Origin of the sequence: Bradyrhizobium centrolobii (genome assembly GCF_001641635.1) — a bacterium.
GTDB classification, from domain to species: Bacteria; Pseudomonadota; Alphaproteobacteria; order Rhizobiales; family Xanthobacteraceae; genus Bradyrhizobium; species Bradyrhizobium centrolobii.
In genome coordinates, this window is record NZ_LUUB01000056.1 from 1 (window position 1) to 57,671 (window position 57,671).

At 61.3% G+C, this 57,671-nt stretch carries 42 protein-coding genes and 7 pseudogenes (1 of these 49 running past the window's edge); 27 read left to right on the forward strand and 22 right to left on the reverse strand.

The window, feature by feature from the left end:
• From AYJ54_RS50745 to pgl, 10 genes and pseudogenes are all read left to right on the forward strand, one after another.
• Positions 1-585 (forward strand): HAD family hydrolase (locus tag AYJ54_RS50745; RefSeq protein WP_063700679.1); only part of this gene is annotated, 585 nt, incomplete at its 5' end.
• 4 nt (positions 586-589) lie between these two features.
• Positions 590-1,675, forward strand: a complete 1,086-nt coding sequence (gene tal, locus AYJ54_RS17860; protein ID WP_063700681.1) for a transaldolase — start codon at positions 590-592, stop codon at positions 1,673-1,675.
• A 24-nt stretch (positions 1,676-1,699) separates the two neighbouring features.
• The gene (gene pgi / locus AYJ54_RS17865; RefSeq protein WP_063700683.1) at positions 1,700-3,382 is read left to right on the forward strand and encodes a glucose-6-phosphate isomerase; all 1,683 of its coding nucleotides are present in this window, start codon (positions 1,700-1,702) and stop codon (positions 3,380-3,382) included.
• A gap of 127 nt (positions 3,383-3,509) precedes the next feature.
• Positions 3,510-4,535, forward strand: a complete 1,026-nt coding sequence (gnd, locus tag AYJ54_RS17870) for a phosphogluconate dehydrogenase (NAD(+)-dependent, decarboxylating) (protein ID WP_063700685.1) — start codon at positions 3,510-3,512, stop codon at positions 4,533-4,535.
• A 29-nt stretch (positions 4,536-4,564) separates the two neighbouring features.
• Positions 4,565-6,212 (forward strand): transketolase family protein (locus tag AYJ54_RS17875; protein WP_430641434.1); only part of this gene is annotated, 1,648 nt, incomplete at its 3' end.
• A gap of 1 nt (position 6,213) precedes the next feature.
• Positions 6,214-6,655, forward strand: a pseudogene (locus tag AYJ54_RS52405) (transketolase-like TK C-terminal-containing protein); the annotation flags it as partial.
• A gap of 59 nt (positions 6,656-6,714) precedes the next feature.
• The coding region (gene zwf / locus AYJ54_RS17880) for a glucose-6-phosphate dehydrogenase (RefSeq protein WP_245329057.1) at positions 6,715-8,164 on the forward strand (1,450 nt) is incomplete at its 3' end.
• A 1-nt stretch (position 8,165) separates the two neighbouring features.
• Positions 8,166-8,226: pseudogene (locus AYJ54_RS53495) on the forward strand (hypothetical protein); the annotation flags it as partial.
• 19 nt (positions 8,227-8,245) lie between these two features.
• Positions 8,246-9,058 (forward strand): Cof-type HAD-IIB family hydrolase, encoded by an 813-nt coding sequence (locus tag AYJ54_RS17885; RefSeq protein WP_245329055.1) that lies wholly within the window; start codon positions 8,246-8,248, stop codon positions 9,056-9,058.
• A gap of 10 nt (positions 9,059-9,068) precedes the next feature.
• Positions 9,069-9,806, forward strand: coding sequence for a 6-phosphogluconolactonase (pgl, locus tag AYJ54_RS17890; RefSeq protein ID WP_063700691.1), 738 nt, complete (start codon positions 9,069-9,071; stop codon positions 9,804-9,806).
• Positions 9,807-10,449: 643 nt separating this feature from the next.
• On the opposite strand, the gene AYJ54_RS17895 is transcribed toward pgl, so the two are convergent.
• From AYJ54_RS17895 to AYJ54_RS17905, 3 genes are all read right to left on the reverse strand, one after another.
• Positions 10,450-11,802 (reverse strand): carbohydrate porin, encoded by a 1,353-nt coding sequence (locus tag AYJ54_RS17895; protein ID WP_201724208.1) that lies wholly within the window; start codon positions 11,800-11,802, stop codon positions 10,450-10,452.
• Between the two features lie 327 nt (positions 11,803-12,129).
• The gene (locus AYJ54_RS17900) at positions 12,130-13,305 is read right to left on the reverse strand and encodes a Gfo/Idh/MocA family protein (protein WP_082905695.1); all 1,176 of its coding nucleotides are present in this window, start codon (positions 13,303-13,305) and stop codon (positions 12,130-12,132) included.
• Between the two features lie 51 nt (positions 13,306-13,356).
• Positions 13,357-14,754 (reverse strand): sugar porter family MFS transporter, encoded by a 1,398-nt coding sequence (locus tag AYJ54_RS17905; RefSeq protein ID WP_063700693.1) that lies wholly within the window; start codon positions 14,752-14,754, stop codon positions 13,357-13,359.
• Positions 14,755-15,435: 681 nt separating this feature from the next.
• Between AYJ54_RS17905 and AYJ54_RS17910 the strand changes: the two genes are divergently transcribed.
• Both AYJ54_RS17910 and AYJ54_RS17915 read left to right on the forward strand, forming a co-directional pair.
• The gene (locus AYJ54_RS17910) at positions 15,436-17,583 is read left to right on the forward strand and encodes an amylo-alpha-1,6-glucosidase (RefSeq protein ID WP_063700765.1); all 2,148 of its coding nucleotides are present in this window, start codon (positions 15,436-15,438) and stop codon (positions 17,581-17,583) included.
• 24 nt (positions 17,584-17,607) lie between these two features.
• The gene (locus AYJ54_RS17915) at positions 17,608-18,903 is read left to right on the forward strand and encodes an MFS transporter (protein WP_063700694.1); all 1,296 of its coding nucleotides are present in this window, start codon (positions 17,608-17,610) and stop codon (positions 18,901-18,903) included.
• A 411-nt stretch (positions 18,904-19,314) separates the two neighbouring features.
• On the opposite strand, the pseudogene AYJ54_RS52410 reads toward AYJ54_RS17915, so the two are convergent.
• Positions 19,315-19,497, reverse strand: a pseudogene (locus tag AYJ54_RS52410) (transposase); the annotation flags it as partial.
• Positions 19,498-19,857: 360 nt separating this feature from the next.
• On the opposite strand from AYJ54_RS52410, the gene AYJ54_RS17925 reads away from it, so the two are divergent.
• Both AYJ54_RS17925 and AYJ54_RS17930 read left to right on the forward strand, forming a co-directional pair.
• A complete protein-coding gene (locus AYJ54_RS17925) occupies positions 19,858-21,051 on the forward strand; it encodes a serine hydrolase domain-containing protein (RefSeq protein ID WP_063700697.1) in 1,194 nt (397 codons plus the stop codon).
• Entirely contained in the window at positions 21,011-21,415 is a 405-nt protein-coding gene (locus AYJ54_RS17930) for a hypothetical protein (protein WP_063700700.1), read from the forward strand. Before AYJ54_RS17925 ends, AYJ54_RS17930 begins: the two co-directional genes overlap by 41 nt.
• Positions 21,416-21,468: 53 nt before the next feature.
• Here the strand turns inward: AYJ54_RS17930 and AYJ54_RS17935 are convergent, their stop codons facing one another.
• On the reverse strand, positions 21,469-23,673 hold the full coding sequence (locus tag AYJ54_RS17935) for an ATP-binding protein (protein ID WP_063700703.1): 2,205 nt from the start codon (positions 23,671-23,673) through the stop codon (positions 21,469-21,471).
• A gap of 614 nt (positions 23,674-24,287) precedes the next feature.
• Between AYJ54_RS17935 and AYJ54_RS49410 the strand changes: the two genes are divergently transcribed.
• Entirely contained in the window at positions 24,288-24,521 is a 234-nt protein-coding gene (locus AYJ54_RS49410) for a hypothetical protein (RefSeq protein ID WP_136623766.1), read from the forward strand.
• An 829-nt stretch (positions 24,522-25,350) separates the two neighbouring features.
• On the opposite strand, the gene AYJ54_RS17945 is transcribed toward AYJ54_RS49410, so the two are convergent.
• Together AYJ54_RS17945 and AYJ54_RS17950 are read right to left on the reverse strand one after the other, a co-directional pair.
• On the reverse strand, positions 25,351-25,668 hold the full coding sequence (locus AYJ54_RS17945) for a DoxX family protein (RefSeq protein WP_063700706.1): 318 nt from the start codon (positions 25,666-25,668) through the stop codon (positions 25,351-25,353).
• 1 nt (position 25,669) lies between these two features.
• Positions 25,670-26,050: a DUF4267 domain-containing protein gene (locus tag AYJ54_RS17950; RefSeq protein ID WP_063700708.1), complete on the reverse strand. Its 381-nt coding sequence runs from the start codon at positions 26,048-26,050 to the stop codon at positions 25,670-25,672.
• A gap of 129 nt (positions 26,051-26,179) precedes the next feature.
• Here AYJ54_RS17950 and AYJ54_RS47290 point away from each other — a divergent pair, with 129 nt between their 5' ends.
• The 8 genes and pseudogenes from AYJ54_RS47290 (at position 26,180) to AYJ54_RS17990 (ending at position 34,324) form a co-directional block, all read left to right on the forward strand.
• Positions 26,180-26,770 carry a TetR/AcrR family transcriptional regulator gene (locus AYJ54_RS47290; protein WP_082905697.1) on the forward strand — a complete coding sequence of 197 codons (591 nt, stop codon included), beginning with the start codon at positions 26,180-26,182 and terminating at the stop codon, positions 26,768-26,770.
• A 157-nt stretch (positions 26,771-26,927) separates the two neighbouring features.
• Positions 26,928-27,941 carry a zinc-dependent alcohol dehydrogenase family protein gene (locus tag AYJ54_RS17960; RefSeq protein WP_063700712.1) on the forward strand — a complete coding sequence of 338 codons (1,014 nt, stop codon included), beginning with the start codon at positions 26,928-26,930 and terminating at the stop codon, positions 27,939-27,941.
• A 262-nt stretch (positions 27,942-28,203) separates the two neighbouring features.
• Entirely contained in the window at positions 28,204-28,527 is a 324-nt protein-coding gene (locus AYJ54_RS17965; protein ID WP_063700768.1) for a Dabb family protein, read from the forward strand.
• Positions 28,528-28,709: 182 nt separating this feature from the next.
• Positions 28,710-28,994: pseudogene (locus AYJ54_RS17970) on the forward strand (dioxygenase); the annotation flags it as partial.
• A gap of 980 nt (positions 28,995-29,974) precedes the next feature.
• Entirely contained in the window at positions 29,975-31,084 is a 1,110-nt protein-coding gene (locus tag AYJ54_RS17975; protein WP_063700716.1) for an ABC transporter ATP-binding protein, read from the forward strand.
• Between the two features lie 80 nt (positions 31,085-31,164).
• A complete protein-coding gene (locus AYJ54_RS17980; protein WP_063700718.1) occupies positions 31,165-32,214 on the forward strand; it encodes an ABC transporter substrate-binding protein in 1,050 nt (349 codons plus the stop codon).
• Positions 32,215-32,237: 23 nt separating this feature from the next.
• Complete coding sequence (locus tag AYJ54_RS17985; protein WP_063700720.1) at positions 32,238-33,500, forward strand: ABC transporter permease; 1,263 nt, start codon at positions 32,238-32,240, stop codon at positions 33,498-33,500.
• The gene (locus tag AYJ54_RS17990) at positions 33,497-34,324 is read left to right on the forward strand and encodes an ABC transporter permease (protein ID WP_063700722.1); all 828 of its coding nucleotides are present in this window, start codon (positions 33,497-33,499) and stop codon (positions 34,322-34,324) included. The genes AYJ54_RS17985 and AYJ54_RS17990 overlap by 4 nt, the downstream gene beginning before the upstream one ends.
• Before the next feature lie 498 nt (positions 34,325-34,822).
• On the opposite strand, the gene AYJ54_RS17995 is transcribed toward AYJ54_RS17990, so the two are convergent.
• Positions 34,823-35,839, reverse strand: a complete 1,017-nt coding sequence (locus AYJ54_RS17995; RefSeq protein ID WP_082905698.1) for an MBL fold metallo-hydrolase — start codon at positions 35,837-35,839, stop codon at positions 34,823-34,825.
• A gap of 429 nt (positions 35,840-36,268) precedes the next feature.
• On the opposite strand from AYJ54_RS17995, the gene AYJ54_RS52415 reads away from it, so the two are divergent.
• Complete coding sequence (locus AYJ54_RS52415) at positions 36,269-36,598, forward strand: hypothetical protein (protein ID WP_245329060.1); 330 nt, start codon at positions 36,269-36,271, stop codon at positions 36,596-36,598.
• Here AYJ54_RS52415 and AYJ54_RS52420 read toward each other — a convergent pair.
• The 8 genes and pseudogenes from AYJ54_RS52420 to AYJ54_RS51310 all read right to left on the reverse strand — a co-directional run bounded on the left by AYJ54_RS52420 (position 36,536) and on the right by AYJ54_RS51310 (position 46,911).
• Positions 36,536-36,787, reverse strand: a complete 252-nt coding sequence (locus AYJ54_RS52420; protein ID WP_245329056.1) for a GDP-mannose 4,6-dehydratase — start codon at positions 36,785-36,787, stop codon at positions 36,536-36,538. The genes AYJ54_RS52415 and AYJ54_RS52420 overlap by 63 nt on opposite strands.
• Complete coding sequence (locus AYJ54_RS54000; protein ID WP_430641433.1) at positions 36,717-36,899, reverse strand: NAD-dependent epimerase/dehydratase family protein; 183 nt, start codon at positions 36,897-36,899, stop codon at positions 36,717-36,719. The genes AYJ54_RS52420 and AYJ54_RS54000 overlap by 71 nt, the downstream gene beginning before the upstream one ends.
• Positions 36,900-37,183: 284 nt before the next feature.
• A complete protein-coding gene (locus tag AYJ54_RS18005) occupies positions 37,184-38,611 on the reverse strand; it encodes an HlyD family type I secretion periplasmic adaptor subunit (protein ID WP_063700729.1) in 1,428 nt (475 codons plus the stop codon).
• On the reverse strand, positions 38,598-41,345 hold the full coding sequence (locus tag AYJ54_RS18010) for a type I secretion system permease/ATPase (RefSeq protein WP_082905699.1): 2,748 nt from the start codon (positions 41,343-41,345) through the stop codon (positions 38,598-38,600). Before AYJ54_RS18010 ends, AYJ54_RS18005 begins: the two co-directional genes overlap by 14 nt.
• Before the next feature lie 710 nt (positions 41,346-42,055).
• Positions 42,056-44,965, reverse strand: coding sequence for a beta strand repeat-containing protein (locus tag AYJ54_RS18015; RefSeq protein WP_063700731.1), 2,910 nt, complete (start codon positions 44,963-44,965; stop codon positions 42,056-42,058).
• A gap of 414 nt (positions 44,966-45,379) precedes the next feature.
• Positions 45,380-45,664 (reverse strand): hypothetical protein, encoded by a 285-nt coding sequence (locus AYJ54_RS49420; protein WP_210184080.1) that lies wholly within the window; start codon positions 45,662-45,664, stop codon positions 45,380-45,382.
• Between the two features lie 324 nt (positions 45,665-45,988).
• Positions 45,989-46,255, reverse strand: a pseudogene (locus AYJ54_RS18025) (putative transposase); the annotation flags it as partial.
• 359 nt (positions 46,256-46,614) lie between these two features.
• The gene (locus AYJ54_RS51310; RefSeq protein WP_136623769.1) at positions 46,615-46,911 is read right to left on the reverse strand and encodes a hypothetical protein; all 297 of its coding nucleotides are present in this window, start codon (positions 46,909-46,911) and stop codon (positions 46,615-46,617) included.
• A gap of 18 nt (positions 46,912-46,929) precedes the next feature.
• On the opposite strand from AYJ54_RS51310, the pseudogene AYJ54_RS18035 reads away from it, so the two are divergent.
• Positions 46,930-47,875: pseudogene (locus tag AYJ54_RS18035) on the forward strand (ISAzo13 family transposase); the annotation flags it as partial.
• A 2-nt stretch (positions 47,876-47,877) separates the two neighbouring features.
• Here the strand turns inward: AYJ54_RS18035 and AYJ54_RS52430 are convergent.
• Positions 47,878-48,260 (reverse strand): annotated as a pseudogene (locus AYJ54_RS52430) (integrase core domain-containing protein); the annotation flags it as partial.
• Between the two features lie 550 nt (positions 48,261-48,810).
• On the opposite strand from AYJ54_RS52430, the gene AYJ54_RS18050 reads away from it, so the two are divergent.
• Both AYJ54_RS18050 and AYJ54_RS18055 read left to right on the forward strand, forming a co-directional pair.
• Positions 48,811-49,647, forward strand: a complete 837-nt coding sequence (locus AYJ54_RS18050; RefSeq protein WP_082905703.1) for an O-methyltransferase — start codon at positions 48,811-48,813, stop codon at positions 49,645-49,647.
• A 443-nt stretch (positions 49,648-50,090) separates the two neighbouring features.
• Positions 50,091-52,286, forward strand: coding sequence for a WD40/YVTN/BNR-like repeat-containing protein (locus AYJ54_RS18055; RefSeq protein ID WP_136623773.1), 2,196 nt, complete (start codon positions 50,091-50,093; stop codon positions 52,284-52,286).
• A 31-nt stretch (positions 52,287-52,317) separates the two neighbouring features.
• Here the strand turns inward: AYJ54_RS18055 and asnB are convergent, their stop codons facing one another.
• The 5 genes from asnB to AYJ54_RS18075 form a co-directional block, all read right to left on the reverse strand.
• Entirely contained in the window at positions 52,318-54,225 is a 1,908-nt protein-coding gene (asnB, locus tag AYJ54_RS18060) for an asparagine synthase (glutamine-hydrolyzing) (RefSeq protein ID WP_063700746.1), read from the reverse strand.
• Between the two features lie 142 nt (positions 54,226-54,367).
• Positions 54,368-54,526 carry a hypothetical protein gene (locus AYJ54_RS50755; protein WP_161491876.1) on the reverse strand — a complete coding sequence of 53 codons (159 nt, stop codon included), beginning with the start codon at positions 54,524-54,526 and terminating at the stop codon, positions 54,368-54,370.
• Complete coding sequence (locus AYJ54_RS18065) at positions 54,523-55,491, reverse strand: glycosyltransferase (RefSeq protein WP_063700748.1); 969 nt, start codon at positions 55,489-55,491, stop codon at positions 54,523-54,525. The genes AYJ54_RS50755 and AYJ54_RS18065 overlap by 4 nt, the downstream gene beginning before the upstream one ends.
• 171 nt (positions 55,492-55,662) lie before the next feature.
• Positions 55,663-56,838 carry a carboxylate--amine ligase gene (locus tag AYJ54_RS18070; protein ID WP_082905704.1) on the reverse strand — a complete coding sequence of 392 codons (1,176 nt, stop codon included), beginning with the start codon at positions 56,836-56,838 and terminating at the stop codon, positions 55,663-55,665.
• A protein-coding gene (locus tag AYJ54_RS18075) for an NAD(P)-binding domain-containing protein (RefSeq protein WP_063700750.1) crosses the window boundary here: on the reverse strand, positions 56,835-57,671 show its 3' portion. 327 nt of this gene lie beyond the right edge of the window; only the last 837 of its 1,164 coding nucleotides appear in the window; the start codon falls outside the window, past its right edge; its stop codon occupies positions 56,835-56,837. Before AYJ54_RS18075 ends, AYJ54_RS18070 begins: the two co-directional genes overlap by 4 nt.

Consider the following 57,671-nt stretch of genomic DNA (forward strand, 5'->3'; position numbering starts at 1 on the left):
CGCGATCGGTACTGGGCAATTCTCGAGGAGCTGTTCCAAGAACTGGGGTATCGAGACTATCTCGGCGCGCTCCAGCGGTATCGCGTCGAACACCCGCAAGACATGCACCTGTTGTCCATGTCGTCATTCCTGGTCGATTACCCGTTCGCCAATCGTTTGTATCCGGAATCCCTAGACGTGCTCGAACGACTACGTCAGTGGGGCCCAACCATCCTTCTCACCGATGGCGACGTCGTCTTTCAACCCCGCAAGGTTGAGCGTTCCGGGCTTTCGGAGGCAGTCAACTCACATGTGCTGATCTACATCCACAAGGAGCTTGCGCTCGATGATGTCGAGGCCCGCTATCCGGCGCTGCACTACGTTCTAGTTGATGACAAGCCGCGTATCCTTGCCGCGGTCAAGGAGGTCTGGGGCAACCGCGTCACCACCGTCCTTCCCCGACAAGGACAATATGCCCACGACGCGAACGCCCTCGCCTCCTTCGCCATACCCGACGTGACGGTGGACCGGATCGGAGACCTGCTCGACTGCGATCTGGCTCGCCTGCTTGCGGCAGCCCCACGACTCAAAGCTGTGCGGAGGTGAAGCGATGAGGGCAACGCAAAAGCTCCACGAACTCGGACAGAGCGTTTGGCTCGACAACATCACCCGCGACCTGCTGACCAGCGGCACTTTGAAGCGCTACATCACCGACTTGTCGCTGACGGGACTCACATCGAACCCGACGATCTTCGACCATGCGATGAAGAACAGCTCTCACTATGATTCAGCGATCCGCAGCAAGCTCACTGAGGGAAAGTCGGGCGAGACGCTATTCTTCGAACTAGCAATCGAAGATCTAGCCCAGGCAGCAGACCTGTTCCGCCCGATTTGGGACCGCACCAACGGTGTAGACGGGTGGGTCTCGCTCGAGGTCTCGCCCCTGCTCGCCCATGACACCAACGCGACCTTGGCGGCAGCGCGCGCGCTTCACCAACGTGCCGGCAAGCCCAACCTCTTCATCAAGATACCCGGCACAGCGGAAGGCCTGCCAGCGATCGAGGCGGCAATCTTCGCCGGCGTTCCAATCAATGTCACGTTACTGTTCTCCCGCGAGCAATACCTCGCAGCAGCTGATGCTTACCTGCGCGGCGTCGAGCGGCGCATTGATGCGGGGCTGAACCCGGCAGTCCCGTCGGTCGCCTCGCTGTTTGTCAGCCGTTGGGACGTCGCGGTCAGCGGCAAGGTCCCGGACGAGCTGACCAATCGGCTTGGCATCGCAGTCGCCCAGCGTACCTATAGGGCATACCAAGAGTTGCTCGCATCGGCACGGTTCCAGCGCGCCGCCAATGCCGGCGCTCGGGCCCAGCGACTGTTGTGGGCTAGCACCGGCACCAAGGATCCGACGGCCTCCGACATCCTTTATGTGAAGGCCCTTGCTGCGCCCTTCACGATCAACACCATGCCGGAGGGCACTCTGCGAGCATACGGAGACCACGGCGAAGTGCACGAGATGCTCGCGCCGGATGGAGGCGATTGCGAGCGAGTCCTGGCCAGCTTCAGCGAGGCCGGAATCGGCATCGACGCGCTCGCGGCCCGGCTGCAGGACGAGGGCGCGGCATCGTTTGTGAAGTCATGGAACGATCTATTGGCCTGCATCGAATCGAAGAGCGCGACGATTCGGGAGGCGAGCTGAAAGGCTGGAGAGGAGACGGTGGCTATGGATCAGGGTAGGCGTTCACCGGAGCTGGTCAGGAAGCAACCCACGAGCGTTCCAGCTTTGCGCAGACGGCCCGCCTGGGCAGCGTTAGAGCGGCACTACCAGACCGTGAAGGACGTGCACCTCAGGCAACTCTTCGCCGAGGATCGCAAACGCGGCGACAGGCTCGCTATCGAGGCGGCTGGAATCTATCTCGACTATTCCAAGAACCGGATCACCGACCAAACCTTGACACTATTGCTTCGGCTTGCCGAGGAATCGGGGTTGCGAGACCGCATCGATGCGATGTTCCGGGGCGACAACATCAACGTCTCGGAGAACCGCGCCGTGCTTCACGTCGCCCTGCGGGCTCCACGCGACGCTTCGATCATTCACGACGGACGCAATGTGGTGCCCGACGTCCATGCCGTTCTCGACAAAATGGCGGGTTTCACGCATCGGCTACGCAGCGGCGCCTGGAAGGGGCATACCGGGAAGCGCATCCGCCATGTGATCAATATCGGCATCGGCGGATCTGATCTTGGACCGGTCATGGCATACGAAGCGCTGCGGCACTACAGCGAGCGTGCCATGACATTCCGATTCGTCTCCAATGTCGATGGCACGGATTTCGCCGAGGCGGTGCGCGATCTCGATCCCGCTGAGACGCTGTTCATCGTCTCTTCCAAGACCTTTACCACGCTCGAAACGATGACCAACGCGCGCACGGCGCGTGACTGGCTGTTGGCCGGTCTCAATGGCGAGGCAGACGCCATTGCCAGCCATTTCGTCGCCGTCTCGACCAACGCCTCGGAGGTTGCGAAGTTCGGGATCGATACCGCCAACATGTTCGGCTTCTGGGACTGGGTCGGCGGTCGCTACTCGATGGATTCGGCGATTGGCCTGTCGACGATGGTGGCCATTGGTCCGGATGGCTTCCGCGACATGCTGAATGGCTTTCACGAAATGGATGAACATTTCCGATCTGCACCGTTCGAGCGCAATCTGCCGGTTCTGATGGGTCTGCTCGCCATTTGGTACAATAATTTTTTCGGCGCGCAGACCGTCGCGGTGCTTCCCTATGAGCAGTATCTCAAGCGCTTTCCTGCCTACCTGCAGCAGCTCACCATGGAGAGTAACGGGAAACATGTGACTGGCGACGGCATCACCGTGGATTACGACACAGGGCCGATCTACTGGGGCGAGCCAGGGACCAATGGCCAGCATTCGTTCTATCAGCTCATCCACCAGGGCACCCGGCTCATACCCTGCGATTTCATCGCCTTCGCCCACAGCCTGAACCCGCTCGGCAGACACCACGACATGTTGCTTGCCAATGTCTTTGCCCAGACCGAGGCGCTCGCCTTTGGCAAGACGGCCGAACAGGTCGAGGCGGAAGGCACGCCCGATTGGCGTGTGCCGCATCGGTTGTTCGCGGGCAATCGTCCGTCGAACACCCTCCTGCCGGACAAATTAACACCAGAAGCGCTGGGCAAGTTGGTCGCGCTATATGAGCACTCCGTCTTCACCCAGGGGATGATCTGGCAGGTCGATTCGTATGACCAATGGGGCGTGGAATTGGGCAAGGCGCTTGCCCAGCAGATCATTCCTCAGCTCGAGGACCCCACGGAACCCGAGCTCAAGCACGACAGTTCGACCAACGCGCTGATCCGGCGCTATCGCAAACTCAAGGCTTCCGGCTGATGCCTCGAAGATATGATCGCGCGCCCTCGATCCCGCCGGTCGATCACCACGGCTCGCTCGAATTCGACTGTTCGGCCGCAAGCGTCCTGTTGGGTGCCGATTGAAACATGATCAGGAGAGCTAACCCATGCAACTCGGAATGATCGGTCTCGGACGGATGGGAGCAAACCTGGTGCGCCGGCTCCTGCGGGGTGGACATCAATGCACTGTGTTCGATAGGTCCGCAAAGGCGGTAGACGAACTGGTGAAGGAGACGGCCGTCGGCGCCGCTTCGTTGCGTGAGTTGGTCGAGAGACTGACGAAACCTCGCGCAGTCTGGCTGATGGTGCCGGTCGGCGCCGTAGACCAAACCATCGCCGAGCTGCTGCCCTACCTTGAGCACGGCGATATCGTGATCGATGGCGGCAATTCCTACTACATCGACGACATCCGCCGAGCCGGGGAGCTGACGCCCAGGGGCATCCGCTATGTGGATGTCGGGACCAGTGGCGGTGTCTGGGGCCTCGAGCGCGGCTACTGCATGATGATCGGGGGCGATGCCGGCACGGTGAGGTATCTCGACCCGATCTTCGCCACCCTCGCACCAGGTCACGGCGACATTCCACACACTCCGGGACGCGACGAGGCAGTCGGCAAGGACGGCAAAACGTCCGAGCAGGGCTATCTCCATTGCGGCCCTAGTGGTGCCGGCCACTTCGTCAAAATGGTACACAACGGTATCGAATATGGCGTGATGGCGGCTTATGCGGAGGGGTTCGCTGTCCTCAAGGGAGCCAATGCCGGGAAAAAGTCCGGCGTCGTCGACGCCGAAACGACGCCGCTGCGGGACCCTGAACACTTTCAATATGATCTCGACCTGACGGAGATTGCGGAGGTCTGGCGGCGTGGCAGTGTCATCGCCTCCTGGCTGCTTGACCTCTCGGCCACAGCCCTGATCCGGGATCCTGCGCTATCGACCTTCGCAGGGCGCGTGTCCGACTCCGGCGAAGGTCGCTGGACCATTAAAGCCGCCATTGACGAGGGCGTGCCAGTCCATGTGCTGTCCTCCGCCCTCTACGAGAGGTTCAGCTCGCGCGGCGAGGCGGATTTCGCGGACAAGCTTTTGTCGGCGATGCGTTACGAATTCGGCGGACATCTCGAGAAACAGGCTTGATCACAGCTGATCAAAGCGCGGGCGGAGGAATGGAGCCAAGTCGAATGACCAGCGAAGAACTCGACCAACTGGCGATCACGACGATCCGCACCCTGTCTATCGACGCGGTGCAGCAGGCAAATTCAGGCCATCCCGGCGCGGTGATGGCGTTGGCACCGCTCGCGTATGTGCTCTGGAACCGGGTCATGCGCTTTGATCCGAAGGATCCGATCTGGCCAAATCGCGATCGCTTCATTCTGTCAAACGGCCATGCCTCGATGCTCCTGTGGTCGCTTCTCTATCTAACGGGCACCCGCGCCGTAAACGCCGAGTACGAACGTCTCGGCAACCCGTCAGTCACCATCGACGACATCCGTCGGTTCCGCCAACTCGACAGCAAGGCGCCGGGACACCCGGAATATCATTGGGTCTCCGGCGTCGAGACGACGACCGGTCCGCTGGGCCAGGGAATTGCCACGAGCGTCGGCATGGCGATCGCGCGCAAATTTCTCGCCAATCGCTACAACCGGCCCGGCTTCGATATCTTTGACTATGACATTTATGCCGTCTGCGGCGACGGCTGCTTGATGGAAGGGATTGGCGCGGAAGCTGCCTCGCTCGCCGGGCATCTCGGCCTCGATAACCTCTGCTGGATTTATGATAACAATCACATCACCATCGAGGGCAATACGCGCATCACCTTTACCGAGGATGTCGCGGCGCGCTTTCTCGGCTATCAGTGGAATGTGTTGCGGGTCGGAGATGCCAACGATCTCGGGCCGATCGAGGATGCGCTCACCATCTTCCGCAAGACCAAGGGCAGACCAACCCTCATCATTCTGGACAGCCACATCGGCTACGGGTCGCCACACAAGATCGACACTCCGGCAATCCACGGCGAGCCCCTGGGCGAGGAGGAGGTTCGACTTACCAAGCGAGCGTACGGCTGGCCCGAGGACGCAAAATTCCTCGTGCCTGACGAGGTTCCTCGGCGGTTCGACGCTGGTATTGGCGCGCGCGGTGCCGAAGCGCGGCGCCAATGGGAGAAGCTGTTTGCCGCCTACCACACACAATTTGCTGAACTCGCCACTGAGATCGACCAGATGCAGCGGCGCGCGCTGCCTGCTGGATGGGACCGAAACCTGCCAAGCTTCCCCGCCGACCCTAAGGGCCTTGCGGGGCGAGTAGCTTCCGGCAAGGTGCTGAACGTCCTTGCTCAAAATATTCCCTGGCTGATGGGCGGATCGGCAGATCTCGGCCCGTCGAACAAGACGCTCCTGACGTTTCCCGAAGCGGGAGATTTTGAAGCCGCAAGTTTTGGAGGCCGGAACCTCCATTTCGGCGTTCGAGAGCACGCGATGGCGGCGATCGTGAATGGATTGGCATTGTCGAAGGTGCGCGCTTTCGGCGCGACGTACCTCATCTTCAGCGACTATGCACGCCCAGCGATCCGTCTTTCCGCCCTGATGGAGCTTCCTGCCGTCTGGGTCTTCACCCATGATGCGATGGGCGACGGCGAGGATGGGCCGACCCACCAGCCGGTCGAACATCTGATCTCGATGCGGGCCATCCCAGGCCTGGTGGTCCTCAGACCGGCCGACGCCAATGAGGTCGTCGAGGCTTACCGCTACGTCCTCGAGCTGCGTCATCAACCGGCGGTGATCGCACTATCGCGCCAGCCGCTCCCGACGTTCGACCNCCGCCGCAAGTACGCGTCGGCTGCCGGGGTCGCACGAGGCGCCTACATCATGGCGGACGCAACGGACGGCGCGCCGGAGATCATACTTATTGCGTCGGGCAGCGAGGTTTCCCTTGTCGTGGAGGCCCATGAAAAGTTGACCTCCCAGGGGATTCGCTGCCGTATCGTCTCCATGCCCTCGTGGGACATCTTCGAGCACCAGCCACAGTCCTATCGCGATGAGGTGCTGCCACCAGGTCTCCATGCACGCATCGCCGTCGAGCAGGGATCGGTGCTCGGATGGGACAGATATGTCGGCACCGCTGGCCGCATTGTCGGCATGAAAACATTCGGGGCGTCGGCACCGCTCAAGGAGCTGCAGCGCAAGTTTGGCTTTGAGCCGGAGCGGGTTGTCGAGGTCGCCATGGAAGTGCTGGGCCGTAACGAGAGGAAGTCGCGATGATCTCAAGCAGGCCGGATCCGTTGACGGAAGTTGAAGCCTCGAGCCAAGCCGAGAGCCCAATGGTCGCGCCACCGTGCGCCATCGTGATCTTCGGCGCCTCCGGCGATCTGACGAAGCGCCTGATCGTGCCGGCGCTCTACAACCTTGTTACCGCCAAGCGGCTGCCCGACGGATTTCGGCTGGTGGGTGTCGACCTAGTCGCCAAAACGGTGCAGCAATGGCGCAACGGCCTCGCCGACGCAATGCAGGAATTTGTTGGGAAGGACGGCGAGTTCCAAATGGACCACCTCGATCAGGCCGCCTGGCGGTGGTTGGCCGAGCGCATGAGCTATCTGCAGGGCGATCTCAATGATCCCGGGCTGTACTCCCGGATCGGCAAGCATCTGACGGAGCTCGACACGACTGGAGGTACGGCCGGCAACCACCTTTTCTATCTCGCCGTCGCGGACCGCTTCTTCAGCGTGGCGGTCGCGGGGCTCGCGGCTGCGGACCTCATGATCGAGAGAAATGGCCAGTGGCGACGGGTGGTGATCGAGAAGCCGTTCGGCCACGACGTGTCGTCAGCCAGGGCGCTCAATGCCCGGATCACGACTGCGCTGCACGAGCATCAGATCTATCGGATCGACCATTTCCTCGGCAAGGAAACGGTCCAGAACATCATGGCGCTGCGCTTTGCCAACGGCCTGTTCGAACCGTTGTGGAATCGAGAGCACATCGACCACGTGCAGATCACCGCGGCGGAGACAGTCGGTGTCGAGCGTCGGGGCAGGTTTTACGAGAAGACCGGAGCGCTGCGCGACATGGTACCGAACCACGTGTTCCAGCTGCTGGCGATGACCGCCATGGAACCGCCGATATCGTTCGATGCCGATGAGGTTCGGACCAAGAAGGCGGAGGTCATCCGGGCCATCCAACCGCTCGGTGCCTCACAGATCCTCAACGACGTTGTGCGCGGCCAGTATGACACTGGCACAGTGATCGGTCGCGCGGTGCGGGCTTATCGCCAGGAGCCTGACGTGGCCCCGGACTCGAGCATTGAGACGTTCATCGCCTGCAAGCTGAAGATCGACAACTGGCGTTGGGCCGGCGTCCCTTTCTATCTCCGCACAGGCAAGCATCTAAAGCGCCGTGTGACGGAGATCGCGATCCGATTTCACCAGGCACCATACACCCTCTTCCGCGGCACCGACGTGGAGCGGATGAATCCCAACTGGATGATCCTGCGTATCCAACCCAACGAGGGCGTCGCACTCGAATTCGCAGCCAAACGTCCTGGCCCGACTGTGAAGTTGAGTTCCGTCAGCATGGACTTTGCTTACAGGACTTACTTCAAAGCCGAACCCAGCACTGGATACGAGACCCTGCTCTTCGATTGCATGATAGGTGATGCAACCCTGTTCCAGCGCGCCGATAATATCAAGGCCGGTTGGCAAGCCGTTCAACCCATCCTTGACGCCTGGGCAAACCATCCGCCTCTGAATTTTCCGAACTATGCGGCGGGCGGAAGCGNCCCCGCCGCAGCTGACGAGTTGCTGGCACGCGATGGGCGCGCCTGGAGACCGCTGGACTGAGCCTGCGACGGAGGTGGTGATGATGCCGAAGATTTCCCTTGTATTGGCAGACGTGGACGGCACGCTCGTTAACGAGGAGAAGGTCCTGACGAAGCGCGCGCAGAACGCTGTCAGCCAGTTGCGACGCGCCGGCATCCGCTTCGCGATCACCAGTGGCCGGCCGCCGCTCGGCATGGCCATGCTGTTCGACTTGCTCGAGCTCGATACGCCGATCGCCGGCTTCAACGGCGGGCTCTTCGTCAAACCGGATCTCACGATCCTAGAGCAAAAGACGGTGCCTCTTGATGTGGCGAGCGAGGCCGTCGATCTTATTCGCAAGCATGGTCTCGACGCCTGGGTCTATCGCGGCAATGACTGGTTGATCACGAATGCGGACGCCCCGCATGTCGCGCGTGAGGCTTGGACCGTCAAATTCGAGCCGAAGATCGTGGCGGATGTCGGTAAAGAGCTCGACCAGGTTGCCAAGATCGTTGGCGTCAGCGACGATTTCGACAAGGTGCGGCGCTGCGAGGCAGATGCCCAAGCGGCCTTCGGACAGCACGCGACGGCGGCGCGGTCACAACCCTACTATCTCGACATTACCAACAAGGAAGCGAACAAGGGTTCTGTCGTCGAGTATCTGTCGAGCCATTTGAATGTGCCGGCCGGTGAAATAGCCACGATTGGCGACCAACCAAATGACGTGTTGATGTTCAAGAAATCCGGCTTCAGCATCGCGATGGGAAACGCTTCCGATGAGGTAAAGATCCAGGCCAACGCCACGGCTGGCTCCTACAATGACGAGGGTTTTGCCAAGGCGATGGAGCATTTCATTCTAGGTTCCTCTGATTGAGGTTGCAGCCATGGGCGAGACCAGTGACCGCTATGAAATACTTCCCGATCCGGCGGCATTGGCCCGCCGTGTGGCCGAATGGATGACGGCGGCTGCGCTCGCCGCGAAGGACAAGTTTCGGGTGTCACTTTCCGGCGGATCGACACCGAAGACGCTTTACCAACTTCTCGCGACCGATGAATTCAGCGCGCGTTTCCCCTGGCAGCGCGTCTTCTGGTACTGGGGAGATGAGCGTTTCGTTCCCCATGATCATCCCGACAGCAACTATCGCATGGTCCGTGAAGCGATGCTTACGAAGGCACCGGTGCCACCTGAGAATATTCATCCAATCCCGACCGACGGGAGCCCGCTGGACGCGGCCAGTCGCTACGAACGGACGCTGCAAGAGGCGTACGGCGGGAAGATACTCGATCCGACCCGTCCGCTCTTCGACGTGACCCTCCTTGGCCTTGGTGCCGATGGCCATACGGCTTCGCTATTGCCTGGAGAACCGGTCTTGGAGGAGCGTCAGCGATGGGTGGCGGCCGTCTCGCACGGACGCCCCGAGGCCCGCATCACCATGACTTATCCGGTGATCGACAGCAGTCGGCGTGTAGCGTTTCTGGTGACGGGCCGAGAAAAGGCTACCATCTTGCGGACAATCCGCGCGGGGGGCAGCGCTGCTCCTGCCTCCCGGGTAAGGCCGGTCGGTGAGCTCTTTTGGTTCGTGGACCAAGCTGCGGCTAGTGAAGAACGAAGGCCTGACTGAGGTGCTACCTCGATGCTGACCGACACCTTACCGAAATCGGATTCGGTAGGATTACGGTGAGCCAGGGCCGGCGCAGTCCCGCCTACGACGGAACGTCAAGCAGGCTCAATCCAAGAAGGCTTCGTTGAGCGCCCCCTCTCCCTCGGCTGCTTGCCTGCGAAAGAGCAAAGCCAATCACGAGCGCTGTAACGAAAAGGATCTTGGTCCGGTCCCGGCCTGGATTGCCGAACACCTCAATAGAGGGTGAACGGCCAGATCGGCGACATCCTTCGAGAGCGCATCGCGGCCCCTGAAATCCTGTCGCGAGCAGTGAAGCCGCAATCGACGGGCTGTGCGTCGGTCCCTGCGCGAATGTCTTGCGTCGCTGCGAGTGCCTCGCTTGCGCGGCAAGCAGGGGAAGTGCGCACGGCATCCTTCGCACCGACCTTTTCCCTTACGCTCGGTACCTTCACATTTCCTGGCTACGCGGCGCTTTACGCTGTCGTCGTCAACCTCGTTCTGACAGCCGAGCTAACTCTGCTGTTCACACCGCTGGGCACCCATTCCGCCGACGAACCGTCGCAGCCGACTATCATGCGCCGTCGCAAGCGGCGTGAACGTAGCTTAGACACTCGTCACAAGTTCCCCGGGGGCCACCTTCGCATCAGAACTGGACCACGGTGCGCAGACCAAGAACCCAGGCATTGTCGGTCTTCACGCCGGCGGCGTTAAACCCGCGTCCGCCGGGATTGATCACATACTGGGCGTCGAACTTGAGGTTCATCCATCCGGTCGCCTGCCAGCCGTACCAGACTTCGATCGGAACTTCGTTACCGCCTGCATTCGGGCTGAGGGCGGCCGAATTCACGTGGGTCGTACCCACCGCGAAGCCGACTTCGTCCTCGGGGCGCCAGGCAAACGTTCCGGTGTGCTTGACGCCCCAGGCGATCTGGTAGTCCTGGTACGACGTCCGGTGATCGGCGACGGTCGTATTGAGGAAGGTATACCAACCCTCCGCCTTGGGACCATCAACGGTCAACCGCTGCACGATCGACTCATAAACGCCGTAGCGGCCTCTTTGATCTCCCAGATTTTGGTCCGGGACACCACCGACGCCCGGGATGGTAGCAATGATCCCGGGGAGGCCCCCATCAATCGTCGACGCATTGTCATACCAGCCGCCGAATCTCCAGGTCCCGTTCAAGGGACCGCTCGGCCTCCAGGTCAACTCCACCGGCACCAGCACGCCCGTCGCGGGGTTTGAGGCAGGGATGCCGGGCAAGAAGTAGACGGTGGAGTCTGACGTCGTCAGATAATTCGGATTGGCGTCGAAGACGCCGACCGAAAACTGCAATTCCTTGGTCAGCTTGTAATGGACGAGACCGGCCCATTGGCTCACCGGCCAGTTATAGATGTAGTTCCCCAGGATGTTGCCGGACTGGCCGCCGCAGAAGGTCAGGTTGATGAACTCGCACTCACCGAAGAAGAAGTCGGAGCCGGCTGGAAGACGGCCACCCTTGAGTTCAAGGCGATCATCGAAAAGCTTCTGCAAGTAGTAGAGTTCGGTCAGGCGCAGAATATTGCCGCGACCGAAAACTTCATTGGTCAGCTGCAGGGCCGGAATGCCTGCCTCTGTGTTCAGATTGTCGCCGAAACGGTCGACCAGCGTGAGACCGACCGTGCCGCCCTGGATGCCGGCGAGCTTCGCCATATCGAATTTGGCATGAAAAAACAGCTGACCAGAGTTGACTGCGGTGTTCTTGGATCCGCCCGACAGGTTGGTGACGGCCTCGTCGAGCAGCGTCAGGGAGAGAGAGATGCCCTGCTCCTTCAGCTTGGTCCTGCCGAGATCGCCGAACAGATACGGCCTGGTCCAGAAATCATCGGTCTCAGCATAAGGAACAGGCGGAGCTTTCGTCCAAAGATCGGCCGCGTACGCTCCACCGCTCAACAGAGATGACAAAGCAATCCCCCCGCCCCACACACGTGGGGTGTTTAAAGGCCTATGTAACAACATTTTCTGGCCCTCCCCCTGCGTCCCAGGCTTTGCCTATTTTTTTAATTTTTGTGGGACGTTCCCACTCAGCATACACCGATTTCAGCCGTTGAAGAAGCGGCTGCGTGGTCTTCCGTTGAGCTGTCATGCCTGATCGCCCGGCCTCGTTAGCAACGCAGCCCCGCCGCGCGGTGCCGCGAACGGCAGCAGCATCGCTTGCGGAACAGTCATGGCACGTCGCAATCACACGATGTCCATCCTCCGCATATTGCCAGGCAAACTCTACGCCTGGCCCCCTATCGCAACCCGTCACCAATATCGTCGCCATCGTCCACCGCGTCCTCACATTCATGAACCCAGGAAAACCGCCGCACCATCCCGGGCCGAACTTTCCAGGCATGCCATCACAAAGGCGAGTCCCGCGACGCCGTCGTCGATTGTCGGCACGAGCCTTGGCGCGCCCGAGGTCGCGTGGCCACGGCGCGCGAGCATCATGTCGGCCAGGCCGCAATAGAGATTGGCTACCGCCTCGTGCAGTCCCTCAGGATGTCCAGGGTGTAGCAGGCGCGAAGAATGCTGCGCATCGGCGGTCAGCATCGGCTGGCCTGCCGCAATGACACGAACTTCGCCGTTGAGAGACGCGATCGCGAGCTCATTGTGCCGGCGATGCAGCCACTCCATGTGACCGGTCTCGCCGTAGACTCGCAGGCCAATATGGTTCGACATACCGGCCGCCGCATTGCAAACATCCAGCTGCCCGCGAATGCCTCCCGCCAGGCGGAAGCGCACCTGCGCCACGTCGTGCACCTTCCGGCCTGGATGCAGTGCTCCGACGTCGGCGGAAACTGTTTCAAACGGCTGCCCCGTGACAAAGGACACGAGGTGATGCGCGTGCGTGCCGATATCGCCAAGAACCAAAGACGGCCCGCTACGCTCCGGCTGCAGCCGCCAGCGCTGATGCCCATCCGGGCCAAGTTCGACCGCCGTGGCGAGGCCGCCCGCGAGATACTCGACCTGAACCAGGCGGACCGCGCCGATCTCGCCGGCAAGGCATCGCGCGCGCATCTCGCGCACCATTGGATAGCCGGAATAGGTGTGCGTGACCGCGACCGCGCAGCCGGTGGATGCAGCCAGCTCGCGCAGCGTCTTGGCGTCGCCGAGATCATTGCAAAGCGGCTTCTCGATCATCACATCGAGGCCGGCGGAGATCGCGAGCTTCAGATATCGCGCGTGGCTATCATTGGGGGTGATGATCGCAACTGCCTCGATGCCATCGTCGCGGGCACGCTCCCCGGCAATCAGATCCTCGACAGTGCCGTAGCAGCGCGACTCAACCAGGCCCACGGCAACGCCTGCGGCGCGTGATCGCTCCGGACGCGAGGAGAGTACGCCGGCAGCCAGCGTGAAGCATTGGTCCATGCTCGCCGCGATGCGATGAACTGGACCGATCATGGACGGTGGCGCGCCGCCGACAATGCCAAGTCGAAACGGCCGCCCGAGCGCGGCAAACACCGGATTGGTCATCTCCCCTCCTTCTTTCAGTCGTGGAGGCGGCCTAGATACCGTCTCAACGGCTCATCTTTGCACTGCCCACATCCGCTGGATGTCTTCGAGCGATTTCCGCTTGGTCTCGGGCACCGACCGATAGATCCAGATCCAGGCAATCGCGCACAACAGCGCGAACAGCCAGAACGTCAAAGAACTCCCGATGGCCTCGTCGAGCGACAGGAAGAACTGGCTCACGAGATAGGAGGAGCCCCAGTTGACGGCGGTGGCGAGCGCAACCCCGCGACCGCGCACGCGTGCCGGAAACACCTCGTTGATGACGGTCCAGACCACGGGGCCGAGCGAAAATGCGAAGCATGCAATGTACAGGATCAGGGCCGCAACTGTGACAATGCCCGCCAGAGTGGGCCCACCCGCCGCGGGAGCTTGGCCCGCGGCTCCGATGAACTCGAACGCCACGCCGACCACGACCAAGCTCGCACCCATTCCGATAAGGCCGGTCAGCAGCAATTTGCGGCGCCCCTCATTGTCGATGAAGGCGATGGCGATCAAGGTCGCGAGCACATTCACTCCGCCAATCGCCCAGGTGGTCACCTCAGCCTGGGACTCGGGAGATGCAAATCCTGCGGAGGCGAATATTTGATTGGCATAGTAGATGATGGCGTTGATGCCGGTAATTTGCTGGAAGATCGCAAGTCCGACCGCGACGAGCAGCGGATGGCGCCATTCGCGGTGAAATATCTCGCTCCACGGAGCGGGCTTTTCCTCGGTGCGAAATGCGAGCTCAATGGCATCGAGATGCGCGTCGACGTCGATGTGTGGCTCGACCTTGTGCGCTGCCGCACGCGCCTCGGCGCGCCGATTCTTCATTATCAGCCAGCGAGGAGATTGCGGCGTCACCAGCGCGGCGACAAACAGCGCGAGTCCGGGCACCGCGGCCGCCCCGAGCATCATCCGCCAATTACCGCTCGCGGACAAATGCGCATTGACGAGATAGGCCAGGAATATTCCGATCGTCACCGCAAGCTGGTAGCTTGCGATGAATCGGCCGCGAAGGCTCGCCGGCGCGAGCTCGGCGGCATAGAGCGGCGCTGCGACCGCTGCGACGCCGACGCCAATGCCGATGACCAGACGTCCCGCGACCAGGACGAACGCCTCGGCCGCCAAGTATTGCACGGCCGCGCCAAGTGTGAAGAGCGCGCCGGCAAGCATCAATGCGCGTTTGCGTCCGATCGCATCGCCCACGTTGCCCGCGATCAGCGATCCGACGAGCGCGCCCAAGTTGACCCAGCTCGTCACCACTTGGAGCATCAGCACGCTGAGGGAGAATGTCGACTTGATGCCGGGCAGCGCGCCGGAAATCACACCCTGGTCGTAACCGAACAGGCCGCCGGCAAAGATGACGACGACGATAACGATGGCAAGCCAGAAGGTGAGCGTCTCTGCACCGGGCGGTGTGGTCTTCACACCCCCACTGCCTCCGGCCAAGGGGACGGGTGCGGCCGAATCCTTGCTTGAGCCGCTCGACTGCAAGTTCATGAGTAGATCCTCTCGTGCCGGCACCGGTGGGGCGAGCCCAATTGCGCGGCGCGCTTCGTATGACGGTCGTGCGCCGACAACAGGTCGTCGGCGATCGCAACGATCGCCGGCGCCTAGATCGACTTGCGCACTGCATTGGGATCAACTGACCTTCTAACAAGCTAAGCGGGTTGTCGTCTGCCTGGAAGTGAAACTACTTCAGCTACGAACTGCATCCCCTTCACTTACGGTAGCTCCCCGCCAAGTTAACCCTCGATGCGTACTGTCCGCAGCGTTTTCAAATGTGCGGAAGAACACGCGCCAAGATCATAGGCTGGTGGGAACCTTTTATTATCGCCAGTGGTTACATCGTCCGCGCTGATGATCGTTGTGCATGCCATGACTTTTCCGGGAGTGTTCGCGCCACACGGCTGCTGGTCGTGAGTATGAGCTTGCAAACTCGTCATCAGGGTCTACTGCTCTCGGCAATCAGCGTTAGTCCTCGCCCTCTTCAAATATGCGCGACTTAAGGACGGAGAGACCAAGACGCCAGGCCGCGCGCGATCTAGGTAACTCCGAGGCGTCGGAATCGAAAGCCCGCCGCCACGACCGACACCGCGGAAACGCATGATGCCCTTCAAGGTTCAAGTTGGTCCACATCAGGTTTCAATCCATCACGGCCAGACAGTCCTGGTGGCTGAGCCGGATGGACAAATTAACTGGCCCAGCGAGAAGGGGCTCTATTTCCTTGACACCCGAGTTATCAGCAGTTGGACTATTTACGCGAATGGCGAGCCCTGGGAGCTCCTCAATGGAGGCGCGATAACGCACTACGCATCGCGAACGTATCTTACGAATCGAGCGATTCCGACCGCGGATGGGACCATTCCACCACGCACGCTTGGTCTGGTTGTCAGCAGGCTGATCAGCGAGGGACTGCACGAAGACCTCGACATTACCAATAACGGCATGCGCAGGGTGGACTTTCAGCTCGAGATGGCGTGGCGTTGCGACTTCGCTGACATATTCGAAGTCAAGTCAAACAATATCGTGCGTCGCGGACACATCGCCACGACGTGGTCGCAGACGAGACAACGGCTGCGGACCAGTTATCGCAACGGCGATTTCGTTCGCTCGGTGATGGTGGCTCCGTTACATCATCAACCAAAAGCAACCTATTCCAATGGCCGGCTCAACTTCCAGATCGTCCTGGATCCGGGCGAAGCCTGGCACTGCTGCTTGCTCTTCACTCTGGAGGACGGCGAGCGACACTATCGACCGCCGCAAGAGTGCGCCGATCAACATCACAAGAAGCACGGTGAGACCTTGTCGGACTGGCTGCGGACAGTGTTGAAAATTCGTTGCAGCAACGAGGAATTCTACCGTCTTTATCGCCAGGCACTTGAGGACATGGCGGCGCTCCGATTGCCGATTTTTGGCGGGGATCACAAGGTGTTTTTACCGGCTGCCGGCTTGCCTTGGTTTGTCGCTCCGTTCGGTCGGGACAGTTTGATCGTTTCGCTGCAGAACCTTTTGATCTATCCCGACTTTGCCCGTGGCAGCCTCGACATCTTGGGCTCGCTGCAGGCGAAGGCCGAGGACGACTACCGTGACGCGGAGCCGGGCAAGATCCCACACGAGATCCGCTATGGGGAGCTCGCGTCGCTCAAGCTGATCCCGCATACGCCTTATTACGGCACAGCCGATGCGACGCCCCTTTACCTCATCGCACTGCACGCCGCCTGGCGGGCAACCGGCGACACGACGCTGCTCGAGCATCATCTTGAGACCGCCGAGGCTTGCTTGTCCTGGATCGACCACTATGGCGATCGCGACGGCGACGGATTTCAGGAATATCAGACCAAGTCCCCCGTGGGCTACGAGAACATGGGTTGGAAGGACTCTGGTGATAGCGTCGTCTACCCGGACGGATCGCTCGTAAAGGGACCAAAAGCGCTGTGCGAATTGCAGGGCTATGTCTATGACGCTTGGCGGCGTATGGCCGAGATATTTGATGAGCTCGGCAAGCACAGCCGTGCCGAAGAGCTGCGACGAAAGGCCGAAGCGCTGTTCAGACAATTCAACGACGCTTTCTGGGACGAGGAGTTAGGCTTCTACGCCTTTGCGCTGGACGGCGAAAAGAAGAAGGTGCTGACGGTCGCGTCCAATCCGGGTCACTGCTTGTGGTCCGGCATTGTACCGCCGGAGCGGGCGACCAAAGTCGTGCAACGCCTGATGGCACCCGACATGTGGAGCGGCTGGGGCATCCGTACGCTTTCTGCCCTGCATCCCTCGTTCAACCCATACAACTACCAGACCGGATCGGTCTGGCCGCACGACAATGCCATCATTGCGTTGGGGTTCAAGCGGTATGGCTTCGGAGCCGAGGCCGCGCGGATCGCGCGCGATATCAGTGAGGCGGGAAGTCACTTCCTGTCAAACCAGCTACCCGAACTCTACACAACGATCGAACGCAGCGAAGGCAGCTTTCCGGTGCAGTATCTTGGGGCAAATGTGCCCCAGGCCTGGGCTGCTGGGTCGGTCTTCACGCTCATGCAGGCCATGTTGGGGATCGTGCCGGACGCGCCACGCGGAAAATTATATGTCGACCCGCAGTTGCCCCAGTGGCTTCCGGACCTAACGCTGCTCGATCTTCATCTCGGCCGTCACAAATTTGATATCCGCTTCTGGCGGGACGGCGATGAGACGCGGTTTGAGGTGCAGAAGGGCAACCCCAAGACGGTCGTGAGAAGCAGCTTCGGTGCGCAGTTCCTTTAGAATCCGCGTTTTGTAGGCGGGACAATGCTCACAAGATCCCTCGCCAGTCGAGATACCGCACGTCCCGCTGAAAGCCTGAAAGCGCTTGACTGGCTGAATTTCTTCCTTGCTGCTCTCCTGATGGGCTTCGGTCCCTTTGTCGCAGTTAACCTGGCGGAAAACGGATGGGCACCTGAAAGTATCGGAACCGTCCTAACCATCAGCGGGCTGGCTGGTCTGATAACCCAGGTCCCGGCCGGTGAGCTGATAGACATCATCGGATCAAAGCGCGCGTTGGTCGCAGCCGCAACTGTTGCCGTCGCGCTGGCACTGACGATTTTTGGACTGCGGTCGGATTTCGTCTCCGTCGCAGGAGCGGCTATCATACAAGGCGGTGTCGGTAGCGTACTTGGACCAAGCATCGCCGCCATCAGTCTGGGGTTGGTTGGGCACGAGGCGCTCGCCGAGCGGCTGGGTCGCAATCAACGTTTTGCGTCCATCGGAGGCCTCTCAGCGGCCGCGATCATGGGTGGCATCGGGGATCTGCTATCCACGCGAGACATATTTCTGGTCGCCGCCGCGTTGGCGATGCCGTTACTATGGGTACTCCTCCGGATAGACGGCGCCGATATTCACTTCGGCCGGTCCTGTGGCGCTCCCGATCATCATGAGACGAAACCCAACAGGAGCAGCCGTCGGTCCCTCTTCAAAGACGTCCGCTTTCTTGCCTTTGTAACTTGCCTCTTTCTCTTTCAGCTCGCAAACGCTGCGATCCTTCCGCAGGTGGGTGAACAACTGGCGCGTTCTGAAGGGCACCAGTCCTCGCTCTCGATATCCGTACTGATCGTCATCCCCCAAATCGCTGTTGCAATGTTGGCGCCTTGGGCAGGACGCATTGCCGCGACGTGGGGACGTCGGCCACTCCTGTTGCTTGGACTTGCAGCGGTACCGATACGCTCCGGGCTGTTTGCTTTGACGACTGACCCGATCTTGCTGGTCATCATTCAGACGCTGGACGGATTCAGCGGTGCGACGCTGGGTGTGCTGACTGCGCTCATTTTAGCGGATCTCACGAACGGGACCGGCCGGTTTAACCTGGCTCAAGGCCTCGTGGGAACGTTTTCCGGGGTCGGCGCTTCGCTCAGCACGTTGATAACAGGAGCTGTTACGCAGCGTTTCGGTTATGCGGTTGGCTTCGTGAGCCTGACAGCCGTGGGGCTCTTGGCCGTTGTCATTGTCTGGGAATTCATGCCCGAGACAAAGCCGACCCCTGTTTCGCGGCCATCTGGTGTCCCTGGCTCCGATCAGGAGCAGCTGCAGTCGGGCCGGGTTGGATTTTGATTTGCTCGCCCATGCGCAGGTTCGCAGCGGCCATCGGCTCTGTCTCCGCCCATGCCGTCTACGCAGCCAACATCGTAAAGACCTGTGAAGAAACGAAAATTGGAAGGAACGTTGGGCGGGCCTGGTGCGCACACCTTGGCGCAGGAACCTGTGTCAGCGCGCTGGCGGTTCACGGGATCGTCTCACGGCGGCGTGGACGTGGGCCCAAAATCGAGCCCATGCCTCCAATCAGAAGATGGTCAGCTCCCGCCGACGGATGTGACGATCGCATGCATCGCGAACTTGCCCAAACATAAGACGCCGCGAGCGCAACAAAAGCGGACAATTCCTTGCATCTGAAGCCTGGACACGAAATGATGAAACCAGCCCGCGTGCTCCACGTGCCGAGCGGCAATGATTAGCGCGCCTCGGATACGAGGTGATGCGGCCGAGCCTCTCCTTGCCGCCGGTGCTGTGTTGCTTGGGCACCAGTCCGATCCAGGCCGCAAGGCTGCGTCCTGATCCGAATGCCTTCCAGTCGCCGATCTCGGCAACCAGCGTGGTAGTGCCGATCGGGCCAATGCCGGGGATCTCAGCCACCCGCCGGCTCGCCTCACTGGCCCGGTGCAGGACCATGATGTTCTTGTCGATCTCGGTGCCGATCGCACTGTACTGTCGCGCCAGCGACGCGCCGGGGCCACTTAGCTGCCGCCGCCAAGACTGCATTTGGCCCATCAGCGAAGTGTCCGCACGCTTCGTCGATGTCGAGACGGTGAGGTATAGCGGACTGGATTTGCTCACGTCGAGTTCTTCGCATTTTGACCCAAGCCAGACGTCACGCACGCGCGCGAGTTGTCGCGATCGTTGCGGACGTAATCAAGTAGTTCGTGTGGTCGTTACAAAACTAACCCGAATGGAGTTGGAAATCCGTGCCATCAGGATAGCTTCGACGCACAAAGCAAAATTGGGGATTCTATGCCAAGCGATGCCCGGATCGATCAGCCCTTGCGCCAGAAATGCGATGCGAAAGAACTCCCCGGCGCCGTTGCGGTTGCCGCGAGCGGAAACGACGTGATCTACCAGGGCGCATTCGGCAAGCGCGACCTCACCAAGGACGCCCTGATGACGGTCGAAAGCGTGTTCTGGATCGCCTCAATGACAAAAGCGGTGACCACCGCCGGTGCGATGCAACTGGTCGAACAAGGAAAGCTTGCGCTCGATGAGCCGATCGGCGACGTGCTGCCCGATCTCGCTTCACCGATGGTGCTCGAAGGCTTCAATGAGCAAGGCGAGCCGCAGCTGCGTCCAGCCAAGCAGCCGATCACGCTACGCCAGCTCATGACCCATACCGCCGGCTTCTGCTATGATATGTGGAGCGGCGACATGGAGCGATATCTGGAGAAGACCGGCATTCCTCGCATGATGACCTGCAAGAACGAGGCGCTGAAAGTCCCGATCATGACGGACCCAGGCACACGCTGGGAATACGGCCCCAACATCGATTTCGTCGGCAAGGCGATCGAAGCGACGGCCGGCATTCGCCTGGACGCCTACTTGCGTGACAACCTGTTCGCGCCGCTTGGTATGAGCGACACCGGCTTCAGGATCACCGACGACATGCGCCAGCGCCTGGTCGGCGTGCACGCGCGCGGGCCGGACGGTGCGCTCGCGCCGTTTCCGTTCGAACTGGAGCAGAATCCGGAATTTCACATGGGCGGCGGCGGGCTCTACGGCACTGCCGGCGACTACATCAAATTCTGCCAGATGATCCTGAACAAGGGCCGCGGCAATGGCAACCAGGTGCTCAAGCCCGAGACCGTCGCCACGATGGCGCAGAACCATATCGGCGATCTCGTCGTCACCAAGCTGACCACGGCTGCTCCGCCCACCACCAATGATGTCGATTTCTATCCCGACATGGTGAAGAAATACGGCTTGAGCTTCCTGATCAATACCGCGCAAACTCCGGAAGGCCGGAGCGCCGGAAGCCTCGCCTGGGCCGGGCTGGCCAACTCCTATTTCTGGATCGATCCTGCGCGCGACGTTGCCGGTGTGATCCTGATGCAGTTGTTTCCGTTCGCCGACCAGAAATGCCTGGAAGCTTTTGCTGGTTTCGAGCGCAGCGTCTATGACAGCCTTGATGCTCCCGGCGGCAAGAAAGCGGCGTGAATTGAGGCAATCTCAGGCGTCTTTCGGGATCTATGCCAAAGAATTCGGCGAAGGCTTCGAGCGCGCCGGTCAACGGTGCTATACCCGGCAGCGGCTCGATTCCATCCTCAGGGATCAGTTCGTCCTGCACCGCCGTCAACCAGAGGAGATAGAACGGTCTGAGGTCTCCCGACAGCACATCTGTTCGCAACGGCGCGAGCGCCGCGATCCGACCGGAACCGTCATCCCAATCGTCATCGGCCCCCTCTTCATCTCGTCGAATATCAACAATCAAATTGTCGCCAGAGGCCCACACCTCGACCCAATCGTACTGATAGCCAGCAAAAATGTAGCGTATCGCCTCCGCCGACTGCGCCTTCGGTGAGCCTCGCAAATGGTGTGTTATCCGTCGCAAGGAAGCAACGGCACGAAAGTAAGTCATCCGTCGCGCAGGATCGACCGCAAACGCGCCGCCAATTCTGACATACGGAATGGTTTGTCGATGAGGGGAAATTCGCCCGCCGCTTTATGTCGTTCCAACACGTCTCCCGCGTAGCCCGAGGCAAGCAGGACCCTGATTCCTTTGTTCAATCGTCTCGCTTCTCGCGCAATCTCAATGCCGTTGACCCCGTTTGGCAATGCGATGTCACTGAGCAAAAGATCAAATCCTTCGGTCTGAAGCATCCGAAGTGCTTCTGTACCGCTCCGGGCGCAGCGAACCTGATAGCCCGACTGGGTCAGCATCGTCGACGTGATGTCCAGAAGATCGTCGTTATCCTCGACAACCAGAATACGCTCTGAGCCCACCGGCATGGCTTGGGGTCTGACGTCTTCCATCTCCGCGTCAGGCTTTTGCGTGGCTTTCGGCAAATAGAGAGCGACAGCGGTTCCCTTTCCGAGTGTGCTTTCGATGGCAACGTGCCCCCCGGACTGGCGAACGAAGCCGTAGACCATGCTAAGACCGAGCCCCGTACCTTTGCCAACCTCCTTCGTTGTGAAGAAGGGCTCAAACACCCGGTCCAGCACCTCGGGGGATATTCCAACACCAGTGTCTCGCACAGACAGCCTGACGTACGATCCTGGCAAGCATCCCGCGACGACTCCTTCGTTCACGACGATGTTCGCCATCTCGATCTCAAGCACGCCGCCATCCGGCATGGCGTCGCGCGCGTTCAGGGCGAGATTAAGGAGCGCGGTCTGCAGCAGCGCCGGGTCGACGTGGCAGAGCCACAATCCGTCATCACCCTGCACCTTAATTCGGCATGCCTCTCCGACGGCGTTACGAATGAGCCCCTGGAACTCAGAAACAAGCTGGGTTGCGTCGACGGGTTTTGGATTCAGTACCTGCCGTCGCGAGAAGGCGAGAAGCTGCGCTGTCAGCTTTGCCCCCCGATCAACAGCACGTCGTGCAGCCGCAGCGAAGTGCCGGGCTTTGCCAATGTCGTCGCCGGCCTCGATAAGTTCGAGGTTAGCGGAGACCACCGTGAGCAGGTTGTTGAAGTCGTGCGCAACGCCACCGGTGAGCTGGCCGACGCTCTCTATCTTCTGGCTCTGATAAAACTGCTCCCTTGCTTCGGACAATTCGTGCTCTCGGTGCTTCAGCGCATCGGCCATGGCGTTGAATGCGCTGGCGACTCGAGCGAGTTCCGAGTTACCTCGGATGTCCACCCGTCGGCCGAAATCGCCGAGCCGCCATCGGTTTGCAGCGTCGACCAATTGCGCAAACGGGCGCTGAATGAACCGCTGGGCGCCCCACACCGTTAGGATCAGAACGATCAGGGCGCTCATCGCAATGAACAATACGTCGCGCTGCGTGCGATGTTCGATCTTGGTGAAGCTCTGCGTCTTGCCGAGGCCGAAGCTGACAAGAAGATCTTCCCCCACAGCGGAGAAGCCGACAATTCTTTCCACACCATCGATGTTGACCATGTCCGCGACGGTCCCGTTGTCGAGCATCGGATCTTTGCCTGCGGGTAGCTTCTTGCCAACAAACAGGTCGTTGTCAGGATGGCGAGCGAGACAGATGCCGTTGCGGTCCGTGATCGCGAGCGCGGCTCCCTGCGGAACGCCCTTCTTCGCGATGTCGTCAGCGAGCCAATCGAGGCTGAGAGATGCTATGACGACGCCGCCCATGTGGTCTTCGTCGTCGTAGAATGGCAGCGCAAACTGAAGGACGTTGCGACCGGTGTTTCGGCCGATCGCGAACTCTCCAACCGTGAATTTTCCGGTCCTCACGGCGTTCGCGAAGTAGGCACGTCCAGTGGCGGAAGCTAGCTTATGCACTATGGGAGCCACCTTATGCTCCGTGAATGAGGAGCAGAAGGCACTGGCATTCAGGTCGACCACGATAAAGGAGATGAACTCCGGATATCGTCGCTTGATTCGGGAAAGGTAGGTATTGCACCCTTGAACGTCCTTGGCTTTTATCGCCGGGACTTCCGAAAGCGCAATCAAAGCCTGACGAACTCCCTGGACGATCTGCTGCAGCTCAGCGGCGGCGAGCTTGGCGAGACCGAGTGCTTCGTCCTCTACTTCAACTTCGCGTGTACGACGCAGGTCGATCTCGTTGTACGCCTGTATCGCGATTGCCGGTAGCATGGCCGCAGCCACCAGCAGCAATAGGCGTGATAACAGGCTACTCATTTCGACCTTTTCCCACACACGCTCGGTGCATCAGACCAACCGTGCCTAGTCGAACTGCAAGCGCGCTTGCATGAAGCGTTCCCCGAACTGTGGCCTGAAATGACGCCATTGAGCCCTGACGGTATGCCGGGCCTTCATCGACCGGCTTCTCGCGGGGAGGCGAGGCTGAGGCGGCCCCCATGACCGTGACGAAAGGCTATATTATGAATGTGGAGGCAAACAATTGGCATTCAGGCAGAGACTCCCACTGTCTCGGCAACCATTAAGCTCTACGGCCGAATGCGGCGTCCTCGGACTGGGCTCTCCACATCGCTGGAGCTTCAATGGTCGTCGGCCAGCACTGTAGATCCACGCTTCCGCGTGAGAAATGGAATGCAGAGCTGTCGATCGAGCTTTGCGCTTGGCACGTTAAGGCGCCGATAGGATAATTGTCGCTGAACATGTTGCCCCGCCACTGTCTTCTACGGTGCATTAGACCGGCCGCGTTGCCGACTTGTTTCAGTTCGTCGGCAAACGATTGCGACCGTAGCCGAGTGGCTGCATTGGCGAAGAGAACGATTGCAGTAACGAGGACAGGTACACTCTTCCCCTTGTCTTCGGCGAGGCAGTCACTAATGCAATTCTCGACACCCACATTCACGCTGCTCACCGGGCCGCCGCCGCATAAGGCGGGCATTGAAGGTCCCTTCCGGGGAACCCTACTCACTTCCGCCGGTTTTCAATTGTGCGCGCTCGCTGGAAGCAGGATTGCGGCTATGTCCCGAGCAGAAGAACGCGCCCCTGCAATTCTGCGGGAGTATCGCGAAGCTGAGGCGGAACTGATCGGCGAAGCCGATGAAGCGCTCTGAGGGCTCATTGAGGCAGAAGGCGCGTAGCCTTGGCATCGGTCTAGGCCACCAGCGCTAGGCCAAAGCTGCCCGCTCCTCGAGTACCAGTTATTGAGGAAAAGGCCCCGGTCGCAGAATGCGCCGGGGTCTTTCAAGGTCATCAGGCTCGGGTACGTCCGCCGTGCCTTCCGATCTTGCCGTCGATTACCGCATCCGATCTGGTGTAGAACGTGGCATGACTGCGGCATTGGTATGATCGCATTCGGCTCGAAAGCCCTTGGTCGCGAATTCGCCCTTGCGCCAGTCTGCGCGCCGACGGCGCTTGGCCGCTAACGCGTTCTGCGCGCCACGGAACTTAGGCTGATCGTAATATGGTCGCGGGGGAGGGACGACCCGCGCCACATTCTCGCTTTACGCCGAGGAAGCGGAGAAGAACCCCGAATTCCGCAAGATTTACAGCGAATGGCTCAAGTTTCGCGAGGACATCGTGACCTGCTTCAGGTGGCGGAGGCCAGCTTCGAGTCCAATCTTACAGTCTGTACAAGACATAGCGCCCCCTGCTACGCCCTGCTCACGAGGGGAGCTATCATCGTCAATCCCGCACGATGCCCTGCCCTTGCGGCGCGCCCCACTCTCTAGCTGCCACCGTTCTGAACTATAGGTGCCGGCAAGAGTCTTGCAGCTGGGGATGCGAGAAGCCCAACCGACGGACGGACGTGTCAGCCCAACACCCTGGCTAGGGCGTGAATCCATAAAAGCGAATGACCAAGCTGGGTGGAAAGCAGAATGTCCGGCTTCCTGACAACTCGGCAGAACAGCTGACAAAAAATCTGATTGGCAGTGTCGGCCCTCACGAGGTCCCTGCAAGAGCAATCAAGGCGACAAAGACACTAAGTGGCACAACATGCGAAAAGTCGCGGTGACGTAGAACGGTCAAAACCGCAGCCGCAACGATTACCGCCCCAAGCGCCAAGCCAACAATGCGACTGACAGGAAGCGCAATCAGAACGGCGCTCACTATCTCCAGTCCACCGGTCAAAATGCTCCACCACCGCGGGTAACCCCAACGAACGAAATCGCTTTGCGTCCCGGGCGTGCCGATCGCGTTGAAGAGGCCTGCGCCGAAGAAGCCGGCAACGAGTAGCCAGATTGAAAGAGCATGCACCATCTCAGGGTACACCAATCATCAGAGGCATGGCCGCCAACAGCATAAGCACCGCCGTGAGACCGTGAATGCCGAAGGCGCTTTTGGTGGATCCTTTCGCTGCAAGAATGACAAGCATGTCGCCCACGGGGATGATCGCTTCCACAAGCAGAACCATGCCGACCCCGCCGGGCGCGTCCCACATCATGAACGCCAGTACATTCAACCCCAATACAATGTCTCGCACCCCCTTGAGGCGGAGCCACGAAGCGATGTTGGTGTCGTTGCCAGGAAGCGGCAGGCCGAAGCTGCGCGTCGCGGTCAACGGGCTCGCAACGTATTGGGTGCCGATCGCGATGATCGCGAGAGACAGGAGCAGTGCCAGTCCGAGCGCAAGCCAGCGCATCACATTGTCCCATTCCAGTCATACAAGATAATCTAGCATTGCTAGATAATTTATATAGCGACGCTAGATTGTCAAGCGTCGGTGTGATACTGAGATGTATGGGCCGTCCAGGTCTGGGAGATCGAGGATTTGGGTGCCGCCGAGCGGAAAGGCAGGGAACGGGCTGAGCGCGAACACCGCATCATCGCGGCAGCGCGCGCGATCGCAGAGCGCGAAGGATGGGATGCCGTTACAATCCGCCGCCTGGCCGATGAGATCGAATATAGTCAGCCCGTCCTCTATTCGCATTTCGAAAACAAGGATGCGATAGTTGCAGCAGTTGCAGTTGAGGGTTTTCGGGAAATGGCAGTAGCTCTTCGGAAAGCGGCAAGCGGATCGACCGGGCGAAACGCCCTCAAGAATGTCGCCATAGCCTATCTCGCCTTTGCGCTACGTCGTCCTGCACTCTACGACGCCATGTTTGTCCTTCCGACGGGTTTGCGGTTCGCCGAAGCTGGAACCAGACCGGAACTACGGGCCGGTTTCGAAGCACTTGCGGCAGCCGTCACGCCGTTTTGCGCCGATGTAGCTGTCGTGACCGAGACTTTTTGGGCAGCCCTTCATGGGCTCGCTGCGCTCGAACGTTCAGGCCGAATTAGGCCCAGTGCGCGTGGCGAACGCATCGCGCTTGTTGTTCGGGCGATCGTAGCTTCCGGTAACAACTCGCCTACTCGCCGCTGATTCCATTTCAGTTGAATGACTGCTTTGGCGCATCGTCCGATACACCCTTGAGGTCTGACATGGGTGGCCCAGGCTGAGGTGCTGCATATCGCCGAACGAGCAGCTTGAAACTTGGGCCACTTTCGGAGAGACGGGGCGAGGAAAAGGAGCCGCGGAGATGAAGTGCTTCGAATTGCAGGGTCCGAGCGGCGTCGAAGGTCTCAAGCTGGTCGACAGACCCATCCCGAAGCCCGGCCCCGGCCAGGTGCTGGTACGCATCAAGGCCGCGACACTGAACTATCGCGACCTACTCACGATTAAGGGCGGGTACGGCTCGCGGCAGAAGTTCCCATTGATACCCGTATCGGATGGCGCGGGCGTCGTCGAGACGACCGGTCCGGACGTCCGGGAGTTGGCGCCAGGCGATCGTGTCGTCGGCAGTTTCTTCGAAACCTGGATCGGCGGCGAACCGAGCGCGGCGAAACTTCACGGAGCGCTGGGCGCCGCCGTTGACGGCGTTCTTGCCGAGTACCGCGTTTTCCCATCACAGGCACTGGTCCGAACTCCGGATCATCTCACTGACGTGGAAGCGGCCGCCCTACCCTGCGCGGCGCTGACCGCCTGGAGCGCTGTGCTGAAATTGGGCGGTGTAAGGGCAGGTCAGACCGTCCTGACACAAGGCAGCGGTGGCGTATCGATCTTCGCGCTTCAGTTCGCGAAGATGTGCGGGGCGCGCGTCATTGCCACCTCATCAAGCGATGCCAAGCTCGAACGCCTGAAATGCTTGGGTGCCGACGCCACGATCAACTACAGGACTGCGCCCGACTGGGGAAAAAAGGCGCGTGAACTCACTGGACAAGGCGTAGACCTGGTCGTCGAGGTCGGCGGCGTCGGCTCACTGAACGAGTCGATCCGGGCGACGCGTGTCGGCGGGACTATCGCTTTCATCGGCGTGCTCGCTGGACCTCCGCCGGCTGAACTGCGCTTGCCATTGATGGTGATGCAGCAGCAACGGCTGCAGGGCGTAACCGTCGGTTCGGTCGAGGACCTGCAGGCGATGTGCGACGCGATCGCTCTCAACGGGATGAAGCCGGTGATCGACAAGACGTTCCCATTCAGCCACGTTGCGGAAGCGTTCCAGCACATGGCAAGCGGCGCACAATTCGGAAAGGTGGCCATTGCAGTCGGATGATGGCTGGGCGATCGCCTTGGCGGTCCTGGCATCCTCGAAGAAGTAACATCTTCCCACGGCTCGCCGCTGCATTCGACATCGCCCGCGTGTCCGCGGCCCTGGAGAGACTACCAAGCTCAGCCGTCTTGACGAAACCTCGACGACAGGCGCTCCATTTTTGTGAAAATGGAAAGACAGACTTGCCAAGTCTGGCCTTTATCTCCGATCGGAGCAGAGCAGAATGGCCGCAACGACACAGGCCGCAGGCGAGGAAATCAGAGAAATGTCAGATCCGATCAGGCACATCGTGATGTGGCGGCTGCGCGGGGAAACCCCCGACGAACGCGCCCCGGCCCGGTCCAAGGTGAAAACCTTGTTCGAGGGGCTCAAGGGACGGATCGACGGCCTCACCCATGTCGAAGTCGGCGTCGACGTCAGTGATGTCGACTATGCCTGCGACGTCGTTCTGTTCTCGGAATTCCGCGATAGTGCCGCGCTGAAGGCCTACGCGACCCATCCGGAACATTTACGCGTACGCGAGGAATTGGGCGACTTGCGGATCGGGCGCTTTCAGGTCGACTATCCGATCAAAGTGTCCGGCGCGTGATCGGTTCGTTCACCTTTGAAAATTTACCTTGCCGCGTCGTGTTTGGCTGCGGGAATCCGCGCCAGCCAGAGCGCAACGCTGTTCCGCTGACTGATCGCGCGCGCCTGGGCCGGAAAGCCCTGTTGCGGCGATGGCGCCGCTGTTCTACCTCACCAATCCTCCTTTTGATGTTCGGAGCGCTCGTGCGCAACTTCAACGAAGATACGATTACGAATGCGGTGATCGAGCGGATCAAAGGCGCCGCCGATCCGCGTATCAAGCAGGTCAGCGAGGCCCTGGTCCGGCATCTCCACGCCTTCGTGCGCGAAGTACACCCAACGCAGAAGGAATGGGAATACGGCATCGACTTCCTGACCCGCACCGGCCATATGTGCGATGACAAGCGACAGGAGTTCATCCCGCTGTCGGATACTCTTAGCGTCTCCATGCTCGTCGATACCATCAACCATCCGGTGCCGGAAGGCGCGGCCGCCAAACTTGGATGGATCATCGAACGCAGGAGGTTCGTCGTGGTCGGCCCGCAAACCACCGGAGCGGAGTCGTCGCGATAGACCCGCACACCGACTGGCGTGACAGAGCTTGGGCAATACTGCCTAGCTGGGACGAACGACGACATGTCGCGATTTAGCATGATGCGCTCTTGCCGCGACGTTGCCAGAACCACAGAGAGCGATCAAAAGGCAAAATGCCAGGCCAGAACGCATTGCATTTTCTCCATCAGCTGGCCTCGTTCTTACGTGGTGCGCGGGCCGCACCGTCGTGACCGGTAACGGTCTCTGGATTGCTAGAATCTGGTTGATCGCGGGGCTAACCCGAATTCACGTCAGTAGTGCCGCGCAGACGACGTCGCACTGAGCTTACTGGCGAGATAAGATCCAAGGCGTAAGCACTGTTTTTGTCGGATGTACATTGACGGCACCGCCAGGCGACGAGCCCTCCTTCGACAGGATTCCATAAAGCGCCCATTGCGCGAACGTCCGGGGACGGGGCCCTCCCCTATCGACAAAGGGTTGACGCATGGACGGCCGCTTCGCGCCAAGAGCTGCCCCCGCGAGGCGTGGCGCGCGTTTGGAGTGACCCCGAGTACGGCGCGCGTCCGTTCCGCGACAGCACCGCCGCCATCGGAAATCGCTGCTCAACGGACTGACAGGGCACGTCCTCGCCGCTGGCATTCTCGTCTGGGGGTGCTAAGCTGTTCTTCGCTACCCTAAGAGGTGCCGACGGCGCTCCATTCGTTGCATCGACCCCGCCTCCCGGAGAAAATCGCTGCGCATGGCGAGCGACAAAGAAGTTTTGATGACCGAGTCCAACGCTCACAGTTGCCGGTGGCCTTCGCCGGTTGATCTCGTCCCGGACTTGGTGCGCAGGCGACGTCGCAAAGTCGACGCCACAGTCCCGGTTGATGATAGACGAGACTTGGTGTTCATCAGCGGGACGGGATGAAGACATGGAAGGCGACATGATTACGCCCGCGCCGGCTTTTGTGCGCTTTTCCGGTATTCAGAAGACCTACGACGGCGAATATCTCGTGGTGAAGAACCTCGACCTCGACATCAGGAAAGGGGAGTTCATCACCCTCCTTGGGCCGTCAGGCTCGGGCAAGACGACCACGCTGATGATGCTGGCGGGCTTCGAGGTCCCGACGCATGGCGAGATCTACCTCGCTGATCGGCCTATCAAGAACGTTCCGCCGCACAAGCGCGACATAGGAATGGTGTTCCAGAACTATGCCCTATTTCCGCACCTGACGATCGAGGAGAATGTCGCCTTCCCGCTGTCCGTTCGCAAGGTCAACAAGGCGGAAACGCAGGAGCGCGTACGGGCAGCGCTACGCATGATCAAGATGGAAGGTCTGGCGGAACGGCGGCCGGGGCAACTGTCCGGCGGCCAGCAGCAGCGCGTGGCGCTGGCCCGCGCGCTGGTTTTCAAACCGCAGCTCGTGCTGATGGACGAGCCGCTCGGCGCTCTCGACAAGCGCCTGCGGGAGCAGATGCAACTGGAGATCAAGCAACTGCACGAGACGATGGGCATCACCGTTGTCTACGTCACGCACGACCAAAGCGAGGCGCTCACCATGTCGGACCGCATCGCGGTGTTCAACGACGGCATCGTGCAGCAGATCGACAGGCCCGATGCATTGTACGAGCGACCCGTGAACAGCTTCGTCGCCCATTTCATCGGCGAGAACAACGTGCTGGCCGGCACCGTCGAGACGATCGAGCAGGGATATTGCCGCGTCGCACTGGCCTCCGGCGGCTCCGTCATGGCCCGGGCCGTCAACGTGGCAGGCAGTGGCGCCGCCACCTCGCTGTCGGTGCGGCCGGAGCGGATCTCCATCATGATGGACGGGGCGGCTAGCGAGGGACCGAACCGCCTGCCGGCCACGGTGCAGAGCACCATCTATCTCGGCGACCACACGCTAGCCGTGCTCGAGGTCGGCGGCAGCGAGGAGTTCATGGTCAAGCTTCAGCCGGGCGAACATGACGGCTTGAGGCAAGGCGAAAGCGTGTCCATCACGTTCCGCCCCGAAGACTGCCTGGCCCTCGATCCCGTGTAGTCGAACCACTTCCTCCAAACGATCGGGCCAGGACACATCACTTCCAGGGCGCAACTCACAACAAGAAGGGAACGAAGACGATGCTGAAGCTCAAGATGGCACTGGGATTCGCCGCGACGCTGACTGCCGGCGTTGCTCTGGCAACAGTCGCGCAGGCGCGCGACCTCACCGTCGTGTCGTGGGGCGGGGCGTATCAGGATGCCCAGAAGAAGGTGTACTTCGAGCCGTTCAAGAAGGCGGCCGGCGTCCCCATGAACGACGAGTCCTGGGACGGCGGCATCGGCGTGCTGCGCGCCAAGGTGCAGGGCGGCGCCGCGACCTGGGACGTTGTCCAGGTCGAGAGTGAGGAGCTCGCAGTCGGCTGCGATGAGGCCCTGTTCGAGAAGATCGACTACACCAAGATCGGCGGCGAGGCCGCCTATCTGCCACCGTCGGTCAATCCCTGCGGCATCGGCGCCATCCTGTACGATTTCGTTCTCGGTTACGACAAGGACAAGTTGAAGGACGCGCCGAAGGGCTGGGCGGACTTCTTCGACACCAAGAAATATCCGGGCAAGCGCAGTCTGCGCCAGGGTCCAAAGACCACGCTGGAGATCGCCCTCATCGCCGACGGTGTCCCGCCGGCAGACGTCTACAAGATTCTGGCCACCGACGAGGGCGTCGATCGCGCCTTCAAGAAGCTCGACACCATCAAGGGCGACCTCGTCTGGTGGAAGGCCGGCGCCCAGCCGCCGCAACTGCTCGCCTCCGGCGAAGTGGCGATGACGTCGGTCTACAACGGCCGCATCGACGCTGCGAACAAGAACGAGAAGAAGAACTTCGGCATGGTGTGGGACGGCGCGCTCTACACGCTCGACAGCTGGGTCATCCTGAAGGGCAGCCCGAACAAGGACGCCGCCTACAAGTTCCTCGACTTCGCCGGCAAGGCCGAGAACCAGGCCAAGCTGTCGGAGAACATCGCTTACGGCACCTCGAACAAAGACGCCGCGGCGCTGATCCAGCCCGCCGTGTTGAAGGACCTGCCGACGGCGCCGGACAACATGAAGAACGCGGTGGAGATCAACGTTGCGTTCTGGCTCGAGAACATCGACCGTTTGACCGAGCGCTTCAACAAGTGGACGGCCAAATAACGCCCCGCAAGGCTTAAAAAGTGATGACGGAAGCGTTCCTGACCAGCGCCGATGCGCCGACCGACGTGCCGCTCAAGCGCCGCCTCAAGCGGGCGGAGCGAGCGCGCCAGGTCAAGGCGTTGTCGCTTGTCCTGCCGCTTCTAGCCTTCCTGCTCTTTACCTTCCTGGGTCCCATCGCCGGCATGCTCTGGCATGCCGTCGACGACTGGGAGGTGCGTCAGGTCTTGCCGCACACCGTGGCTGCGCTGGCCGGCTGGGACGGAAAGGACCTGCCGGACGAAAAGGCCTATGCGGCGCTGGCGGACGATATCCAGGCGGCGCGCGCCGCCGGGACGCTCGCCATCGCGGCCAAGCGGCTCAACTACGCGGTCAATGGCTTCCGCACTATCCTCACCAGCACGGCGCGCAATCTGAAGGCTCCGCCAGAGCCCGGCACAGCCAAAGAAACGCTCAGCAAGATCAATCCAGCCTGGCGCGACCGCGCGACCTGGGCAGCGATCAAAGGCGCCAGCGGCCCGGTGACAAGCTTCTATTTGCTGGCGGCGCTCGACCTGACGCGAAACGTGGGCGGCGCGATCGTCGCCGCGCCGCCTGATCAGGCCATCTACCGTGACGTCTTCGTTCGCACCTTCACCATAGGCCTCAGTGTCACGGTGCTGTGCCTGATCCTGGGCTTCCCGGTCGCCTACCTCCTGGCGGGGCTGCCGCCCGGCCGATCGAATCTTCTGATGATCTTCGTGCTGCTGCCGTTCTGGACCTCGCTTCTGGTGCGCACCTGCGCGTGGATTGTGCTGTTGCAGAGCAGTGGCGTGGTGAACGACTCTTTGCGCTTTCTCGGTATCATCGATGCGCCGATGCGCCTGATCTACAACCGTTTCGGTGTCTATGTGGCGATGACCCACGTTCTCTTGCCCTTCATGATCCTGCCGCTCTACAGCAGCATGAAGGCGATCTCGCCGGCCTATATGCGGGCGGCCGCCTCGCTCGGCGCGCCGCCGCTCACCGCCTTCCTGCGGATCTACCTGCCTCAGACCCTGCCCGGCATCGCCGCGGGAAGCCTGCTCGTCTTCATCCTGGCGCTCGGCTACTACATCACGCCGGCCCTCGTCGGCGGCGGCGCCGATCAGATGATGAGCTACTTCATCGCCCTCTACACCACCGAAACGGCCAACTGGGGCCTCGCATCGGCCCTGGGTGCGCTGCTGCTGGTCGCAACGCTGCTGCTCGGCGTCGTCTATGGAAAGCTGGTGCAGGGACAGCAGATCACGGGAGGAATGAAGAATTGAGCGGCGATGCTCCCCTCCGCACGGACAGCCAGCGCATCGCGTGGAGTGCGACGATCATCCTCTCCACGCTGGTCTTCATCTTCCTGATGGCGCCGATCCTCGCGATCATGCCGCTGTCCTTCAGCTCCGGGTCCTATTTGACCTATCCGCTGCCCGGCTTCTCGCTGCGCTGGTACGACGAGTTCATCCATTCGGCACGCTGGATGGCGTCGGTGAAGAACAGCATGATCATCGGTGTCGCCTCGACGGTGCTGTCGGTCGTGCTCGGCACGCTGGCCGCGCTGGGGCTGGCGCAATGGAAGAGCCGGTTCAAGCCGCTGGTGCTGGCGATCGTGCTGTCGCCGGTCGTGGTGCCCGGCGTCATCACTGCGGTCGGCCTTTACTTCTTCTTCGCGCCGATCGGGCTGACCGGCAGCTACTCCGGCCTGATCCTGGCCCACACCGCGCTGGCGACCCCCTTTGTGGTGATCACTGTCGGCGCGACGCTGCAAAGCTTCGACATGAACCTGGCGCGCGCCGCCGCCTCGCTCGGCGCCTCGCCGCTCGACGCCTTCCGCCGCGTGATCCTGCCGCTGATCCTGCCTGGCCTGGCGTCGGGCGCGCTGTTCGCCTTTGCGACCAGCTTCGATGAGGTGGTGATCGTGCTATTCATGGCCGGGCCGGAACAACGCACTTTGCCCCGCGAGATGTTCAGCGGCATCCGCGAGAACATCAGCCCGACTATCACGGCGGCGGCGGTGATCCTGACGACGGTATCAGTTGTCCTGCTAGCCACGATGGAAGGTTTGCGCCGACGCAACGAGCGGCTGAAGGGCAACGCGTGACCGCCGCCGTTATCCTCCTCCGCCGCCTCATAGTCTACCCAAATGGACCGCGCGTCCGGGGGCGCTACAGCACCAAGGAGGGGGCTCGGGTCGTAAATGTCTACCAGAAGGCGGGTAAGTATTGTTTGCCCTACGAGAGCCGCCAGACGCTCACCGCACACACACACGGGAGGATGAGTCACTCAAAGTAAATGTAAGCGCCGGAAGCCGCATGCCCGGAGCGCGTTCTCGAAATCGCTCGTCAGGATCTCAACAAACGTTTCTCCGGAAGAAGCGGTCGCCGAAGCCAGAGACGACGTGCTGAGCTCAAGCGGAGACACCTGTCCCGAGTGCCCGCCCGCTGGCCTGAACACCTGACCTTGACCAGCACAACCCATGCGGCTCGCACGAACAGCGCGCGGAGGTGGCGATTGCCGCGCCTTGCCAGCTTCTCGTGCCGGCAGGGCCGGAGCACGGCCGGACCATCCCATTAGGCGACATACGTCATTCTTGGCCGCCTCACACAACCATGAGATCTTTGCCGACGATGATCTCGCCCTTGAAGTATTTCGCCACCGGGGCGCGCCAGGTTTCATCGTCGATGCTGTCGATGGCCGGTGTGAGGTGCGACAGCACGAGGGTTTTGACTCCAGCTTCTTGGGCGATGCGGCCGACATCTTCGGAGGGTGTGTGGTCCGCCTTCATATGCGCCATGAATGCATCGAATTTCACCGGCCGACCCTCGGCGACCTGTGCTCTGATGTATGCCTCGACGGCCGGCACGTACATCGTTTCGTGAACCAGTACGTCGGCGCCCTCCGCCATTTTCGCCACGGCTTCGAGCGGCGCAGTGTCGCCGGAAAATGCAATCGAACGATCCTTGAAGTCAAAGCGATACGCAAGCGCTGGTTTCACCGGCGGATGCTCGACAAGAACCGCCGACACCTTAACGTTATCGTCCTCCGTCACCGGACCGGCAGCGGAGAACTCCTGCACGTTGACTGACGTCAGCGGCATCATGTGGAAATCCTCAGCCCAAAAATCAACGGTCTGCTTGTAGGCGCGCATGAAGTCCTCGGTCATTTGCTTGAGCGGGGGCGGGCCGAAGGCGCGCACCTCCACAGGCAGACCTTGTATCCAACCGACGATCAGTAGCGGGCCGTATTCAATGTTGTGATCGGCGTGGTGGTGCGTGATGAAGATTGATTTCAGCGCGTGAAATGGAATCCCGGTGCGGGCATATTGATTCGTAACTCCCATCCCGCAATCAAGCACATACGCTGCGCCGTTGCTCAGCATCACATGCGAAGTCATTTCGCGCGAGCGGCCCGGCACTGGGCCAGCAGCAGTGCCCAACAGCACCAGCTTAGTGCCCTTTGCATCCTTCAAAGCGGCTTGCGCTTGTTGCGGGGTCCACCGCGGCCGTTCGATTTGTGCGGTGCTTGACTCGACGGTGGCGGCGAGCGCCGGCATAGCCAAGAAACCAGTCAGCATGTTGCGGCGTGAAAGGCCGAATGGCGTGGATGTATCTGCCATGGTTTCTCTCCCGGTTCCGACGTTTGTGGTCGGATGTCGCTTTATCCGGAAAAATGGCACGATATCGAGTATTCGATGACCGCACAATGCCGTGACGCTAGCTGTTGGGCCCGAGCCACTAGTTGGCAAGTTAGTGCTTACGTCGGCGAAGGAAAGACAGACCAGGCACTTTCGAGCAAGCCTGTCAAACTGAGGAGCCCAAGAAGAATCTCAGCCTATGTCCGCTACTGGCCCAGGCTGTGTGACACGGCCTGGGCCCCGAACCGACCATAGCTCCAACCGTTGTCACGTCGGCTGTCGGCGGTAAACTGGACGCCGGGCCGCACTTGCCTCGACCGCCGTTTGTGACCCATAGCCGGCGGTAAGGTAATTGAACGTAGCTCATAAAAGGGCCAGCCGTCGCCTCAAGGAATCATTCGAAAAGCTCGGTTGAGTGACGCGCACGCAATCGCTGCTGTGCATGTGTCGGTGTCACGCGTGACTTACGCCAATCTACTTCGTGCTGAGACTCTCGATCAATTTTCGGTCGAGCGCCGGGCAAAGCAGTGGCATGTGACGATCAAGGAGCGAGATCGTACCGACATCGCGGTATTTGTGGCCGAGGATGCAGCAGACAATCGCGACGCAGAGAGGCGCTTTGCCGCCCCGTGGCCGCTCGCCGCACGCGGAGCAAGGCGGCCCGACGATGCGGACGAACTAAAGACAAGCTTCTTGACCTTTTGTTTTCGTCATGACCGACACGAGCCGCATCGTTCCTAGGACGTTGTTCTCGTAATACGTCATGGGCTGAACGTTGGATTCGCCTGCGGCCTTCGGCCCTGCAAGGTGAACAACCGCGGTCACTCCGCAACAACGAATTATGTCGTAGATCGCCGCTTCATCCCGGATGTCGGCGTGCCGAAAGACGAGCGACCGCCCGCAGATGGATTGTACCCGTTCGAGGGACACTTCGTTGCTGTCGGAGAGATTGTCGACTGGCGACGACATCGAACCCGGCGCCCAGTAACGCGATGCACACATGGGACCCGATGTAGCCGGCCCCGCCTGTCAACATGATCATCAGCGGCACCTTCCCTGTTGGCTCAACCCGCCCAGGCGTCGGCGCGCTCCAGAGAGGTCAGTCGTCCCTGTGCGTGCCTGTCGCCAGAGCCAGCACAAGTCCCGAAGGTTTATCCCCTCTGGTGTCTCCCATGGTCCGCCAACCGACCTCGTAGTGCGCGGAGCTGGCGCTTTTCCCCCGCCCGAGCCGGACGGCTTTATCGTTCGGCGCGGCGTTACATTGTCGCGTTTGAACCGCGCCCACGAGGCCGGCTACGACGCGTTGCCGCCCTAAAGACGCCGGCTCTACCGCTCCCGCAGGGCTTCCTGCTTGTATCGCGCCAGCGGTGAGAGCAGGTAGCTGATAATCCTGCGGGTGCCGGTCTTGATCTCGACCGTGACCGCCATGCCGGGGCCGAGCTTCACGAGCTTCTCGTCCACCTGCATGTCCGTCCGGTCGAGCGAAATGCGCGCGGCATACTCGAGCTCCTGACCTTTCGGCTCACTCGTGCTCGTGGCTGCGCCCACCGCCCGGTCATTCGACCCGCCCTGCGGCCTATCGCGGGTGATGGCGTCCGACGACACGCTGAGCACGTCGCCATGAAGGAGCCCGTAGCGCGTGAAGTTGAAGGTGTCGACCTTGATCTCCGCCTTCTGTCCGGGATGGACGAAGCCGATGTCGCGGTTTGAGAGCATGGCCTCGATCTCGAGCTGGCTCTCGCTCGGCACCACCACGGCCAGCGCCTGGGCGGGCGTCACCACGCCTCCCACCGTATGAACGGCGAGCTGCTGCACGACGCCATCGACGGGTGCGGCCAACTGCTGGAGTTTCGTGCGACGGTCCGCCTTGACAACCTCCTGTTGAGCGCTCGCAGCCTTCTGCTCGGCTTTCGCGAGCGCGTCGTAGGTCGCGCGCCGATACTCCGCGGCGGTCTTGTCCTTGGTTTCCTTCAGCAGGGCGATGGCCGCATCGGCTTCGCGCAGCCGGCTTTGCTGCAGGACGAGATCCTGCTGCATGCCGACCAGCTCCTGGTATTCGGAGAGGTAGACGACCTTCGACGCCAGTGCCTTGTCGACGAGACCCTTGCGGATGTCGACCCGCTCCTGCAGCACCGGGATCGTCGCCTGCAGCTTCGCGACACTCGCCGAGGTGGTCGCTCGCTCCGCCTCCTTCTGGCCTTGCTGGCGCTCGATCTCGGAGAGCTTGGCGTTTTGCTCGGCACGCTGGCTGATCAGGAACTGACGATGCATCTCGACCTCCGCGGCGCTCGCCCCTGGCGGCGGCCGGAAGGCGGCAAGCGGATCATCCGCGAGCGCCGCGCGCAGCCGCGCGACGTCGAGGCTGGCCGCAAGCAGATCGCTCTTCTGGCGCTCCTGGTCGGCCTCCGTCATCGTCGGGTCGAGCTCGATCAGGACATCGCCGGCCTTGACGCTCTGTCCGTCGCGCACATGGATGGCGCGGACAACGCCCGTCTCGAAAGGCTGGATCAGCTTGGTGCGCCCGCCCGGCACGATCTTGCCCGTCGCGGTGGCGACGATATCGACGCTGCCGAACGACGCCCACGCCAGCGCGACGCAGAACGCCGCGATGATGCTCGCGCCGATCGCGCGCCCGATCGGCGACGGCGGCGTTTCGGTGATCTCGAGCGCCGCCGGCAGGAATGCAATTTCGTGCTCGCGGCGGCGAAGTTCGCGTCTCGGAAACGGGACGATATTTCGGCTAGCGGACGTCATGGATACCCGCCTGCAGATAGTGGAGGTTCGCGTAGCGGCCGTTCGTGCGGATCAGCTCGTCATGGCTGCCGTCCTCGACGATGCGGCCATGCTCGAGGGTGATGATCCGGTTCGCATTGCGCACAGTCGACAGTCGATGCGCGATGACGAACACGGTCCGTCCGGCGGAAATTCGCTTCATGTTCTGCTGGATGGCGCGCTCGCTTTCGTAATCCAGGGCGCTGGTCGCCTCGTCGAGGATCAGGATGCGCGGGTCGGTAATGAGTGCGCGGGCGATCGCGACACGCTGGCGCTGCCCGCCGGAAAGACTGCTGCCGCGTTCGCCGACGATGGTGTCATAGCCCTCGGGCAGCTCCAGGATGAAGTCGTGTGCGCCGGCGAGCGATGCCGCCTCTATGACGCGCTCCATGGGCATGGACGGATCGGCCAGCGCGATGTTCTCGCGAATAGAGCGGTTGAACAGCACGTTCTCCTGCAGCACGACGCCGATCTGGCGTCGAAGCCACGCCAGATCGACCATCGCGAGATCGACGCCGTCGACCAGCACGCGGCCGCTCTCCGGCACATAGAGCCGCTGGATCAGCTTGGTGATGGTGCTCTTGCCCGAGCCGGAGGAGCCCACGATGCCGATGACCTGACCGGGCTGGACGCTGAACGACACGTCGTGCAGCACCTGGGGGCCGTCGAGGCGGTAGCGGAACGACGCATGCTCGAACGTGACCTGTCCGCGAATTGGCGGCAGAGCGGCGCGGCCGGGATTGAAGCTCGGCTCGGGGAGGGTGTTGAGAATGTCGCCAAGGCGATCGATCGATAGGCGGGTCTGATGGAAATCCTGCCAGAGTTGCGCCAGTCGCAGCACCGGCGTGCTCACGCGCGCGGCCAGCATGTTGAACGCGACGAGCTCGCCGACGGTCAGGTCACCGCCGATCACGAGCCTGGCGCCGAAGTAGAGGGTTGCCGCGACGACCAGCTTGTTGATCATCTGGACCGCCTGGCTCGCCGTATTGTTCAGGCTAAGCACTCGGAAGCTCGCAGCCACATAGCCGGCAAGCTGCTCCTCCCAGCGGTGCTGCATCTGCGGCTCGACCGCCATGGCCTTCAGCGTCTCGACGCCGGTGACGCTCTCGACCAGGAAAGCCTGATTCTCGGAACCCCGATTGAACTTCTCATCGAGGCGCCGGCGAAACAGCGGCGCAGCCAGAGTTGAAATGCCGATGTAGAACGGAAACGACGCCATGACGATCAGCGACAACGTCGTCGAGTACCAGAACATTACTGCAAGGAAGACGACAGTGAACAACAGGTCGATCACGAGCGTGAGCGCCGAGCTTGTCAGGAACTGGCGGATATTCTCGAGCTCGCGGACGCGTGCGACCGAATCGCCGACGCGACGTGACTGGAAATAGGCGATCGGCAACGCCATCAGGTGACGAAACAGCCGGGCGCCCAGCTCGACGTCGATGCGGTTGGTCGTGTGCGCGAACAGATAGACGCGAAGCAGCTCGAGGACGGTCTCGAAGACGGTCAGGACGACAAGGCCTATCACCAGAACGTCCAGCGTGCTCATGCTTCGATGCACGAGCACCTTGTCGATCACCACCTGGAAGAACAGCGGTGAGATGAGGGCAAATATCTGGAGGAAGAACGACGCGACCAGCACTTCGCCGAGAAGACGGCGATACTTGTGAACCGCGCCGACAAACCAGCCGATATCGAAGCGCCGCGAGAGATCCGTCAGCGCCGCACGCCGCGTCATTAGGATGATGTCGCCGTCCCAGATGGCCTCGAGTTCAGCCTGCGTCATTGTTTCGGGGCGGGGAGACAGCGGATGCTGGACGAGGAGCGTGTCGTCGATGACCTTGCCGAGGATCAGGAAGCCGCCGTCGCGCAGCAGGGCGATGCCCGGCAGCGGAGTCACCGCAAGCCGGTTCCAGCTTGTCCTTTGCGCCCGCGCCTTGAGCCCGAAATCCTTGGCACAGCGCAAAATTTCGGCAACACCGACGCGCGCCGTGCCGATCCGGTGCCGGATCTGGCCCGGGTCGGCTGCAATGCCATGGCAACGCAGCAAGATGGCCACGGCGATGAGCCCGGCCTCATCGTGGCTCCCGGATTGCGCGGACGCTGCCTCGACCGGCATATCGCGACGATCGGCGAAACTCGCAGCCATCAAGGCGTCGCGGGCGCGCATCAGCGCATCGCCGGCACGCCTCGCCAGCTCACGCGCGTGGACAGCCGTGACAAACGTATGAAGCACGCGGGCGCGCATCAGCGCGTCCCCGGTACGTCCCGCCAGCTCACGCGCGTGGACAGCCAAGCCGGCAAACGTGTGAAGCACCCGATTGGCGACATTCTGCGATCCAGTCAGGATCAGACGGCCATCCCAGATCTCTTCGAATTCCGCGCGCGTCATCACCTTCGGAGACGACGAGGTCGGATGCAGCACCAGCGCGCCGAGGTCGTCGACCTTTCCGAGCAGCAGAAATCCGCCGTCACGCAGCGATGCGATTCCGGGCAGCCCGATGCGCGCGAGTCGCTTCCAATGCGTGGTCCGCGAACGGACCTCGACTCCAAACTCGCGCGCGCAGCGAAGCAGCGCGGGGATACCGATCACACTGCTCCCGCAGCGATCGAGGAGTTGGTCGAGCCCAGCGTTCACGCCATGAAGGCGCAGGAACAGAGCCAGGGCACGAAGCCCTAGATCTGCGGCGTGGGCATTTCCGTTCTGCATCGCCATTTTTGCTCAACCCTTCGCGGCTACCCGGCCGCGTTTGATGTTCCTTCTCATGCATTTCCAAAACTGGTGGTACCGCAGCCGGGTGCCTGGCTGCGGAAGCGGATCAGTGCTCAGGCCTAGTCAGGAACGGGTCCTGACACCAGATGGCGCCATTCGACACCGCCACCACGATCTGAACGGATCGACCCGGCCGGTGTTACCGGCAAACGTACTTGCGGACACTCCACGACCTTCTTGGCAGGCCAAGTTGAAGACGAGGAATTCCACTGCCGCGCATCGCGAAGGCGCGCGACATACCGCATGCTCGCAGCCTAGGACCACGAGCAGATTTCAAAGCACTGCAGCCTCGAACCGCGAGGGGATTTCAAAGCAGTCGGATTTTGGAAGCTCGCCCCCAACTGCTGGGCCGGTTGGTTAATAAGCAAAAATGGCGAAAAAACTTTCAAAATGTGATTCATACGCACGTATGTAGGACCAACATATTTTGCGCCGACACGTGCCCGATTCGTCGGAAGACACACGCTCGATTTTTCTGTCAGATTGCGTCGGTGTCTGCGTTGCGGAAAGTTCGCGACCGACGGAGCCAGCCGGGACGAACGCGCGTAAGTGACAATCGAACCCTTCGCAGCTATGGCCACGTTCGATGTTGCTTCTCCTGTAAGACTGATGGTGCCGCACCCAGGCGCCAAGCGCCTGGGTGCGGCAGTGGATCAATGTTGAGGTCTGGTCAGGAACGACGAGCCCTGTGCCCAGGTGTTGCCATTCGACACGGCTGCCACGATCTGACCGGGGTCGACCCGACCGGTGTTACCCGCCATATACTGGTTCAGCAGTGCAAAGCTCTGGCTTGCCAGGGACGATGCAGTCGAGCCGCTCGCATGCGAGGTATCCGCCGCTGTGATCGGCGACGCAGAGGTCGCTACGCCTCTGTTGGCGACCAGGTCCCTGATCTCGCTAAGCAGAGCAGACCCCTCGCCTGCCAGCCCCGTGCTCGTACCGGTCGCGGGCGTAGTCGTCCCATCGCTGGCGATCGAGTCGCGATGCCGGCCCCACGATTCAAAGCCCTGGCCATCCCGCGGCGTGGTCGTTCCACCGCCGGAGATCAAGTCGCGATGCTGGCCCCACCATCCTGTGTTCGTCCCGGTCGAAGGCGAAGGATCCGTCACAGGGGTGGTCTGCGGCGACGTTGGGGTCGTGACGGTCGTAGGCTGAGAGGTCGTCACGGTCGAGGTCTGCTGCGACGTTGTGGTCGCAGCCGTCGCAGGCCGGGGATCCTTCACGGTGATGGTCTGCGGCGCAGATGTCGTAACGTCGCCGGTGACCGGGTCCTTCGCCGTTGCCGTCAGCGTGAGTGTCGAGACCGGATCAGAGTTGCCCTTGTAGTTCGATTGCAGCGTCAATCCACTGTCGACCTGCGCGGCCGTCAAGGTGACGCTCTTCCCCTTGAAGGTTTGACCATCGAGCTTGTCGGTGATCGTCTCGTATCCCGGCAAACCCGTGATGTTCACGGTCACGACATCGTTGGGGTCGGTCGTCGTCACCTTCACCCCCAGGTCGACCGTGCCGCCCTGCCCGTTCACCGAGAGCGTGGGATCCGCGATGGTGAGGACGGGAGCGATCGATGGCGGCGTTGGAGTCGTTGGGGTAGTCGGGGTCGTTGGCGTGGTCGATGCCGTCGAGATCTGGAGACCGGAGAATGTCTTCACCGCGCCCGAGAGATCCGCTGCGAGACCGCCGGCATCCTTGATGCTCGATCCGCTCGGGAGATTGACCCCGGTGATGGCGAGCGCCGAAACACTGGTGTCGGTCGAGGCGACCGTGGTGCGGAAGTTGAGCGCGTTCGTGCCCGAGCCGCTGACATAGGTAGCGACATCGCCATCATTGAGCGACAGCGTCGGCGTGCCTGACACCGTCACAGCCTCGTTGAAGCCGAGCGTCAGCGTGACCGTGTCTCCGACATGCTCGGTGCCGGTCCCCGGCGAGGCCGTGGCCTGCGTCACCGCCGGCGAGGTCGGATTCGTGGGCGCCGATGGCGATGACGTCGGATCGATCTGGAGACCGGTGAACGTCTTCACTGCGCCCGAGAGGTTCGCCGCAACACCCGATGAATCCTTGATGCTCGCGCCGCTCGGAAGATTGACTCCGGTGATGGCGAGCGCCGAGGTATTGGTGTCGGTCGACGCGACAGTCGTTTTGAAGGTGAGCGCACTCGTCCCGGAGCCGCCAACATAGGTGGCGGTAGCGCCATCATTGAGCGACAGCGTCGGCGTACCTGACACCGTCACAGCCTCGTTGAAGCCGAGTGTCAGCGTGACTGTGTCGCCGACATGCTCGGTGCCGGTCCCCGGAGAGGTCGTGGCCTGCGTCACCGCTGGCAGGACCGGATCGATTTGGAGACCGGTGAACGTCTTCACCGCGCCCGAGAGGTTCGCCGCAAGGCCGCCCGCATCCTTGATGCTGGCGCCGGTCGGAAGATTGACCCCGGTGATGGCGAGCGCCGAAGTATTGGCGTCGGTCGCCGCGACGGTCGTTTTGAAGGTGAGTGTGCTCGTCCCCGAACCACCAGCATAGGTGGCGGTATTGCCGTCGTTGAGCGACAGCGTCGGCGTGCCCGTCACCGTCACGGCCTCGTTGAAGCCGAGCGCCAAGGTGATGGTATCGCCGGCATGCTCGATTCCCGTCGCCGGAGAGGCCGTAGCCTGCGTCACCGCCGGAGTCGTGGCTGGCGGAGACGTCGTCGGAGAGCCCCCGCTCACCGCCTTGAGCATTGGAAGAAGAGTATTCAAGTCCGTATTGAGGGCGCTCATCGTCGCCGCATCATAGGCGTTCGCCTGGGCGCGAAGGTAGGTCCCGGCGTTTCCATTCTCGGTGACGTAGGCGCCGTATTGCTGGAGGGCGCGGAACACCTCCTGGCCGAGCGGCGAAAGACCGGAGGGCATCGGCGTTCCGGGCGAAATAGCCAGAAGCTGGCCTTCCTGCACGGTGCCGCTGGAATTTCTGCCGTCGTCGGCAATGGCGGGGGCGACATAGCCTGGCTTCAAGAGCGAGGTGTCGAGGGCGAGCTCCAGGGCATGATCGATCGTGCCCGTGTCCGTCTGCGCCTGGACCAGGAGCCCACCGAGCTCGCTATTGCCGGCGGCACCGACGCCTGCGCCAAGCGAGGATTGCCAATTATTTGCCGCAGTGGGTGTCTGGAAGGAGCCCCAACCGGTGCCCGTGACCACGTTCGCCTCGCCATACGACTGGGCTGTCGCGGTCGTGTCGCTCGTGCGGTTGAATCGCCAGAAATTGTAGGCGGTGTCGCCGTCGATGACGATGATCGGGTTGTCGGGGACTGAATCCCAGGGGGACGTTCCGCCGGGCTGGCCGGTTGCCCCGGCCGGAACATGGACGCTGACGGTCCCGCCGGGCCATCCCCAGCTGGCGGGAACAGACACCTGCACGACCGGGTCCGACGACGAGGCGACGTAGACTGGAAACCCGGTTTGGGCCCAGGTCACGCCGTAGTTGTATCCGGTCGAGGTGGGCCAGTTGATCGGCGTATATGTTGCTCCGGTGTTGACCTGCTGGTTCCAAAGCGAGGTCGACGAAAACGGAGCAGATGACAAGTTGAACGACATGCGTACCCTTCGTTCTGTTTACAGAGTCTTTGACGTTGACAAGGGAATTCCACTGCCGCGCATCACGAAGGCGCGCGACATACCACGCGCTCGCAGCCTGGAGCCGAGAGCGGATTCCAAAGCTTCGCAGTCTCGGACTGCGAGCCGATTTCAAAGCAGTGGGATTTTGGAAGGTTGGCCCCCGACTGCTGGGTCGGTTGGTTAGTGAGCGAAAATGGCGAAAAAATTCTCAAAATATGATTTATACACAAGTATATAGCGCCGCTCGCACGGCCAGCATCACCATGAGGCCAGCGACGGGTGCCTCAGCAGTCGGCCGGCGGATCAGCTTCCGCGCAGTCAATCGCGACACACTGCCCGCCCTCAATGCGGATGGGGCGAACTCAGGATCGGATATCCGCGACGGCATCGAGGTCATCCACGTGCCGGCAAACCGCGCCGCCTGACCACCTCGTCACCCAGGATCCCGCGCAACTGCTTCTGTGGTGCTTTCCCGGCCATGAAAAGCAAGAACGACAGATTGGATTGATGGAACACCACACCGTTGGTGAAAAAGAGCACCAGGAAACATGCGACGCACGGCATCCTGTATTCAGGGTCCAAGCGCGACAGGATCACATACCATGCATAGTTGACGATCATTGTGCCGGCGAGGCCGTAACAAACCATCAAATTGGGAAGGCCGTTATGAGCAGCCACCGGGGATGCTTGGACGGCATAACCCGGCCTCGAGCGAGGACCCCTGGGGGCGGTGGGGTATCCCACCTCGTGGCGGTGCATTATCGAGTCCACGGCCCGGCACAGTACGGGATAACCGATGTTGGCCACGAGGTGCACGAAGGGCGAAGACAAACCGGGCATCAATCAGCGCATGCCGGGAGCAGGCTTAATTTGATCGACGTGTTGGCAAGGTCGCGCCTGACAAGCCAGCCTTCCAGCCGCACTGGGGAAAACCCGCCGTACGGCTGAAAGGGGGGCAATGGAAACAGCGGCATCATTCGAAGTCCGCAACGCGCCATCGTCCTACCCGACGCCGAACGCGGCAGGGTCTTTCTCCTTGAGATGCTCGGGGCGCTTGATGCGTAGCAGCGCCATGAGCAGTAGCGTGAGCAACGTCGTGCGCAGGCCGTAGAAAGCCGGGCCGATCTCACCGAACAGTTTGCGGCTGATCCGAAACAGCCCGCTCTCGACCAGACACGGGAGAGCCAACAGCACACCGACACCGGGAACCGAGGACCCCTCGCGGAACAGCGGCGCAGCACCATCGAGCAGCCCAAGATGAGCGAGCTGCCGATCAAACGTCCGATCTCAGCTGCGCTGTCGAGGCTCACCGGCACCGGTTCATCGTCGTTTGCAGCCCAGGCGCGGTGATCGGTTCGCGGTCCTCCGCCGATTCACTGGCGTGATCTCCATCTTCGCCGCTCGGTGTCGCAGGTGGCACGGCGTTTGTCGCCGGCTTCTCCAGGGCGGGCGTGATCGCGGCCAACGCAAGCTGTGCACTCTTCGCTTGGATGGTCCCACCAGCTCGCGGATAGCGTTCTCACTGACACCGAGCCGGTGCGCGATCGCGCGACTGGCATTTTAATATCTCGATGCTGCGCAGACGTTTCCCGGAGATACGTCGTCGGCCATGACGCCACCCTTCCTCTTTACCAAGCGCAGCCATCCCGCCGCGCGCATAGCGCTCTTGGTAGCGCCGAACAGTGCGCACCGACCGCTCGAACGCCCCGCGCCACGTCTGTTTGCTGGGCAAAGCCCGACTCCACCAAAAACACCATCGCATAAGCCTCGGCGATCGCGTCTTCGGCGCGATGGTGGTGCACTGGAAGTCCAGCGACGACGATCACCCGCTGATCCCCTTCGATCCGAACGCTGCAGCGCGCATTGATGACCACAGTATTGGACGGCGCCGGCGAGGGCAGCGCCAAGGCTTGTTGGGTGCTCATGGGCGGAGCTAGAGCTGGCGTAGTGCGCTTTGCGAGGATGATCCGGAGCTGATCCCGGCGCTCAAGCGCCTGATCGAGCCCGCGACGCTGGGCGATCCCATGCGGCCCTTGATCTGGGTTTCGAAGAGTATGGAGAAACTCGCCGCAACGCTGACCGAAATAGGGCACCCGATCAGCGCCGATACGGTGCGCAAGGAGCTGGTGAAGCTCGGTTTCTCGCGCCAGTCCAACCGCAAGGCGGATGAAGGCGCAAAACATCCCGACCGAGACGCCCAGTTCGAATATATCAATGCCAAAGTCGTTGCGGCGCAGGCCCAACAGCAACCCGTCATCTCCGTCGATACGAAGAAGAAAGGAGCTGATCGGCAACTTTAGGAATGGCGGAACCGACTATCGTCCGAAAGGCGATCCCTTGCGCGTCAACGTCCACGATTTCGAGGACAAGAAGCTCGGCAAGGTCGTGCCCTATAGGGTGTACGATGTAACCGCCAATGCTGGCTTCGTCACTGTCGGGATCACGAGCGACACCACCGAATTCGCCGTGCAGTCGATCCGTTGCTGGCGCGAACGTATGGGACGCGCGCACTACCCGCATGCGCACGAACTCACGATCACGGCGGATTGCGGCGGCTCCAATGGCGCACGGGTGCCGCTGTGGAAGGTTGAATTGCAAAAGCTTGCCGACGAGACCGGCCTGGTGATCCACGCCCACCACTATCCGCCGGGTACCTCGAAGTGGAACAAGATCGAGCACCGGCTTTTCTGCCACATCATCCAGAATTGGCGCGGCCGGCCGCTGACCAACCGCCTCGCTGTGGTCGAATTGAGCGGAGCGACCAAGACAAAAACCGGTCTCAAGGTTGAAAGTGCGCTGGACACCCGCACCCACCGCAAGGGCATCAAGGTCAGCAAAGCCCAGATGAAATCTCTCGACATCACCGGCGATCAATTCCATCCTGAATAGAATTACACGATCAGACCGTGGCCGTCGTAATAGTAGCACTTATTCTTCGGAGTCTCCTTAGTGTAATCAACAGGCATAATATTGTTGAGCCCGCTGTGCGGTCGGACGTCGTCTTTCCAGAGCGACAGGACGTCGCGGGCGTGCGCGAGAGAGCCGAACAGCGTTCCGTTCAACAGCTCATCGCGCAGGCGGCCGTTGAAACGTTGAAACTTTCGATGAAGGCATTCTGCTGCGGTTTGCCGCGCGCAATGTAATGCCACTCGACCTGCCGTTGCTGCGACCAGCGCAGTATCGTCATGCTGGTGAACTCGGTGCCATTGTCGGACACGATCATCGCCGAACAACCGCGAGTGGCGATCACGGCGTCGAGTTCGCGCACAACCCGCAGGTCGGGCGTCAGCGATGTTCTCTCGGTCAGCAGGATCGGCCAGGGCCGCTCGATGCGGAGGGCGATCGCAGCCAGCGTGAAGCAAATTAGGCCAGTGGCGCTAGCCGATTTTGCCAGGGCGGCCTTCCAAGATGGCGCGGCGGCCTGCGGCGGCGGGGCCGTTTTGCTGAGCACTCGCGGAGACAGATTAGGGGACACCAAAGAGGTAAGCCCGTTGCTCAATTGCGGGCTCCTTGGATAGGTCGTCTAATTGTATAGCGAGGCAGTGCAACTGTGTTTTGCGTAAGGTCTCGCCAGCGCTGTTCTCGCGGCGGCCCCGGGAGAGTCCTAATCAGGGTGCGCGAGACCAGAAGTGCATCACCTCGGAACACAAGGCATTCAAGCGGGTTTGGTGCGCATTGCCCAAGTGAGGCGCGGCGGATCGATGAAATACCTCACTGGATCGGACGAGGACCTTGGGCATGACCTGGCAGTGCCGGCTGAGCAATTTGAAAGCCCTCTGGTATCCACCGCCCCAATCTCCTTCTAAACCTGTCAAGGCGACTTAATGACCATTGCTGCATTTGTCAGAAGATTGATCCCGTCCGCGCTTAAGCAGCCGGTGAGGAATTACATTGACGGTCGCGCGTGGCGTCAGCAACCGCAGTTGCCATTTGCGGCATTGAACCTGAGGCCTTGCTCTCTGGTCGACGTCACTGCCGTTATGAATGATGCTGCCATCGGCGCGGCCTTCACGGAAGACAATGCCAAAATCGCCAGCGTCTATGGAGCCGGAGAGGTTTTCGGCGGGGTCAATCCCGGGGATCGCCGAGCGCTCTTCCACTTGATCGCATATTTTAAGCCGAAAAGGGTTCTCGAGATTGGAACACATGTCGGAGCGTCGACGGTCCATATAGCCAGCGCGCTGTGCCGGTTCGTCGACGACGGCAAGCTGACGACGGTAGATATTGACGAGGTCAATGGACCGCAAGGAGCATGGAAGGTTCTCGGGCTATCAGCGCCTCCCGCCTCATTCATTTCCCGTCTCGGACTTGAGGGGATCACAACCTTCGTCACAAAGCCTGCGGCGGAAATGCTTCAGGGGCCAGAGCGATATGACCTGATATTTCTTGACGGCGATCACTCCGCGCCCGCGGTTTACCGCGAGATCTCGGCAGCGCTGAAAATACTGGAGCCGCAAGGCCTCATCGTTCTTCACGATTTTTATCCCGGCGGCAAACCGCTGACACCGGATGGCGGTGCGATCAAAGGGCCGTCGATGGCGGCTGATCGCATCTATAGCGAGACGGACGATATCGTGTTTCTCCCGCTTGGGCTTCTTCCTTGGCAGACAAAGGGCGGCGGCAACGCGACCAGCCTGGCGTTGACAACGAAGCGCAATTAAACCACGGCCGCTACCCGCCGATCATTTGGAGGTGTCTTCCGTGCCTAGCCTATGCCGTCGGCGGCGAGAGAGCCGCGCTACTACGGTTCTTCCCCGCCCGTCGGGCGACAGTTATGCAAGGGACAGGATCATTCTCAGCGGATATACGGTCGCCGTGAGGGCTCTATTTGCCGGACGGTTCGTCTATATGCGGCAGCTGTGTAGCCCATAATCGACCCCTCGCCTCTTTCCGCGGCAGCTACGCCTCCTCGACATACCTGCGCGCATCCACGACATGAGCGCTTCGTTGCGGGCGAGATCCCCGGGCCTGCCAGCGTTGTCAAAAGCGAGCCAGTTGTAGTATTTGAAGTTCACTGGCAGTCGGAGGATCTGTGGAGGAACAACGACCGCGTGCAACAGCCGTACGAGCGGCGAAGATTCGCACTAGGCGGTACGGTCTGTTCATGGCGCGGGGTGCTGGTGAGCGGGCCGGAAGATACGTACCCCTGGCAAAGAGTGCCTGGACCGCATGGTTCATTCATCGGGCGTGTCTAGGAACGCTGCTGGCCGCTTTGAGCTTCGCCGCCGGGCATGCAGGCGTTGTCAAGAGCGAGCCATACATCTGGACAAACGTGAAGTGGGGCGGCGGTGGGTACGTTACCGGGATCGTCGCACATCCATCCGCCCCCAACCTGCTCTACATCCGCACCGATGTCGGTGGATGCTACCGGTGGGATGCTGCCAACCAGCGGTGGATTCCGTTGCTCGACTGGCTCCCACTCTCGCACGAGAATCTGTTCGGCGGAGAGAGCATCGCTATCGATCCATCGAACCCCAACAACGTCTACTTCGCTGCCGGGATGTTCAGTTGGTGGCGCGGCGGACCGTGGGATGTGCTTAAGTCTACGGATCAAGGCAAGACATGGGAGCGCACTAATCTGAACGTCGTAATGAACGGCAACGATTTCCCCGGCGCGCTCAACGGGGAGCGCCTGATTGTAGATCCGAACGACGGCAACGTCCTTTACTTTGGTTCACGCAACGACGGTTTGTGGAAGAGCACCAACGCCGCAGCAAGTTGGCAGCGGGTCGAGAGTCTTCCCAAAGGCACGGCGGGAGTCGGGATCACCTTCGTGGCCATCGATCGCACGACAGGCAGGGCGGGATCGCCTTCTTCAACAATCTATGCCGCTGTACGTGGCCACGGAGTCTACCGAAGCGCGGACGCAGGGCTCTCGTGGGCCGTCATGGCCGGCAGCCCAGTTGACCCTCACCGTGAAGCCATCGCCTCTGATGGAACCCTCTACGTGACCCACGACGACGGCGTCGCGAAATTTTCGGGGGGCGCCTGGACCAACATCTCGCCGCCTCAGCACAGGCGCAACTTTTCGGCCATCAGTGTTGACCCCACCGATCCCAATGTCGTGGTGACGATGGAGAACCGCTACGGCTGGTACCGCTCCACGAATGGCGGCGCCAGTTGGACCTTTTGGAACGTGAGCGCCACTTCTTCGGTTCCGTGGCTGCCCAACAGCGAGTTTGCCGACGGGCCATCGGCGATGGTAATTGATCCCGCCGATCCGAAACGGGTCTGGTTCACGGACACCGGTGGGGTGTGGCGCACTGACGACATCACCGCGAAGCGCCAGATCTGGCAGAGCTACGTAGATGGGCTGGAAGAGATGGTCGTCTTCGACGTCAAGTCCCCGCCCCGGGGCGCTCCACTGCTCTCGGCTGTGGCTGACCATATAGGATTCCGAAACGCCTCTCTCACCACGCCACCGCCCAACGAGATGAGATATACGCCCTTCGGCAACTCCACCGGAATCGATTTCGAGGAGGCGGATCCAAACTTCGTCGTGCGCGTGGGGCATCCTGGAGACACCTCGCCGGCCGGTGGCTACTCCATCGACAATGCGCAGACCTTCACGGCCTTTTCATCCAACCCAGACAGAAACCTCGACGGCCGGGTGGCGGTTTCGGCCACGTCACGGCGGATCGTGTGGCTGCCGAAAGGAAGCATTCCCTACTACTCAACCGACCTGGGCGCCTCGTGGACGCAGTCGATTGGAGCGCCATCGGGCGCCGTCGAAGGAGCGGACTACTGGAGCAAGAACAAGCCGCTGGCCGCGGACCGCATAGATGGGAGCAAGTTCTACCTGTACGACTACAACAGCGGGCATTTCTACCGCTCGATCGATGGTGGGGCGACATTCGAGAGCATCTCGACTATTCCGTCGTTGGGCTGGCGACAGCAGGTCGTAGAGGCCGCCCCAGGAATGAACGGGGAGGTTTGGATGAGCAACGGTGCGTCGGGCCTTTATCGTTCGTCGAACGCAGGTGAGACCTTCGCCAAGGTTGCCAACGTCGACACCGCCTTCATGTTCAGTTTCGGAGCGCCCCCGACCGGGTCGAAAGTCCCAACCGTCTTCCTCTACGGCACAGTAGAAAACACGAAGGGGATATTTCGGTCCGATGACATGGGCACCAGCTGGATTCTCATCAACGACGCCCAGCACCAGATGAGCGATCTCGTGAACGGAGCGGGGGCCATGGCGGGCGACCGGCAGGTCTGGGGCCGCGTGTACATCGGGACCGACGGACGGGGCGTCTTCTACGGTGTACCGTCTGATGCAGTCCCAAGCCCGCGGACGCAGTGATTGAGTCGGCTCATTTAAGGCGTCCAGCCTGTTAATACACAGGATGGTTACGTCGCGTTGGCCGTATCAGACGAACGGTGCGAAGCCATTGCTCCAGCACGGCGACACTAAATAGTATCTTGTGGTGGTCGGCCCGGCCTGCCGCGTGGTCGCCCAGCATGGATTGCACTGCAGCCGGCTCCAGGAACCGGTAGACCTGCGACTGCGGATCGGCCAGGTATTGCCGGATCCGTCCGTCGAGGGATTGGCGGAACCACCCATCGACCACATTCACCGCAAATCCGCGCTTCTTGCGATGGGTGATTTCCGACGGCAACAGCCGCTTGCTCACTTCGCGATGAAGCCACTTGCGAACGCCATGACGCACCTTGAAGGACGCGCCCAATTGCTGGACGTGCTCGACCACTTCGCGATCGAGATAGGGTACGCGAACCTCGAGGGCGTGCGCCATGGACAGCTTGTCGCCATACATGAGCAACTCGTCCGGCAGCGACGAGCGCAGCTCGAGTAACTGAAAGGCATTGAGGTCGTCCAGGTTTTCGAAGGCCGGCCGGTATTCCTCCCAGCAGCGGGCCGCCACGGTGGCTTCCCCGTCAGCGATCAGCTCGGGGCGAACAAGCCCCTGCATCGCGTTGTCCGAAACCAGGGAGAATACCTGCTGGAAACGACGAAGTCGGTCGGGCTCGTGCAGCGAGTAAAGGCCACGCTTGATCGTATCGTTCCGCGGGAGGACGCGCGCTAGTGCGGCACTGGGTGACCGCAACAAGCCGGGCAGCGCGCGCCAGGCGGCGCCATAGTGCACGCCGAGGTGTCGGGTGTATCCGCCGAACAGCTCATCCGGCCCCTGGCCGATGAGCGCCACCTTCACGTTTTCACGAGCCCGCTGGCAGACCAAGTACATAGGCACGATCGACGACGAGGCAACCGGTTCCTCGAGGACGTCCACGATGCGGGGCAGGACGTCTTCAAACGTTTCCCGGGTGAGGTGAACCGCGTTGTGCCTGGCCCCGTAGGTCCGGGCCGTTTTGGCGGCATCCTCGAGCTCATCATCGGCGAACGACGATCCATACCCGACGCTGAACGTGTGCCAGTCGCGGCCATACAAGCTCATCAGCGCGAGCAACAAGCCGGAATCTACGCCGCCGCTGAGCAGCAGTCCGAGCGGAACGTCGCTGATGAGATGCCGCTTCATCGCCGCCTGGTAGAGCTCGACCAATTTTTCCGCCGCCACCTCCGGGCGGGGTTGCGGCGCGAATGGCACCGGGGCGAACTGGTAGTAGCGCGAGACGTGCACCTGGCCGTTTTCGACGACGAGTTTTTCACCCGCGGCAAGCTTCTGGATGCCCTTGAACATCGTGCGCGGGGCCGGCGTGTAGCGATAGCGCAGAAAAAGAGCGACGGCTTCGGGATCAACGCCCGGCGGTTCGTCGAGAGCAACGCAGAGCGGCCGGATCTCCGAACCAAAAGCGAGCGATCCGTTGCGGATTGCGTAGTAGACCGGCTTGATGCCCATCGGATCGCGCGCCAGCAGCAGCCGGCGCTTTTTCACGTCCCAGATGGCGAGGCCGAACATGCCGTTGAAGCGGTTCAGCACGGCGTCACCCCACTGCTTGTAACCATGCACGATCACCTCGGTGTCGCAGTTGGAGCGAAACACGTGGCCATGCCCCTGCAACTCCTGCCGGAGTTGCTGATAGTTGTAGATCTCCCCGTTGAAGACCACCCACACCGCCTGGGCTTGGTCGGACATCGGTTGGTGGCCAGCGGGTGACAGGTCGATGATCGCCAGCCGGCGAAAACCCAGGCCGAGATTCCCGTCCAAATGCTGGCCGGCGTCGTCGGGGCCGCGGTGGACAATCGTGCCCATCATCGCTTTGATGGTGGAAGCGCTGACGGGCGCACCGCTGCCGAAGTTAAACTGCCCGCAGACGCCGCACATGGTGGAGTCCTTTCAGGTGGAGTTCGAAACGTCTTGCTCGTCGCGCAGCCGCAGGCAGAGCGCGCGGAATACCTCCGACTGACCCCACTCGGTGCGACCTACTTGGATCGCGCTGAGCGCCATGGATACGCAAAGATCTTCGTTAATACCTTTCATATGGAGGGTTGTTTCCCAAATTGTTTTCTTCAATCCTGGCGCCGGCGTGACCATCGGCGGTGAAGTGTTCGTCGGCGATGGCGTGCTGTTCATCAACGATCGTCATCCCCGCGCCGCGCCAACCTCTTCTCTCCTGCAGCATCACGAAAGAATCCGCTCGTACACAGATTGTATTCGCCTTGCGACCTTTGCGAGCGAAAGTTCATCGACCGCGGTATAACCGCCGGAAAGACGCTTTCCACGGGCCAGTACCTTCTCTACAGCTTCCGCGATAAAGGTCGGTTCGTCAGGTACGATGTAACATCCTTCGAACTCTTTAATTCGCTCGGCCACGTCGCCAACATCGACGGAAACTATCGGTAGATTGCAGGCAAGAGCTTCTTTGACAATGTTCGGAGAACCCTCATGAGCGGACGTAAGGAGCAAACAATCGGCGGCGTTCAGGAATCGTGCCACTTCTTGTTGAGGTCTCCTATCAAGTGTGACCAATTGGGCAGATGGATTGGATTTTCGAACCAGCTCAAAAGCGGCTTCGGCGAGCGGGTATCTCTTATAACCCCCTGCTGAGGGCCTGCCTGCAAATAGGACGTGCTGCTCGTCTTCCTTTAGACCTACTTCGCGCTTAGCGACTGTTCTGGGATAGAAGATATCAAGATCCACTCCATTGGAGATAATGGACGTTGTTTTGGCGCGAAGATATTTTGCAAGACCGGCACTCTTCGCAATATTGTGAGCCGTCGCGTACGACAACAAACGGGAGAATAGTCCGTGCGACACTCGATTAGAGAATCGATATTCTCCCCACTCGTTGCAATCTCCATATACGTCGTTGCCCATAAAAGACACAACGAGTGGCAGGATAGTAGCGAATCTGGCAGTCCAGCCTGAGTACATATAATGCGCATGAACGATATCGTAATGCCTCGAACGCACAGCCTTCCGTATTTCAGCAATGCCCTTGATATATTTGCCAATGCCAGTGCCTTTGAGCCGGCAAACGTCAACATCAATGCCAAGCCTCGCCAGCGACTCCACTTGAGTGCGGATGAAAACGCCCTCAGACGGATTCTGTTCAGTAGGGTATGCGCCCGTAACATGCAGAACCCTCATCGCGGCTAGCTCCTGGTGGCCTCCGGGAATGGCGATTCGCCACAAACCTCGATGAACTTTTCCATTGCAGTTTATGCTGCGATCTCGTCAACCGGAAGGGATCATCGGCTCGTAGACGTCAATCTGCCGGACGATGCAAACACGACGCCGCGCTGCACGATCGGCGCAGCCTCACGCGACCTCTCCTTTGCCTCCGAGCGCCAGTCCACCAAGCCGGCTGGCGATGAGCCACAGCTCCGCGGCAATCGGGAGCGGGTCATCCCATGCAGCGATGGGGCCCTCAACGTGCGGCTTCAGCGATCGCAAGTACGGCCTGAGCGCCAGCCGACCGGCGGCTATCTCGGCGACCGACGTGGGCACGTCCGTCGACAGACGAACCCATCGGCACCCGGGCTTGCCCCGCCCCTCGGGGACAGGCTTCCCCATGGCGAGCAGCCAGGCGAGATACGGGAAGTCCACGCCTGCGGCATGACCGAGAGAATGCCATCCCCAGATCCGAGGATTGACATCGAGCAGCTTCAATTGGCCGTCCCGCGGGTCACGCTGGAACTCGACCTCGACCGGCCCGGACAGTCGCAGGTCCCGAAGCAGCATCTCGGCCGCCGCAACGACGTCGAGGTCCTCGATCGTTTCAACAAAGGTGCTGGCCCTTCCGAAGTCGGCTGGGAACTGGCGCGTGCGTCGGGCGGCGACGGACGCAAGAGGCCGTCCATCGCTCACAAGAGCCGCGAACGACAAGCGCGCCTCTCCGCCACCGGGCAACAGCTCCTGGACCATGATGAGGTCAGGATCGATCTGCGCACTGGCTGCTCGGTAGAGATCGAGTAGCTGCTGTCGGTTGTCGACCCTCCATGCTTTTGCGTCGGTGAATGCCGAGGCGATCGGTTTGCGCGCGGGCTTGAGGATCACCGGGTACGAGAGCTTGAGCTCTTCCAACTCCTCGAGTGTGGACGGGTAGTGCGTGGCAGCGCAGCCGATCCCGAGTGCTTCTGCACGGCCATATGTCAGTCGCTTGTCCGCTGCGAACCGATGCAACTCCCACGGCGATGTCGTAAGCTTGTAGCACTCCGCAAGCTTGTCCGCGTGCTGCGCGACCAGGGATGCTGTCTCTTCCCCGCTCGGGAACAGCACCCAGCCGCGGAGCCCATGCCGGTCAGCAAGGTCGATGAGGCAGGTGAGCTGCTCCTCCAGTGCCGCTGGCCACACCGTCCGTCCTGTTGCGTACCGCGACGCCCGCGCCAGCGAGAACCGCTCTGCAGCAACCCAGACGGGGATGCCGTGGCGGCCGAGGCTCCGCACGATGCCGAGCCCGCGGTAGTCCCCGCCGATGACCAGCGCGCCGGTCACCGTTGGAGGCCTTTGACGAGCGTTCTCGATGCGTACCCGCTGCCCGCAACGAACCGCAGGAGCGGGCCGTGACTCCACGCCGCAGGGGCGCCCACGATGTGGAGGCCAGGGACGGACGTCTCGAAGCCACGCGACAGGCGGGGCCATCCTCCAACGGTGTTGATGCCCGCGAGCACTGATGGGGACAGGAATGAGTAGCGCGATAGGTCGACCTGGTAGCCGGTGGCCAGGAGCACGTGATCCACGATGCTCTCCGTGCCATCGTTGAGGACGAGCCGTACGCCGTCGCCCATGCTGCAGGCTTCCCGCACCTCCGTGTTGAGCCTGATGGGGACATCGGCGAGGCGGGGGATGAGCCAATTCGCTCCCGCTGCGCGAATGACGCGCGGTCCCAGCCGGTCCTGCGTGCGACGAGGGAGGGCGCAGAATGCGCGCGGATGCGCGACGAGGTGGCTCACGCCGGCGGGACCGACATCAGGCGGGGCGTATAACATCTGCTTGACCGGCCACCGCTCGTGCAACCAGGGACGCTTGTGGAGCCATCTGACGAGGGGCGCACGCACCAGGACGTCCACCTCAGATCCCGCCTCGTGCAGCAAGGCGGCCGACTCGAGCGCGCTCTGACCACGGCCCACCACCGTCACCCGCTGTCCGACGAACTTCCCGAGGTCGTCGTGGTCCAAGCTGTGTGAGACGAGGGAAGAGTCGAGCGAATCGAACTGGGGCGGCCTCCAGGCGAGTGCTCCAACTCCCGCCGCCACGACGACCCTCGCCGCCTCGAACTCTTCACCATCCTGAGCCACCAAACGGAACCGATCGCCAGCCCGCTCGAC

Coding starts and splice junctions, on each gene's coding strand:
- tal (WP_063700681.1), top strand. CDS start 590: ATGAGGGCAACGCAAAAGCTCCACGAACTCGGACAGAGCGTTTGGCTC.
- pgi (WP_063700683.1), top strand. CDS start 1,700: ATGGATCAGGGTAGGCGTTCACCGGAGCTGGTCAGGAAGCAACCCACG.
- gnd (WP_063700685.1), top strand. CDS start 3,510: ATGCAACTCGGAATGATCGGTCTCGGACGGATGGGAGCAAACCTGGTG.
- AYJ54_RS17885 (WP_245329055.1), top strand. CDS start 8,246: ATGATGCCGAAGATTTCCCTTGTATTGGCAGACGTGGACGGCACGCTC.
- pgl (WP_063700691.1), top strand. CDS start 9,069: ATGGGCGAGACCAGTGACCGCTATGAAATACTTCCCGATCCGGCGGCA.
- AYJ54_RS17895 (WP_201724208.1), bottom strand. CDS start 11,802: ATGTTGTTACATAGGCCTTTAAACACCCCACGTGTGTGGGGCGGGGGG.
- AYJ54_RS17900 (WP_082905695.1), bottom strand. CDS start 13,305: ATGACCAATCCGGTGTTTGCCGCGCTCGGGCGGCCGTTTCGACTTGGC.
- AYJ54_RS17910 (WP_063700765.1), top strand. CDS start 15,436: ATGCCCTTCAAGGTTCAAGTTGGTCCACATCAGGTTTCAATCCATCAC.
- AYJ54_RS17915 (WP_063700694.1), top strand. CDS start 17,608: ATGCTCACAAGATCCCTCGCCAGTCGAGATACCGCACGTCCCGCTGAA.
- AYJ54_RS17925 (WP_063700697.1), top strand. CDS start 19,858: ATGCCAAGCGATGCCCGGATCGATCAGCCCTTGCGCCAGAAATGCGAT.
- AYJ54_RS17930 (WP_063700700.1), top strand. CDS start 21,011: ATGACAGCCTTGATGCTCCCGGCGGCAAGAAAGCGGCGTGAATTGAGG.
- AYJ54_RS17935 (WP_063700703.1), bottom strand. CDS start 23,673: ATGAGTAGCCTGTTATCACGCCTATTGCTGCTGGTGGCTGCGGCCATG.
- AYJ54_RS49410 (WP_136623766.1), top strand. CDS start 24,288: ATGCAATTCTCGACACCCACATTCACGCTGCTCACCGGGCCGCCGCCG.
- AYJ54_RS17945 (WP_063700706.1), bottom strand. CDS start 25,668: ATGGTGCATGCTCTTTCAATCTGGCTACTCGTTGCCGGCTTCTTCGGC.
- AYJ54_RS17950 (WP_063700708.1), bottom strand. CDS start 26,050: ATGCGCTGGCTTGCGCTCGGACTGGCACTGCTCCTGTCTCTCGCGATC.
- AYJ54_RS17960 (WP_063700712.1), top strand. CDS start 26,928: ATGAAGTGCTTCGAATTGCAGGGTCCGAGCGGCGTCGAAGGTCTCAAG.
- AYJ54_RS17965 (WP_063700768.1), top strand. CDS start 28,204: ATGTCAGATCCGATCAGGCACATCGTGATGTGGCGGCTGCGCGGGGAA.
- AYJ54_RS17975 (WP_063700716.1), top strand. CDS start 29,975: ATGGAAGGCGACATGATTACGCCCGCGCCGGCTTTTGTGCGCTTTTCC.
- AYJ54_RS17980 (WP_063700718.1), top strand. CDS start 31,165: ATGCTGAAGCTCAAGATGGCACTGGGATTCGCCGCGACGCTGACTGCC.
- AYJ54_RS17985 (WP_063700720.1), top strand. CDS start 32,238: ATGACGGAAGCGTTCCTGACCAGCGCCGATGCGCCGACCGACGTGCCG.
- AYJ54_RS17995 (WP_082905698.1), bottom strand. CDS start 35,839: ATGGCAGATACATCCACGCCATTCGGCCTTTCACGCCGCAACATGCTG.
- AYJ54_RS54000 (WP_430641433.1), bottom strand. CDS start 36,899: ATGATCATGTTGACAGGCGGGGCCGGCTACATCGGGTCCCATGTGTGC.
- AYJ54_RS18005 (WP_063700729.1), bottom strand. CDS start 38,611: ATGACGTCCGCTAGCCGAAATATCGTCCCGTTTCCGAGACGCGAACTT.
- AYJ54_RS18010 (WP_082905699.1), bottom strand. CDS start 41,345: ATGGCGATGCAGAACGGAAATGCCCACGCCGCAGATCTAGGGCTTCGT.
- AYJ54_RS18015 (WP_063700731.1), bottom strand. CDS start 44,965: ATGTCGTTCAACTTGTCATCTGCTCCGTTTTCGTCGACCTCGCTTTGG.
- AYJ54_RS51310 (WP_136623769.1), bottom strand. CDS start 46,911: ATGAGCACCCAACAAGCCTTGGCGCTGCCCTCGCCGGCGCCGTCCAAT.
- AYJ54_RS18050 (WP_082905703.1), top strand. CDS start 48,811: ATGACCATTGCTGCATTTGTCAGAAGATTGATCCCGTCCGCGCTTAAG.
- AYJ54_RS18055 (WP_136623773.1), top strand. CDS start 50,091: ATGGCGCGGGGTGCTGGTGAGCGGGCCGGAAGATACGTACCCCTGGCA.
- asnB (WP_063700746.1), bottom strand. CDS start 54,225: ATGTGCGGCGTCTGCGGGCAGTTTAACTTCGGCAGCGGTGCGCCCGTC.
- AYJ54_RS18065 (WP_063700748.1), bottom strand. CDS start 55,491: ATGAGGGTTCTGCATGTTACGGGCGCATACCCTACTGAACAGAATCCG.